Raw genomic sequence first — 55,650 nt, forward strand, 5'->3', positions numbered from 1 at the left:
CGCTTGTAACCGGGCGGATCGGGTTGGAGCAGATTGTCGAGTTGGGCTTTGAGGAACTGGTGAACAACAAGGAGGAGAACGTGAAGATCATCGTGTCGCCGGGCGTGCGCTGACCTCTCCCGCACAGCAAGCGCAAATCCTATAGGAGCGGCCTTGTGTCGCGAAAGGGCTGCGCAGCAGCCCCGACAATTTTGCGGGATGGCAGAAATACTGGGGCTGCTGCGCAGCCCTTTCGCGACACAAGGCCGCTCCTACAGGGCGATGCGCCAGCCTATGCGTTCGCTGTCTCAGGATCCCATTCTGCGTCATACTCGGCAGACCTATTGCCCGGTCCTCGCCATGCGTCCACTGCTCCCCATCACCCTGGTCCTGCTGCTCGCCGCCTGCGGCGATGGCGAATCGCTACTACCTCCAGACGCACGCCTGCCTGATGGGGGGCGTTACCGGGGCGAGGTGGTCGATGGCCTGCTGCAGGGCGAGGGCCGTATCGACTACCCCAACGGCAGTTGGTACGCCGGCGGCTTCAAGGATGGCCAGTGGCATGGCCAAGGCGAATGGCATGGCCAGAACGGTGAGGTGTACCGTGGCCAGTTCGCCGAAGGGCTGTTCCAGGGACTGGGCGACCTGACCACGCCGGGCAGCCACTATGGTGGCACGTTCAAACATGGCCGCCGCGACGGCGAAGGCACCCTCAAGCAAGCGGACCAGACCTACCGCGGCCAGTTCAAGGACGACCAGTACGACGGCGCAGGCGAACTGGAACTGGCGGACGGCAGCCGCTACCAGGGCCTGTTCGCCAAAGGCAAACCCAACGGTGCCGGGGTGCGCAGCGATGCCAGCGGCAACCAGTTCAGCGGCCGCTTCGTCAGCGGCCAGTTGCAAGGAAGCGGCACCTACGACAGCGTCGATGGTGAGCAATACATCGGCGAGTTCAAGGACAACCGCCTGGAAGGCCGTGGCCGCTATGAAAACGTCGATGGCGATGTGTGGATCGGCGAATTCAAGGACGGCTCATTGATTGGCGAAGGTGAATTGCTAGGCAGCGATGGCAGCCACTACAAAGGTACTTTCGTCGATTGGCGCCTGTCGGGCGAAGGCAGCCTGCAACTGGCCGACGGCAGCAAGTACATCGGTGGTTTTCTCAACGATGCCTACCACGGGCGTGGCCGGTTGATTCTGCCAAGCGGCAAAGTCGAAAGCGGCGTGTGGGCCAATGGCGTGCGCGTACGTGACCAGAAAGGGACGCTGCTGCCCGACCCGTTGGACATTGCCCTGCTCAACCAGGGCCGCCTGCTGGAAGAGGCTCTGGCCCGGGTGCCGCGCTCGGTGGCACCGATCCAGCTTTACAGCCTGGTGGTCGCCGGCGACGGCCAGCAGAGCGTGTTCCTGCGCGAAGCCGACTACGTCAGCAACATGCTCAAGGTGCGCTTTGGCGCCCGTGGCCAGGTGACCCTGGTCAACCATCGCGACCACATGGCCACCCGCCCCATGGCCACCCGCGAGAACCTTACCCGCGCCGCGCAGACCCTGGCCGAGCGCAGCGGTCCCGAGGACCTGGTGTTCATCTACCTCACCACTCATGGCAGCGAAGACCACCAACTGGTGCTCGACCAGCCCCGCCTGCAGCTGGCCGACATTTCCGCCGACGAGCTGGCCACTGCCCTGGCGCCGCTGAAAGACCGCGACAAGGTAATCGTCATCTCGGCCTGCTATTCAGGGGGCTACATCGCCCCGCTCAAGGATGATCGCACGCTGATCATGACCGCCGCCCGGGCTGACCGGGTGTCGTTCGGTTGCTCGGAAGAAGCCGACTTCACCTACTTTGGCGATGCCTTGTTCGCAGAAGCGTTGAACCAGACCGACGACCTGAAGCAGGCGTTTGAACTGGCACGCACCAGCGTTGCCGAACGGGAACAAAGGGAAGGCTTCGAAGCCTCGGAACCGCAGTTGTGGGCGCCGCCTGCGGTGCTTGAGCACTGGCAGCAGCTGCGTCGCCAACAGGCCGAAGAAGCGTTGCGTAACGCCACGCAGGCCAACGTGGGGCCACAGGCAAAAACGCCCGGCAGCCACTAGACTTGTGTGTAACAAGGGAGAGACATCATGTATTTGACGCCTCAGCATGTCCTGCTTGCCGGTGCCACCGGCCTGACCGGTGAACACCTGCTAGACCGCCTGCTTAACGAACCCACCATCACCCGCGTGCTGGCGCCCACCCGCCGGCCGCTGGCCGAGCACCCGCACCTGGAAAACCCGGTGGGTGACCCGGCCGTGTTCCTGCCGCAGCTGGCCGGGCGGGTCGATATCGCCTATTGCTGCCTGGGAACCACGCTGAAACAGGCCGGTTCCGAGTCGGCCTTCCGCGCGGTGGACCTGGACATGGTGGTGGCCTTCAGCAAGCGCGCCCGGGAGATGGGAGCGCGGCATCTGCTGGTGGTCAGTGCGCTGGGCGCTGACCCGAAATCGTCGATTTTCTACAACCGGGTCAAAGGCGAAATGGAAGAGGCGCTAAAGGCGCAGGACTGGCCACAGTTGACCATCGTGCGGCCGTCGTTGCTATTGGGTGAGCGGATCGAACCGCGACTAACCGAACAGTTGGTTTCGCCGTTTTCCAGGCTGATACCGGGCAAGTACCGGGGGATCGAGGCCTGTACCCTGGCCCGGGCACTGTGGCGGCTGGCGCTGGAGGAAGAGGACGGGGTGCGGGTTGTAGAGTCGGATGAGTTGCGCAGGTTGGGCAAGACTCCCTGAAAGCTGCATATTACTGTTGTAGGAGCGGCCTTGCGTCGCGAAAGGGGCGCGCAGCGGCCCCCGATCTCAGCTTTAGCATAACCATTGCTGGGGCCGCTTTGCGGCCCTTTCGCGACACAAGGCCGCTCCTACAGGGGACTGCGGCGCTCTCTAAAGGCCACCCGTAGCCTGGAAGCCTACACCTGCCGCTGTCAGCAACGACAACGGCAGCAGCAGGGTATCGAGCAACATGCTGCCAGGCAGGTCCAGCCCAGGATAGGCCGGTGCATCAGCCCCGTAGTGCTCCCGTGGGCAACACCCGCCATTGATCACGTACAAATCCAGCCGGGTGCCGGCATACACCACCGGCGCCCCGGGCTTGGCGGCATCCAGCGTACGCACCGTGGCGCAGCCCCCAAGCATCACCAGCGCCAGCAAACCCACCAGCGCTCGCTTCAATCATCCACCCCGAAATGGTGCTCGCCCCAACGCGGCAGCATGTCCTGGGGAATATTCAGCAGGTTGAGAATACGCGCCACCACAAAGTCGACCAGGTCGTCGATGGTCTGCGGCTGGTGGTAGAAGCCTGGCGCTGCCGGCAGGATAACCGCGCCCATCTGCGACAGCTTGAGCATGTTCTCCAGGTGAATGGTGGAGAACGGTGCCTCGCGTGGTACCAGGATCAACTGGCGACGTTCCTTCAGGGTAACGTCGGCAGCACGCTCGATCAGGTTGTTGCAGGCACCCGTGGCAATCGCCGACAGGGTGCCGGTGGAACAGGGCACCACCACCATCGCCGCCGGAGCGCCGGAGCCGGAGGCCACCGGCGACATCCAGTCTTCCTTGCCGTACACACGGATCTGCCCATCGGCGGCACCGGTGTATTCGGTGAGAAAAGCCTGCATCGCCTGGGGCTTGGCCGGCAGCAGCACGTCGGTCTCGGTCGCCATCACCAACTGCGCGGCCTTGGAGATCAGGAAATGCACCTCGCGGTCCTCGCGCACCAGACAGTCAAGCAGGCGCAGGCCATACTGGGCGCCCGAGGCGCCCGTCATGGCCAGGGTGATGCGTTCCGGCCCGCTCACTTCAGGGCCTCGGCCAGCTTGCCGTGCAGGCCACCAAAGCCGCCGTTGCTCATGATCACCACGTGAGTGCCTGGGCGAGCCTGGCCCTTGACCCGCTCGATGATCGCGTCGAGGCTTTCGGCCACCACGCTCGGTACCTTGCATTGCGCAGCGGTGCCTGCCAGGTCCCAGCCCAGGTTGGCTGGCGCGTACCAGATCACCTGGTCGGCATCGTTGACGCTTTCCGGCAAGCCGTCACGGTGGGCGCCGAGCTTCATCGAGTTGGAGCGTGGCTCGATCACGGCGATAACCGGCGCCTCGCCAACGCGCTTGCGCAGGCCGTCGAGGGTGGTGGCGATGGCGGTCGGGTGGTGGGCGAAGTCATCGTAGATGGTCACGCCCTGCACTTCGGCAACCTTCTCCATGCGCCGTTTGACGCTCTTGAAAGCGCTGAGGCCTTCGATACCCATGGCCGGCACCACGCCAACATGGCGGGCCGCTGCCAAGGTAGCCAAGGCGTTGGCGACGTTGTGCTGGCCAGTCATTGCCCAGTCCACCACACCTTGGGCCTCGCCCTCGAACAGCACTTCGAAACGCGAACCATCCGGGCTGAGCAGACGCGCCTGCCACTGGCCACCAACGCCTGTGGTCTGCACCGGGGTCCAGCAGCCCATGCCGATCACTCGCTCCAGCGCTTGTTCGGTAGTGGGGTGAATGACCAGACCTTCGCCCGGAATGGTGCGCACCAGGTGGTGGAACTGCCGCTCGATCGAAGCCAGGTCCGGGAAAATGTCCGCATGATCGAACTCAAGGTTATTGAGGATCGCGGTGCGTGGGTGGTAGTGGACAAACTTCGAGCGCTTGTCGAAGAAGGCGCTGTCGTACTCGTCGGCTTCGACCACGAAGAACGGCGTATCGCCCAGGCGCGCCGACACCGAGAAGTTCTGCGGCACACCGCCAATCAGGAAGCCCGGGCTCATGCCGGCGTGTTCCAGCACCCAGGCCAGCATGCTGCTGGTGGTGGTCTTGCCATGGGTGCCGGCAACTGCCAGAACCCAGCGGCCTTGCAGCACGTGGTCGGCCAGCCATTGCGGGCCGGAAACATAGGGCAGGCCCTTGTTCAGCACGTACTCCACAGCAGGGTTGCCACGCGACATGGCATTGCCGATGACCACCAGGTCTGGCGCCGGGTCCAGCTGGGCCGGGTCATAGCCTTGGGTCAGTTCAATGCCCTGGGCTTCGAGCTGGGTGCTCATCGGGGGATAGACGTTGGCGTCCGAGCCGGTGACGCGATGGCCAAGTTCCTTGGCCAGCACCGCCAGCGAGCCCATGAAAGTACCGCAAATACCGAGAATGTGAATATGCATGGTCGACCTCGCAAAACATCGAGGCAGGGTAGCCCAGGGCGAGAAAAATCGCACACGATGTTTCGCTTACTCAGCCCTGGTAATGCCGTGTTTGCGCAGTTTGCGATACAAGGTATTGCGGCTGATGCCCAGGTGCTCGGCGACGCGGGTCAAGTGCCAGTGTTTTGCCTCCAGCATGGCCATGAGAGCGCTGCGCTCGGCATCTTGTAGGAGCGGCCTTGTGTCGCGATCGGGCTGCGAAGCAGCCCCAGCGGAGTGTGCTGTGTTGCTGAGATCCTGGGGCCGCTGTGCGGCCCTTTCGCGACACAAGGCCGCTCCTACAGGGGCGACGCTGTTGCGGATAATGATGGGGAGATCCGAGAACCCGATTCGGGGTTCTTCGCAAAGCGCCACCAGGGTACGCAGCACATTGCGCATCTGCCGCACGTTCCCAGGCCAGGCGAAGTCGAGCAGCGCCTGCCGTGCCTTGGGTTCAATGTCGATCAGTTGCCCCTGCGCCTCCTGGCGCAGCAGAAAGTCCAGCAACGGTGCCTTGTCACTGCGCTCACGCACCGCCGGCAACGCCACTTCCAGACCATTCAGGCGGTAATACAAGTCCTCGCGGAAACTGCCTTGCTCCACCCGTTCCAGCAGGTCCCGGTGCGTGGCGCTGACAATGCGCACATCCACCGCTTGCGGCTCGCCGCCAATCGGCACCACCTGGCGCTCTTCCAGCACCCGCAGCAGGCGGGTTTGCAGCGCCAGTGGCATGTCGCCGATCTCGTCCAGCAGCAAAGTGCCGCCATCGGCCTGCAATAGCTTGCCGCGCATGCCTTCCTTGCGTGCACCGGTAAAGCTGCCGCCGCGATAACCGAACAGTTCGCTTTCGATAAGGCTCTCCGGGATCGAGGCGCAGTTGACGGCGACGAACGGCTTGCCGCGCCGCCCACTGGCCTGATGCACCGCCTGGGCGAAGGCCTCCTTGCCGCAGCCGGTCTCGCCGCGCAGCAACAACGGCACGTCACGTTCAAACACCCGAACGCTACGGCGGAATTCGCTCTGCAATGCAGGGTCGAGCAGGCAGATGGCCGGCTCCGCCTGCTGCATGGGCAAGGGTTGAGCGACAGGCACCGACCACACTGGCGCACGGGCCTTTCCGCGCAGGCAGGCGAACACCTGGCGGCCATCGCGCGTATGCAACGGCCAGACGGTGCTGCCCGCAGGCGTCGCCCGGCTGAACAGTTCGTCGTGGCTACAGGCGAAAAAGCGCTCCACGGGTTTGCCCAGCACGCCACCACGCACGCTGCCCAGCAGGTTCAACGCGCTCTGGTTGGCGGCACAAATCCGCCCATCGCCGTCGAATGCCAGCAAGCCCTCGCTGAACAGGCCGACCGACTCCGCCTGCAGGTGAAAGCGCAGCAGCCACTGCTGCTCGAAATGGCGCAGGAAATAACAGCTTTCGATCATCTTCGCCGACAGGTTGACCAGCGCCATGGTGTGGAACTGGCTCTGGCGGGAAACGTCCGTGCGGGCCGATGACACATCGAGCACTGCCAGCAGTTCACCATGCGGGTCGAACACCGGGCTGGCCGAGCAGGTCAGGCCGGTGTGGCGGCCACGGAAGTGCTCGTTCTGGTGAATGGTCAGTGCCTGGCGTTCGACCAGGCAGGTGCCGATGCCGTTGGTGCCCTCACGTGCCTCGCTCCAGTCGGCGCCCAGCCACAGCCCGGCACGCTCGAAGCTGCGCCGCTCGGTGGGGGCGCTGACGCAATTGAGGATCACCCCACGGGCGTCGGTCAACAGTACGGCGTGGCCCGCCCCGGAAAGCTGCTGGTGCAGGCTGTTCATTTCATGGTCGGCAATGTGCAGCACCTGGCGCAGGCGCTCGCGGCTCTCCAGCAAACGCCCATGTTCAAGCACCACGGGCGCTTCGATCAGCGAAGGGTCGAGGTGGTAGTCCTCCAAGCAGCGCAGCCAGGAGCGGGCAATGGACGGGTCACTGCCGCCCTCCCCGGCGCCACCATGGGCAACGGTATGGACTTGCTGGGCATGACGACTGAAATGATTGCTCTGCATTTGTTGTAGTTCTCTGCAGATAGAGAGTCCCGCCAGCATCCTCCACCCGGGAAGGCTTTGCAATGCACCCTCCCGTGACGTGTCGCAAATGGCACAAAGTGTCACCCCTGCGCGTACCGGGGCTGGCACACAGGGCGCGTACCAAACCCATTCAGATGACCCAAGTCATTGAATTTACTGGCGTGCGAAACGCTGGCCCAACCTTTGCTCTACGCTTCTCAACTCCTCAACAAAACTAACAGCCAGGAGACACACCATGCGTTACGCACATCCCGGTACCGAGGGCGCGAAGGTTTCCTTCAAGAGCCGCTACGGCAACTACATCGGTGGCGAGTTCGTAGCTCCGGTCAAGGGGCAGTACTTCGAAAATACCTCCCCGGTGAATGGCAAGCTGATCGCCGAATTCCCCCGTTCCACTGCCGAAGACATCGACAAAGCGCTTGATGCGGCCCACGCCGCTGCCGACGCCTGGGGCCGCACGTCCGTGCAGGACCGCTCCAATGTGCTGTTGAAGATTGCCGACCGCATCGAGCAGAACCTTGAATTGCTGGCCATTACCGAGACGTGGGACAACGGCAAGCCGATTCGCGAAACCCTGAATGCCGACATCCCGCTGGCGGTCGACCACTTCCGTTACTTCGCCGGCTGCATCCGCGCCCAGGAAGGCGGCGCAGCCGAGATCAACGAAGGCACCGTGGCCTACCACATCCACGAGCCGCTGGGCGTGGTCGGGCAGATCATCCCGTGGAACTTCCCGATCCTGATGGCCGCCTGGAAGCTGGCGCCAGCACTGGCCGCCGGCAACTGCGTGGTGCTCAAGCCCGCCGAGCAGACCCCGCTGGGCATCACCGTACTGCTGGAAGTGATCGGTGACCTGCTGCCAAAAGGCGTGCTCAACGTGGTGCAGGGCTATGGCCGTGAAGCCGGTGAAGCACTGGCCACCAGCAAGCGCATCGCCAAGATCGCCTTTACCGGCTCGACCCCGGTGGGCTCGCACATCATGAAATGCGCAGCCGAGAACATCATCCCGTCCACCGTGGAGCTGGGTGGCAAGTCGCCGAACGTGTACTTCGAAGACATCATGCAGGCCGAGCCGAGCTTCATCGAGAAGGCCGCAGAAGGCATGGTGCTGGCGTTCTTCAACCAGGGCGAGGTGTGCACCTGCCCATCGCGGGCACTGGTACAGGAGTCGATTTACCCGCAGTTCATGGAAGTGGTGATGAAGAAGGTGCTGCAGATCAAGCGCGGGGACCCACTGGACACCGACACCATGGTAGGCGCCCAGGCTTCGCAGCAGCAGTTCGAGAAAATCCTGTCGTACCTCGACATCGCCCAGAAGGAAGGTGCCGAGCTGCTGACCGGCGGCAAGGTCGAAAAACTGGAAGGCTCGCTGGCCACCGGTTACTACATCCAGCCGACCCTGCTCAAGGGCAACAACAAGATGCGCGTGTTCCAGGAAGAAATCTTCGGCCCGGTGGTCAGCGTCACCACCTTCAAGGACGAAGCCGAGGCCCTGGCGATTGCCAACGACACCGAGTTCGGCCTGGGCGCCGGCGTGTGGACCCGCGATATCAACCGTGCCTACCGCATGGGCCGCGGGATCAAGGCTGGCCGCGTGTGGACCAACTGCTACCACCTGTACCCGGCGCATGCCGCGTTTGGTGGTTACAAGAAGTCCGGGGTTGGGCGTGAAACCCACAAGATGATGCTTGATCACTATCAGCAGACCAAGAACCTGCTGGTGAGCTACGACATCAATCCGTTGGGCTTCTTCTAAACCGTGCATTTGGGGCTGCTGCGCAGCCCATCGCGACACAAGGCCGCTCCTACAGGAACCGCGCGCTCTTGTAGGAGCGGCCTTGTGTCGCGATGGGCCGCAAGGCGGCCCCAAGGCCTCTGGCTCGCTTCCTGCAGTACCCATCACCATCGGCCCGGCCCCCTTCCCGGCCACCAAGAAAAACAACAGGTGAAACTATGCCAAGCGATCATTCCGCCGGCTCGCCGGCAGGCTCTTCTGTCGACTTCGAAAAAGTCGGCTCGGACTATTTCCAGCAACGTGAACTGAAAAAAGGCGCCGCAGGCTGGGTACTGCTGGTCGGCCTGGGCGTGGCCTATGTCATTTCCGGCGACTATGCCGGCTGGAACTTCGGCCTGGCCCAGGGCGGCTGGGGCGGCATGTTCCTCGCCACCCTGCTGATGGCCACCATGTACCTGTGCATGTGTTTCTCGCTGGCCGAGCTGTCGTCGATGATCCCCACCGCAGGCGGCGGCTATGGCTTTGCCCGCAGCGCCTTCGGCCCGTGGGGCGGCTTCCTGACCGGCACGGCAATCCTTATCGAGTACGCCATCGCGCCTGCGGCCATCGCCGTGTTCATAGGCGCCTATTGCGAGTCACTGTTCGGCATCGGCGGCTGGGTGATCTACCTGGCGTTCTACATCGTGTTCATCGGTATCCACATCTTTGGCGTGGGGGAAGCGCTGAAGCTGATGTTCATCATCACCGCCATCGCCGCCATCGCCCTGGCGGTGTTCCTGGTGAGCATGGTGCCCCATTTTGATGCAGCCAACCTGTTCGACATCGCCAAAACGGACGCCGTGGGCGCCAGCAGCTTCCTGCCGTTCGGTTATGTGGGTGTGTGGGCGGCCATCCCTTACGCTATCTGGTTCTTCCTGGCTGTCGAAGGCGTGCCACTGGCGGCTGAAGAAACCAAGAACCCCAAACGTGACCTGCCTCGCGGCCTGATTGGTGCCATGCTGGTATTGCTGGCCTTCGCCCTGCTGATTCTGGTGGTCGGCCCCGGCGGTGCAGGCTCCGAAGCACTGAAAGCCTCCGGTAACCCACTGGTCGAGGCATTGTCCAAGGCATACGGCGGCAGCACCTGGATGGGCGGCTTCGTCAACCTGGTCGGCCTGGCCGGGCTGATCGCCAGCTTCTTCTCGATCATCTACGCCTATTCCCGGCAGATCTTCGCCCTGTCCCGCGCCGGCTACCTGCCGCGCAAGCTGTCGGAAACCAACAAAAGCAAGGCCCCGGTGCTGGCCCTGATCATTCCCGGCATCATCGGCTTTGCCCTGTCGCTGACCGGCCAGGGTGACCTGCTGATCCTGGTTGCCGTATTCGGCGCTACCCTTTCCTACGTGCTGATGATGGCCGCGCACATCACCCTGCGCATCCGTCGGCCGAAGATGGAGCGCCCGTACCGCACCCCCGGTGGCATCTTCACCTCGGGCATTGCCTTGGTGCTGGCCTGCATCGCCGTGGTTGCCGGTTTCCTGGTCGACCCACGGGTGGTGATTGGCGCCGCAGTGATCTATGCGGTATTAATTGCCTACTTTGCTTTCTACAGCCGCCACCACCTGGTTGCGGGCACACCGGAAGAGGAATTCGCCGCGATCCAGAAGGCCGAAGAGGCCCTGCACTGATCGCCGCCACCCGCCGCGGGGCAACCCGCGGCTCTGGAGATTCTGTATGGCAAGTTTCGTACACACGGTCGGCCACCTGGTCTACCGCTTCGACAGCCTCAAGGACGTAATGGCCAAGGCCAGCCCGGCACGTTCGGGGGACTACCTGGCAGGCGTCGCCGCCAGCAACGACGGTGAGCGTGTCGCCGCGCAGATGGCGCTGGCGAATATCCCGCTGACGCACTTTCTGAATGAAGCGCTTATCCCTTACGAGGCCGATGAAGTCACCCGCCTGATCATCGACACCCACGATGCCCAGGCCTTTGCCCCTGTCAGCCACCTGACCGTGGGCGGCCTGCGCGACTGGCTGCTGAGCGAAGAGGCCAATGAAGAAAGCCTGCGTGCCTTGGCGCCTGGGCTGACACCGGAAATGGCCGCAGCCGTTTCGAAGATCATGCGCGTGCAGGACCTGGTGCTGGTGGCGCAGAAAATCCGTGTAGTCACCCGGTTCCGCGGCACCATGGGCCTGCGCGGGCGCTTGTCTACCCGGCTGCAACCCAACCACCCGACCGACGAGCCGGCCGGCATTGCCGCCAGCATTCTCGACGGCCTGCTGTACGGCAACGGCGACGCCATGATCGGCATCAACCCGGCCACCGACAGCATCGCCTCGATCTGCACCCTGCTGGAAATGCTCGACGCCATCATCCAGCGTTACGACATTCCCACCCAGGCCTGCGTGCTGACCCATGTCACCACTTCGATCGAGGCAATTAACCGTGGCGTACCGCTGGACCTGGTATTCCAGTCCATCGCCGGCACCGAGGCGGCCAATGCCGGGTTCGGTATCAACCTCAACGTATTGCAGGAAGGTTACGAAGCGGGCCTGTCGCTGAAGCGCGGCACCCTGGGGCAAAACCTGATGTACTTCGAAACCGGCCAAGGCAGCGCGCTGTCGGCCAACGCCCACCATGGCGTAGACCAGCAAACCTGCGAAACCCGCGCCTACGCAGTGGCCCGTCATTTCAAGCCGTTTCTGGTCAACACCGTGGTCGGTTTCATCGGCCCGGAATACCTGTACAACGGCAAGCAGATCATCCGCGCCGGCCTGGAAGACCACTTCTGCGGCAAGTTGCTGGGCGTGCCGATGGGCTGCGACATCTGCTACACCAACCACGCCGAAGCCGACCAGGACGACATGGACACCCTGCTGACCCTGCTGGGTGTGGCCGGGATCAACTTCATCATGGGCATCCCTGGTTCCGACGACATCATGCTCAACTACCAGACCACCTCGTTCCACGACGCGCTGTACGCGCGCCAGACCCTGGGCCTGAAGCCCGGGCCGGAATTTGAAGCGTGGCTGGCCCGCACCGGCATCTTCACCCAGGCCGATGGCCGGGTACGCTTTGGTGACAACCTGCCGCCTGCCTTCCGCCAGGCCTTGGCACAGCTTGCATAGGGATGACCATGGACCATCGCACGCCTACCCCCGACAACCCTTGGCTGGCCTTGCGCACGCTCACCCCGGCGCGTATCGCCCTGGGCCGCGCCGGCACCAGCTTGCCGACCGGGGCGCAGCTGGACTTCCAGTTCGCCCATGCCCAGGCCCGCGATGCCGTGCACCTGGCCTTCGACCATGCCGGCCTGACTACGCAACTGAGTGACCGAGGGCGCGAAAGCCTGGTGCTGCACAGCGCCGCCAGTGACCGCCACCAGTACCTGCAGCGCCCGGACCTGGGCCGGCGCCTGAGCGAAGCGTCGATTGCCACCCTGCGCCAGCACGCGCAGGCCAACCCCGGCGGCGTCGACCTGGCCATTGTGGTTGCCGATGGCCTGTCGGCCCTGGCCGTGCATCGCCACACCCTGCCATTCCTGGCCCGTTTCGAGGAACAGGCCGCCGCCGACGGCTGGAGCAGCGCCCCGGTGGTGCTGGTCCAGCAGGGCCGCGTAGCGGTGGCCGATGAGGTCGGTGAACTGCTGGGCGCACGCATGACGGTGATGCTGATCGGCGAACGCCCGGGGCTAAGCTCGCCCGACAGCCTTGGCCTGTATTTCACCTACGCACCGAAGGTTGGCCTGACCGATGCCTACCGCAACTGCATTTCCAACATCCGCCTGGAGGGCTTGAGCTATGGCATGGCGGCGCACCGCCTGCTGTACTTGATGCGCGAAGCCTGCAAACGCCAGCTTTCCGGGGTGAATTTGAAGGACGAAGCCGAGGTCCATAGCCTGGAGAGCGAAGACAGCACCAACCAGAAAGGTAACTTCCTGCTCGGCAAAGGGTAAACAACATGTCACGGAAGGCGGATTGCACTTGTGCAGCGCATTGGGCAGCATGCCCTTGAACGCTGCAGGCATTTCGCTGTTTCCCTAAATGGACTCTGAGGGCCGCACATGCGCATCATCAAGGCAACCCTGGAACACCTCGACCTGCTCACGCCGATGTTCGTCAAATACCGTGAGTTCTACGGCCAACTGCCCTACCCCGACAGCTCGCGCAGCTTTCTGGAAAAGCGCCTGAAACGGGATGAATCGGTGATTTACCTGGCGCTACCGGATGATGACGACAGCAAGCTGATGGGCTTCTGCCAGTTGTACCCAAGCTACTCGTCACTGTCGCTGAAGCGGGTGTGGATACTCAACGATATCTACGTGGCCGAAGATTCGCGGCGCATGCTGGTGGCTGACCACCTGATGCGTGAAGCGAAAAAAATGGCCAAAGAGACCAACGCCGTGCGTATGCGGGTTTCGACCAGCGCAGACAACGAGGTAGCGCACAAGACCTACGAATCCATCGGCTTTCGCAAGGATACCGAGTTCGAGAACTACATCCTGCCGATCAGCCAGGACTGACCTGTACCGGCCTCTTCGCGGGCACGCCCGCTCCCACAGAGATATCACCAACCTTGAAGGTTGTGCTGTACCTGTGGGAGCGGGCGCGCCCGCGAAGAGGCCAGCACAGGAATGCACCCTCACCGTAACCCCCCGCTACAAACTCCCCGGGCATGTTCTTCACTTAGCCGTATAATGCCCCACCTGTCATGTGTGAAAATTTACCCATCCCCAGGTAACCCAGCCTACGCCCAAGAACACAGGTGCTGTACATGGATTTCAACCCGCTGGACCTTATCCTGCATCTCGATGCCTATCTCGATCTGCTGGTCACCAATTACGGTCCCTGGATCTACGCCATCCTGTTCACCGTGATCTTCTGTGAAACCGGGCTGGTGGTCATGCCCTTCCTGCCGGGCGATTCGCTGCTGTTCATCGCCGGCGCCGTGGCCGCAGGCGGGGGTATGGACCCGGTGCTGCTGGCTGGCCTGTTGATGGCTGCCGCCATCCTGGGCGACAGCACCAACTACGTGATCGGCCGAACAGCCGGCGAGCGGTTGTTCAACAACCCCAACTCGAAAATCTTCCGCCGCGACTACCTGCAACGCACCCACGAATTCTATGAACGCCATGGCGGCAAGACCGTAACCCTGGCGCGCTTCCTGCCCATCCTGCGTACCTTCGCACCGTTCGTCGCCGGCATCGCACACATGCATTACCCGCGCTTCCTCGGTTTCAGTGTTGCCGGTTCGCTGCTGTGGGTCGGTGGCCTGGTTACCTTGGGCTACTTCTTCGGCAATGTCCCGTTCATCAAACAGCACCTGTCGCTGATGGTGGTGGGCATCATCGTGCTGTCGCTGGTGCCGATGATTCTCGGCCTGCTGCGTGGCCGCCTGGGCCGTGCGGCCAAGGCTCACTGAACGCCTGAAAATGTGGTCCTTCAGCGCCTGGCGGCGCAAGCGAACCCTGGCGCGCTACCCCATCGCCCCCCAGCAATGGCAGGCCGTGCGCCAGCGCCTGCCGATGCTGGACGGCATCAGTGACGAAGAAGACCACTGGCTGCGCGAAGCCTGCATCCTGTTCCTGCTCGACAAGCACCTCACCTGCCTGCCCGGGGTCGAGCTGGACGACGAGCAGCGCCTGTTGCTGGCCGCTCAGGCCCAGTTGCCGCTGCTGCACCTGGGTGAGTTGAACTGGTACCAGGGCTTTCACGAAATCATCCTGTACCCCGACGACTTCAAGAGCCCGCAACGCCACCGTGACGCCAGCGGCGTGGAGCACGTGTGGGACGGTGAGCACAGCGGCGAGGCCTGGCAACAGGGCCCGATCATCCTGGCCTGGAACGGCGTGCTGGCCAGTGGCGGCTGGGAGGCCTACAACCTGGTCATCCATGAACTGGCGCACAAGCTCGACATGCTCAATGGCGATGCCAACGGCCTGCCGCCATTGCACAGCGGCATGCCAGTGGATGCATGGGCAACGGCCATGCAGCAGGCGTACGACGACCTGAACCGCCAGCTGGACAACGACCCCGACGCCGAAACCGCCATCGACCCGTATGCCGCAGAAAACCCAGCAGAGTTCTTTGCCGTCACCAGCGAATACTTCTTCAGTGCCCCCGACCTGCTCCAGCAGGCTTATCCACAGGTCTACCAGCAATTGTCGCTGTTCTACCGCCAGGACCCGCTGGCGCGCCTGCTGCGACTGCAGGCGGATCACCCCGAATACCGCGAAAGCCACGCCTGACGGGGCCGCACATCAGGCCAGACGTGGCATGCCCCGGCAGAATATGCCTATAATCGCCGCCACTTTTTTGGTCAAACACGGGGGCACTGCCCAATGAGCTACAGCAAGATTCCGGCGGGCAAAGACCTGCCGAACGACATCTACGTCGCTATCGAGATCCCGGCTAACCACGCGCCGATCAAATACGAAATCGACAAGGACAGCGATACCCTGTTCGTCGACCGTTTCATGGCCACCCCGATGTTCTACCCGGCCAACTACGGTTTCATCCCGAACACCCTGGCCGACGACGGTGACCCGCTGGACGTGCTGGTCGTTACCCCTTACCCGGTAGCACCAGGCTCGGTTATCCGCGCCCGTCCGGTTGGCGTGCTGAACATGACCGACGACGGCGGCGGCGACGCCAAGGTCATCGCTGTTCCTCACGACAAGCTGTCGCAGCTGTACGTTGACGTGAAGGAATACACCGACCTGCCAGCCCTGCTGATCCAGCAGATCGAGCACTTCTTTGCCAACTACAAAGATCTCGAGAAGGGCAAGTGGGTCAAGATCGAAGGCTGGGAAGGCGCCGACGCCGCCCGTGCCGCGATCACCAAATCGGTTGCTGCCTACAAGGGCTGATACCGGTTGCAGGAAAAACCCCGCTTTGCGGGGTTTTTTTATGCCTGAAGAAATGACCTGCCGTCGCGATCCCTGTAGCAGCGGCCTTGTGTCGCGATCGGGCGCGAAGCGGCCGTAAAGCCATCCTGCGCGATGCGCCTGAAAGAACGCGTTTGCTGATTTTACGGCCGCTTCGCGCCCGATCGCGACACAAGGCCGCTCCTACAAGGAACGCGTTAATGGTGGTAATAAATCCTACGCAGTCCTACACCAACGCCCTACAAGCAGGCACATTTCCTACAAATACCATCAACACGCGGTTCATTTCCTTGCGGGTACCCCATCGCTAGACTCGCGGCATGAACACTTCCGGCGACCGCCTCAAAGCCCTTCTCCACGAATGCGGCCTGACCCCTTCCGATTTCGCTGCTCAGCGCAGCGTTACACCGCAGCACGTCAACAACTGGTTCAACCGCGGCGTTCCCCTGGCCCGCCTGGACGAACTGGCCGACCTGTTCTGCGTGCATCGACGCTGGCTGCGCACGGGAGAAGGGCCCAAACACCCAAGCGCTATCCAGCGCAACTGCCCGCCTCGGCCCGCCCCCGCCAACCCGCCCAGCCCACTGTGGGCGCACCGTGCCCGGGAGCTGAAAGTACCCTTTTACGAACTGCGCAACGGCCTGCTTGCGCCGGTAGCAAGCAAGCACCTGCGCCTGCCCGAAAAAGCCCTGAGAAGGTTGGGCGTGCATACGGACAACGCGATCTGCATGGCCATGCCCGACAGCAACATGGTGCCGTTGATTGCGCAGCAGGCCACCCTGGCCATCGACCTGAGCATGAAACGGGTGGTGGAAGGTGAAACCTATGCCCTGCTGCACAACGGTGTGCTCAGGGTCAACAACCTCAGCATCGGCCCTCAGAACACGCTGTACCTGCACAGCCATGACCGCTACAGCTACGCAGTCGAACGCTACACCCCTGCCCAGCGCCATGCGCAGGGCCTGGAGATTCTCGGCTGGATATTCCACTGGTCGCATTTCCGCCAGCAGCGGCCCGGCTGAAACAACCTGTGCCATTTTTTGCTGGGCATCCTGCGCGTGCCCTTGTATGCTACGCCGCACATTCAGCCCCGACCGGCGCGAGCTGCAGTCCAGAGGGCTCGGCGATATCCCACACGGGTGTCTGCCATCTCTTTCAGGCCCTTGATGGCCACACAGTTAAGGCGATTGCGGCTTACCATAAATTAGTCGGAAGCGTCCCCGAGAAGCCGGCCACAAGCCGGCTTTTTAATGCCCGCAGAAATGTCGGCTGCAGGTTCGACAGGGTGGTGGGCAAGTGGTTATCAGTCGCTGATCGGCAGGCACGTCGTCAGTCATGTTCGGCGCGCGGGCTGGCAGAGAGCACCAAGCTGCTCTTGAGGAACTCCTCGCGCACTTGATGCATCTGCAAGTGAGTTTTCCCCGACGCATAATCCAGCCCGGCGAGCCCCATTTCCAACGCCAGCTCGGGATGCCGGGCAACATAACGAATGCGCTCTGCCAGACTGGACGGGTTCCCGGTTTCAAACGTCAACGCGTTGTGCTCGCTCGTGATGTCCAGCACCCCGCAGGTGTCGGAACCGATGACGGGAACGCCCTGGCTGAACGCGTCAAAAATGATGCGGGGCTGTTCCTGCTTCAATGTCGGCACCAATAGCCAGTCGTGCTGGGCAATGATGCTGAAAAAGTCTTTGCCATAATCAACTGCGTTCAGGAAGCTCACCTGGACGCCGCCACGCTTTTCAGCGGCAAAGCGCAGGCAGTGTGCTTTCAAATCACCCTCTCCCATAAGGGTGATGGTGATATCAACGCCTTCGACCTCCAGTTGCTCAATGGCTTCAAGCACTACCAGAACACCTTTATCCAGCACGAGACGTGACGGGTAAAGCAAGTGGACTGCACGGCCACGCCTGGCTTCGAATCGTTTTCTGACGGTTTCGGGGGCCGCCATGAACTTTTTATCGAGCCAGCTGGCCGGGTTGATCAACGTGCGGCTGTTGGTACGCCCCAGAAAATAGTCCTTGTAGAAGGACTGGGTAAATATTCTGGCATTCGCCAGCTTCACACAGCGCTTCAACAACACGGTGTGTACATGGTGTTCGATGATTGCCCTGAGGGTTCGCGCCTGCCCCTGAGCCAGCATCCAGAACGAAGACTCTATGACAATCACCCATTGAAAGCGCAAGAACGGCTTGAGCGGCAACACATAGAAGGACAAGGGGAATGCCCAACCGGCCCCGTCCGAATGAACGATCCTGGCGCGCTTGCAGGCGATGAAAACGGTGATGAAATTCGGAATGAAATTCTTCAGGACTGACGCAAGCCCATAGTCTTTGCGCAACCCGTAAATCCGTTTTATATCCAGATGACTGATGCTTTGCAGCCCGTCAATGCTGCCGTCGCGCTCTACAGGGCAGCACATGCTGAAGTGCTTTATGTAGCCCAGATGCAGCGCTATGTCTTTGACCCACAGGGGGTCTGTGAACACATTGCCTTGCTGGTCTACGACAACAGGAATTCGGGTGAACAGGATGTATGGGTCTTCAATCATATTCCCCTCGCAGGGATGCCAGGACACTCTCGATTTCATTGTCTACATGGGGCTTACTCCTCAATACCAGCCGTCCATCTCAACAACGTTCCAGCGTCCTTGCAGACCTCCTGCCTACACAGCAAGCGCTCCGTTGGGCATTAACTCTAGTGCGCGTTTGCCGATTGCACACGCCAAGCGGCAAAAATTTGTCATGGCGCCATGCGGCTGATACAAGCCTTTGTTTTCATTATTCAATCTCCTGAAAACACTCAACCGCCTGGAGCCAGGTCTGTTCAGCGTCGGCTGTCAGAAGTCATACCGCGCCCCAACCATCATGCTGCGTGATGGCCCATAGAAATTGAATGTCGACGTCGACCCCACCCGCGACAGGTAGTCCCGGTCGAACAGGTTGTTGACGTTGAAGGTGGCCGTCAGCTTCGGGGTAACCGGGTACGACAGCATCGCGTCCACCGTGGCATAGCCCGGTGCATCGATGCGCACGCCGCCATTCTCGGAATAGAAGGTGCTCATTGCCGATACGCCGCCGCCAATGGCCAGGCCGGTCAGCGGGCCCTGGCTGATGGTGTACTTGCTCCACAGCGACGCCTGGTTGCGCGGCATGATGAAGAACGTGGTTTCGGCATCACCCTTGAGGGTTTCGGTTTCCATCCAGGTGTAGCCGGCCAGCAGTTCCCAGTTCGGCGTGAGCTTGCCGCTCACTTCCACTTCGGCACCCTTGACGCGGGTTTTGCCGGAGGCAACCGAGAAGTTGGTGTCTACGCCATCTTCGTCATATTCGGTGGTGGCGCGGTTCTTGTCGGTCAGGCGGAACACCGAGAAGCGGGTGTTGAGGTCGCCGCCGAAGTAGCTGCTTTTGAGGCCGAATTCGTACTGCTCGCCTTCACGCGGCTTCAGCACCCGGCCGTTGCTGTCGGTGTCGGACTGCGGTTTGAACACCTGCGAGTAGCTGGCGTACAACGCGTGGTTCTCGGTCAGGTCGTAGACCAGGCCGCCATACGGGGTGAAGTGGCCATCCACGCGCTTGCTGTCGTTGGTGGTAGCACCGCTGCTCAGGGTGGTGGTGTAGAAATCACCGCGATACCAGCTGAACCGGCCACCGGCGATCAGCGCCAGGCGCTCGATCGGGCGGAAGGTGACTTTGGAATACAGGCCGTATTCCTCTTCCTGCATGCCGGTCTCGGTGCTGTAGTTGGGCGACGGTTTGGCGAACTGCTTGGGCGAGTAGGTGTTGACGTTGATGGCGCCCAGGTTGGTGGTGCCGTTCAGGTACTCGGTGTCGTAGTTCTTGTAGTCGGTGCCGACCACGAATTCGCTGACCTGGCCAAGCGCTTCGAACGGCTGGCTGTAGCTGGCGTCCAGCGAGTAGGTGTCCTGGGTAAAGTCACGGGCGCTGGCGCGCTCGGAGTTGGCACCGGTAGTGGCGTTGGTTGCAGTGAAGGCGTACAGGTAGTTGGTGTCGCGGTGCGAACCACGGGCGGCGACACGGCCATAACCGCCGTTGTCGAAGCGGTGGGTCAGCTCGGCGACCAGGTCGGTGGTCTTGCCGTCGAAGTAGTTCCAGTCCGCACCCAGGAAGCGCGAGTGGCTGAAGTCGGGTACGTCGCCAGACAGGGTTGCCGGGTAGCCGTTGTGCGGGGTGATGTTCTTCACTTCGTGCATCAGGCCGAACGACAGCGTGGTGGCGTCATCCAGGTCGACATCCAGCGCACCGTAGTAGCTGTTGCTGGTGTTGGCGTTGTAATCGACTTCGCCATTGGAGTCGTCACGGGACGCGATGAAACGCCCGCGCACGCGGCCGGCGTCATCCAGCGGCCCGCTCAGGTCGATTTCTTCGTGGTTAGTGTCCCAGGTGCCGTAGCTGCCTTCGACGTGGCCCTGGAACTCGGCGGTCGGGCGCTTGCGCACCATGTTGACGATGCCACCCAGTTCACTGGTGCTGCTGAACAGCCCGGCCGGGCCGCGCATGATTTCGACACGGTCGAACGCCGCCAGCGACGGCACGGTGCCGAAAATGCTGGCCATGGGGGCCGGCAGGCCATCGATGTTGAACTCGCTGTACTCGTAGCCACGGGCGTAGATCGACGAACGGCCACTGTCATTGGTCAGGGTGCGCAGGCCGGCAGTGTATTTGGCCAGGTCATCCAGGTGCACGAACTGGCGGTCCTTGACGTAGTCCTGGGTGTAAACGGTGATCGATTGCGGGATGTCCTTCAGCGCCGCAGGCGTCTTGGTGCCCACGGTCGCGGCATCGACACTGTAGCCACCGGTCGCTTCCGAGGGCAGCATGTCGTACAGGCGATTACCTTCGATGGTCAATGCCGGCAGGTCGAGTGAGCTGTCTTCGGCTGCCGCCTGGGTCGCTACCGTTTCGGCCAGTGCCGACAACGAAAACGGCGCCAGCAACCCCAGCACCAGCAAGCCCCGTACCCGTCGCGGGCTCCCCACACGTTTGAAACCGGTCATGACACACCCTTCGCCCAAATGATATTAATTCGCAAACGAAACAAGTTGCTTTTTGCGAACGATACCGGAGGAAAAACGGGGGTGCAGCATCATTAACCTTCTTAACACATCGAGGCGTTGCCCTCTCCCCACCCGCAATGGGATGATTCGTAACTGATACAAATTCTCATTCAAGGCTCGCCGTGCCCACCTCACTCCTCCTTGCCGAAGACGACGCAAGCCTGCGTCAGGACCTGGAACGCCATTTCCTCAACCGAGGCTTTCAGGTTCACGCTTGCGCCAGCGGCACACAGGCCCTGAATGCCATACGGCAATCGCAGTTCGATCTGGTGCTGCTGGACATCATGCTGCCAGGCATGGACGGCCTTAGTCTGCTCGACGAGCTGCGCCGGCAACAGGCAGTGCCGGTCATGCTGATGTCGGCACTGGGGGCCGAGCAGGACCGCATCAGCGGCTTTACCCGGGGTGCGGACGACTACCTGCCCAAGCCCTTTAGCCTGGCGGAACTGGACGCACGGGTCGATGCCTTGCTGCGGCGCGTGGCCTTCGATCGCGGCACGGCACTGCGGGCCGACGTCGGCAAGGTGATGCTGGACCACGACCGCCAGGACGTTATCCACAACGGCAGTGCCGCGGGCCTTACCGCTTCCGAGTTCCGCTTGCTGGTAACGCTGCGGGCGCATCCCGGCGAAGCCTTGAGCAAGCCATTCCTCTACCAGACCGTGCTGCACCGGGCCTATACCCGCCTGGACCGGGGCCTGGATGTGCATGTGTGCAACCTGCGTCGCAAACTGGCCGACATCAACGCCCAGCACCTGCAGATCCAGGCTGTACGCGGTCAGGGGTACATCCTGGTCGACGCGGAGCAGCCCTGATGCGTCGCCACCCGTTGTTGTGGAAACTGGCCGTGCTGCAGGTCAGCTTCTGCCTGTTGCTGGTCTGGCTGATCTGGACATGGGGCCTGTCGGTGGAGCGCAGCACCTATTTCCTGTCCCAGGCCGACCAGGCCTACCTGGCGCGCTATGCGCAACAAGCTGAAGCCGCCTGGGAGCAAGGTGGTGCAGTGGGCGTCGAGACCTGGCGCAGGCAACTGGAACAAGCCGAGGACACCTGGGTGGCCGTTATCGGGCCGCACTTGCAAAGCCTTGGCACCACGCCGCTGAGCGCCGGGCAGGCCAGCCACCTGACCTTCATGCGCAAACTCGATTGGCCAATGAGCCGACGCCTGCAAGATGAACTGCCATACGTCAGCATCGAATTCCCGCAACACCCCGAGCACGGCCGCCTGGTACTGCAACTGCCCGAACGCCTGCTGCCCACCGGCCTGACGCCATGGACCCATGTGGTCACCCACGGCGTTGCCCCTGCGCTGCTCGCGCTGCTGCTGGGCCTGGCGCTGTACCGGCATTTGGTGGTGCCGCTCAACCGCCTGCGCGACCGCGCCGACGCCCTGCGGGCCGATGACCTGGACAGCCCCGCCCTGCCCCTGCAGGAGCGCCGCGATGAACTGGGTGAACTGGCACAAGCCTTTGAACACATGGCCGGGCGCCTGCGCCAGAGCCTGGAGCAACAGCGCCTGCTGCTGCGCACGTTGTCGCACGAACTGCGCACGCCGCTTGCGCGGCTGCGCATTGCCCATGACAGCGATTTGCCGCCGCCACAGTTGCGCGAGCGCCTGGACCGCGAAGTGGCCGACATGCAGAAGCTGCTGGAAGACACGCTGGACCTGGCCTGGCTGGACACCGAGCAGCCCAGCTTGCCGACCGAGCCGGTCTTGATGGTTTCCGTCTGGGAAGCCCTGTGCCAGGACGTCTGCTTCGAAAGCCGCTGGGATCCTGCACGCCTGCCATGCTCGCTGGGCACCGACTGCCTGGTGCAGGTTCATCTGGACAGCCTCGCCCAGGCCCTGGAAAACCTGCTGCGCAATGCCATTCGCCACTCACCGGCCGAGGGCCGGGTCAGCCTGGATGGCTGGCGTGAAGGCGACGTATGGCACCTGCGCCTGAGCGACCAGGGCCCCGGCGTACCGCACGCCGACCTCGAACGCATCTTCAAGCCTTACCAGCGCCTGGCCGACAGCGGCGCTGGCTTCGGCCTTGGCCTGGCCATCGCTCGCCGCGCCATCGAACTGCAAGGTGGCCGGTTGTGGGCCAGCAATGGCCACCCTGGCCTGTGCCTGCATTTGACCCTGCCCGCCGCCCGGCACTGTTTAGAAAGTTAATGCGCTTTACGCTCAATCAGGAGTGATTATCATCTGGGCGCTACAGCCTTGCGCCCCTCGCAAAGCCCTGACGAGACGCCTGATGAGCAAGATGACCCTGACACTGGCTTTGGCACTGGCCCTCGCTGCGCCTGTTGCCCTGGCGCAGCCCGAGCGAAACCAGAAGATGGACACCTCGCTGCTGCAACGCCAGGACCTGGCCTACCGCTTCACCCAACTCGACCTGGACTCGGCCGACGGCAAACGCCATTACCGCTTGTGGGTCGGCCAGCCAAACCTCCCGGCGCCAGCATCGGGGTACCCGGTGCTGTGGATGCTTGATGGCAATGCCGCGATCGGCGCGCTGGACAGCCAGCAACTGGACAAGCTCGCCGCCGGCCAGGCGCCCCTGCTGGTGGCCGTGGGGTACCAGACCGAACAGCGTATCGAGCGCACCGGGCGTACCTATGACTACACCCCGGCATTACCTGGGCAGGCGGAACAACGTGACCCACTGACCGGGGAGCCCAGCGGTGGCGTGGACGCGTTTCTTGACCTGCTGACCGAACGCATGCGGCCGATGGTGGCCGGGCTGGCCCCCATCGACGTGCAACGGCAGACGCTGTGGGGCCATTCCTACGGTGGGTTGGCTGTGCTGCATGCGCTGTTCACCCGCCCCGGGGCATTCAGTGATTATGCGGCGGCAAGCCCTTCGCTGTGGTGGCATGACGGCGCAATCGTGAGCGAGGCGCAGGGGCTTGAGCAGCGCTTGGGAAGCAGCCGACCGCGGTTGTTGCTGATGCGTGGCGGTGATGAGCCGGCGAACCCGCGCATGCCGGTGCAAGGGGATGGGGAGCGGCCGGCACGTGAGCTGGTGACAGACCTGGCCAGGGTGCCAGGGTTGCAGGTGCGGTTCGAGCGGTTTGCCGGGTTGGGGCATGGGCCGATGTTGCCGGCTTCGTTGAAGCGGGTGATTGAAGGGATGTCGCGGTAAGCCTGTGCGGGCCTCTTCGCGGGCATGCCCGCTCCCACAGGCCCTGCGCTGCCCTTGAGTTCACGCTGTATCTGTGGGAGCGGGCGTGCCCGCGAAGGGGCCCGCACAGGCAGCACGCTTGTCAGCCTTTCACCCACGACCTGCCGTAGCCAAAGGTCGTAGGGCCACGGGTTGCAAACAGGGTAGCCCTGTGCGGTATGCTTGGCCGGTCTTCAGGGCGGGGTGAAAGTCCCCACCGGCGGTAAATCGAAAGATGAGCCCGCGAGCGCCCCGGCCATGCCGGGGGTCAGCAGATCTGGTGCAACTCCAGAGCCGACGGTCATAGTCCGGATGAAAGAAGGCGTCAGGCAGGGGCCATTCGGGCGCCCCTGCGCGCGCATTTTGTTCGCCCCGAGACGTTCATCGATCATTCACGAGGAGCGTTTCATGTCCACCCTTCAACACCCGCAATACCCCAATGTTTCCGCTGCCATCGCCGCCTTCAAGGCCGGGCGCCCTGTGCTGTTGCTCGACGATGACGACCGCGAGGACGAAGCAGACATCATTGCCGCCGCCGAGAACATCACGCTGCAGACCATGGCCATGATGATTCGCGATTGCAGCGGCATCGTGTGCCTGTGCCTGGACGAAGCCACCGTCGACGCGTTGCAGCTGGCGCCCATGGTGCAGAACAACCAGGCCCGCCACGGCACTGGCTTTACCGTCACCATCGAGGCGGCCGAAGGTATCACCACCGGCGTTTGCGCCCAGGACCGCATCACCACCATTGGCGCGGCATTGCGCTCCAGCGCCGAACAGCGCCATATCGTCAGCCCGGGGCATGTGTTCCCGCTGCGCGCCCTCAATGGCGGGGTACTGACCCGTCGTGGGCACACCGAAGGCTCGGTGGACCTCGCCCGCCTGGCAGGCCTGCGACCGGCTGCGGTGCTGTGCGAGCTGATGAACCCCGATGGCAGCATGGCCCGTGGCGAGCAGGTAGCGGTGTATGCGCGGCAGTACAATTTGCCGGTGCTGACCATCGAGGAACTGGCGCGGTACCGTGAGGCAATGGTGGAGCGGCAAGCAGAGCCTGCCTGATAGACCACCTCTCGGCCATTCGCGGGCTTGCCCGCTCCCACAGGTACATCACCACCTTCAAGACCTATGGTGTACATGTGGGAGCGGGCGAGCCCGCGAAAGGGCCCTTCAAACCCATCTCAATGCCCCTGAAGTTTGCTCCCCCCGCCCCGCTCTGCTAGTGTCGCGCCGTTCTGAATGCCACCGAGACAGTCGCCATGGCCCGCAAAAAAGCCTCCCTCGATTTCGAGCAATCCCTCGCAGACCTGCAAGCACTGGTCGAGCGCCTGGAGAACGGCGAGTTGTCGCTGGAAGAGTCGCTGGCCGCCTTCGAGCAAGGCATCGCCCTGACCCGTGATTGCCAGGGTGCCCTGGCCCAGGCCGAACAGAAGGTGCAAATCCTGCTGGAGCGTGATGGTGAGCTGGCTGCACAGCCCTTCGACGCGGAGCCGGAAGCATGATCGGCACCTACCAGGCCAATTGCCAGGCGCGGGTCGACGCTGCCCTCGAACCGCTGTTCGTCGCCCCATCCAAAGAGCTGCAACGCCTTTACGCCGCCATGCGCTACAGCGTGATGAACGGCGGCAAGCGTGTACGCCCATTGCTGGCCTATGCGGCCTGCGAAGCCTTGGGTGCCCCAGCCGAACACGCCAACGGCGCGGCCTGCGCGGTCGAGTTGATCCACGCTTATTCGCTGGTGCATGACGACCTGCCGGCCATGGACGACGACGACTTGCGTCGCGGCCAGCCTACTACCCACAAAGCGTTCGACGAGGCCTGCGCCATCCTCGCGGGCGACGGCCTGCAAAGCCTGGCGTTCAGCGCCCTGCTCGACCCACGCCTGAGCCCGCAGGCCGACAGCATTCGCCTGGCCATGGTCCAGGCCTTGGCGAAAGCTGCCGGCCCGGCAGGCATGGTCGGCGGCCAGGCCATCGACCTCGGCTCGGTGGGGCTGAAGCTGGACCAGCAGGCACTGGAATTCATGCACCGGCACAAAACCGGCGCGCTGATCGAAGCCAGCGTACGTCTCGGTGCCCTGGCCAGTGCCCGTGCCGAGCAGGCGCAGCTGGATGCCTTGCAGGTGTATGCACAGGCCATCGGCCTGGCATTCCAGGTACAGGACGACATCCTCGACGTGGAAAGCGATACCGCTACCCTGGGCAAACGCCAGGGTGCTGACATAGCTCGTGACAAACCCACCTACCCGGCACTGCTGGGGCTGGAAGCGGCCAAGGCCTATGCCAGCGAACTGCGCGACCAGGCGCTGGTCGCACTGGATGGGTTCGGTGAAAAGGCCGAACCGCTGCGGGCGCTGGCGCGTTACATCGTCGAACGCCGCAACTGATTTGATTGGGGCCGCTGTGCGGCCCTTCGCGGGCACGCCCGCTCCCACAAGGTTTCACAGCACTCAAGGCCAGTGAGGCTCCTGTGGGAGCGGGCGTGCCCGCGAAGGGCTGCAACACCCGTCTGAATGGGCAGTATTTCCTACAATGGGGTAAACTGCCGCGTCTTCACACACCTATAACGACTCGCCTGATGCCCACGACGTTTCAAGAGATCCCCCGCGAACGCCCGGTCACGCCGTTGCTCGACCGCGCTGACACGCCCGCTGGCCTGCGCCGGCTGGCCGAAGCCGACCTGGAGACCCTGGCCGACGAACTGCGCCAGGAACTGCTCTACACCGTGGGTCAGACCGGTGGGCATTTTGGTGCCGGCCTGGGCGTAATCGAGCTGACCATCGCCCTGCACTACGTGTTCGACACCCCGGACGACCGACTGGTGTGGGACGTGGGCCACCAGGCCTACCCGCACAAGATCCTCACCGGGCGCCGTAACCGTATGCTCAGCCTGCGCCAGAAAGACGGCATCGCCGCCTTCCCGCGCCGCAGCGAGAGCGAGTACGACACCTTTGGCGTCGGCCACTCCAGCACCTCGATCAGTGCCGCGCTGGGCATGGCCATTGCCGCCCGCCTGCAAAACAGCGCTCGCAAGTCGATCGCGGTGATCGGTGATGGCGCGCTGACTGCCGGCATGGCCTTCGAGGCGTTGAACCACGCCCAGGAAGTCAACGCCGACATGCTGGTGATCCTCAACGACAACGACATGTCGATTTCGCGCAATGTCGGCGGCCTGTCCAACTACTTGGCCAAGATCCTCTCCAGCCGCACCTACGCGAGCATGCGCGAGGGCAGCAAGAAGGTGCTGTCGCGCCTGCCCGGCGCCTGGGAAATTGCCCGCCGCACCGAAGAGTACGCCAAGGGCATGCTGGTGCCGGGTACGCTGTTCGAAGAGCTGGGCTGGAACTACATTGGCCCGATCGACGGCCACGATCTGCCGACCATGATCGCCACCCTGCGCAACATGCGCGACCTGAAAGGCCCGCAGTTCCTGCACGTGGTGACCAAGAAAGGCAAGGGCTTCGCTCCGGCCGAAGTCGACCCGATCGGTTACCACGCCATCACCAAGCTGGAGCCGGCCGACAAGCCTGCCGCGCCGAAAAAAGCCAGCGGGCCGAAGTATTCCGCCGTGTTCGGCCAGTGGCTGTGCGACATGGCCGCCGCCGACAACCGCCTGGTGGGTATTACCCCGGCGATGAAGGAAGGTTCGGACCTGGTCGACTTCAGCGAGCGCTACCCGGAGCGTTACTTCGACGTGGCGATTGCCGAGCAGCATGCCGTGACCCTGGCGGCCGGCATGGCCTGCGAGGGCAGCAAGCCGGTGGTGGCGATCTACTCCACGTTCCTGCAACGCGCCTATGACCAGCTGATCCACGATGTGGCGGTACAGAACCTCGACGTGCTGTTCGCCATCGACCGTGCCGGCCTGGTCGGCGAAGACGGCCCGACCCACGCGGGCAGCTACGACCTGTCGTACCTGCGCTGCATCCCGGGCATGCTGGTGATGACCCCTAGCGACGAGAACGAGCTGCGCAAGATGCTCAGCACCGGCCACCTCTACAACGGCCCGGCAGCCGTGCGCTACCCGCGTGGCACCGGCCCGAATGCGCCGATCAGCGGCGACCTTGAGCCGCTGGAAATCGGCAAGGGCGTGGTTCGCCGCCAAGGCGAGAAAGTCGCCCTGCTGGTGTTTGGCGTGCAACTGGCCGAGGCCATGCAGGTGGCCGAGCAGATCAATGCCACGGTGGTCGACATGCGGTTCGTCAAACCATTGGACGAAGCGTTGGTGCTGGAGCTGGCTGGCAGTCATGAGCTGCTGGTGACCATTGAAGAGAACGCCATCATGGGTGGCGCGGGTGCAGCGGTGGGTGAGTTCCTGGCCGGCCAGGCAGTGCTCAAGCCACTGCTGCACCTGGGCTTGCCCGACATCTATGTCGAGCATGCCAAGCCTGCGCAAATGCTGGCCGAGTGTGGGCTGGATGCGGCCGGGATCGAGGCTTCGGTAAAGGCCCGCATGGCCAAGCTCGGCCTGTAAATTTTGGGGCCGCTTTGCGGCCCATCGCGACACAAGGCCGCTCCTACACAGGAACGCGCATTCCTGTAGGAGCGGCCTTGTGTCGCGATCGAGGGCGCAGCCCTCGCAAAATGGTACTACTGATGAAATCCCCAGCCTTTGCCACCCTGCTCTGCCTCCCGCTGCCGCTACTGGCCGCCGAACGAGACGACGCCCTCAAGCTCCCCGACGTACTGATCAGCGCCAGCCGCCAGGTCGAGTCGCGCTCTGCCACCAGCGCCGCCAATACCGCCTTCACCCGTACCGACATCGACCGCCTGCAACCCACCAGCGTCACCGACCTGCTCAGCCGCGTACCTGGCGTGCAAGTGGCGCCTACCGGTGGCCGTGGCAGCCTGCCCGGCATCTTCATCCGTGGCACCAAGGCCGCACAAAGCCTGGTGCTGGTCGATGGCGTGCGCATTGCCAACGCCACGTCCGGCGACAGCGGCCTGCAGTTTCTCGACGTGGACCAGATCGAACGGGTCGAAGTACTGCGCGGCTCGCGCTCGGCGGTGTATGGCAGCGACGCCATTGGCGGGGTGATCCAGATCTTCACCCGCCGCAGCAACGGTCCCGGCCTGCAGCCCCGCCTGCGCCTGGCGGCGGGCAGCAACCAGACGTTCCAGCGCAGCCTTGGGCTTTCTGGAGGTGATGGCCAAACCCGGTTCAACCTTGGCGCCAGCCTGGATGAAACTGCCGGCATCGACTCGACCGGGCCGTCCTTCGCCAGCGATGGCGACCACGATGCCTATCGCAACAAGTCGCTGAACCTGAGCCTGAGCCATACCTTCGGCGAACGCTTCGAGGCCGGCCTGAACCTGCTCGACAGCCGTGGCCGCAGCGAGTACGACAACCCGTTCGGTGGCTTCGACCCGGTCACCTTCGAAAGCTTCGGGCAAAAGCCATACACCGATTTCAGCGTCAGCAGCCTGGGCAGCTACTTCGATGCCCAACTCACCGACGCCTGGCATTCGCGACTGGAACTGGCCCACAGCGAGAACCGCGACGACAAGCGCGACAAGCTCAGCGCCGAACGCTTCGTGTTCAATACCTACCGTGATCAGGTCACCTGGCAGAACGACCTGGCATTGGGCGAGCATCACAGCCTGCTGCTGGGGGGCGACTGGTATGAAGACCGTGTGCACGCCAGCACCGACTTCACCGAAGACAGCCGCTGGAACCGTGCCGTCTTCGTCCAGCATCGTTACCAAGGCGAGCAGTTTTCCACCGAAGTGGGCGTGCGCCATGACCGTAACCAGCAATTCGGCGGCCAGACCACCTGGAGCGGCAGCCTGACCGTACCGTTGAACGCGCAGAACGATGTGCTGCTGTCCTACAGCGAAGGCTTCCGGGCGCCGACCTTCAATGACCTGTATTACCCCCAGTTCAGCAACCCGGACCTGGACCCCGAGCACTCCAGAAGTTACGAGCTGCAATGGCGTAGCCAGCTGACGGCGGACAGCCGCCTGGAAACCTCGTTGTACCGCACCGACCTGCGCGATGCGATCGTGTTTGGCCAGGACTCGATACCTCGCAACGTCGCCTCGGCGCGTATCAACGGCTTCGAAATGGCCTTGGCGCAACAATGGGGCGCCTGGCACAGCCAGCTGGGTCTGGCAATGATCGACCCGCGTGACCGCGACAGCGGGCACACCCTCGCCCGCCGTGCCCGCCGCACATTGAGCCTGGACCTGGACCGTGAACTGGGGCGCTTTACCGTGGGGGCAAGCTGGCAAGCGGTCAGCGGCAGCTATGACGATGAGGCGAACCGCAACCGCATCGGCGGTTACGGCGTGCTTGGCTTGCGCGGTGGCTGGGCAGCCACGGATGAGCTGAAACTGGAAGCGAAGCTGGATAACCTGCTGGACCACACTCAGAGCCGCGCCCTTTACAGCTACGAGGGTGACTACCACCCCTACCGAGAGGAAGGCCGCACGCTGTTGTTCAGCGTTACCTGGACGCCGGCGCTTTAGCCGCAAGCAACGCGCACAAGCGGGCGGTGGCTTCGATCATCTGCCCGCTGGGCCGCTCAAGGCCTTTGTCGGGCACCACCAGCAAACGGCCATCGGCAACCGCTCGCAGTTGCGGCCAGGCCTTCCAGCTCGCCAACTGCGCTTGATCGCCAGCCAGGATGACCTGCGGGTTGCGCAGCAGCACAGACTCCACATTCACCTGCGGCGCCGGTTGGCTGAGGTCGGCGAACACATTGCGCGCCCCGCACACGACCAAGGCATCGCTCACCACCTGCCGGCCACCCAGGGTGTACAACGGCTGGTCCCACACCTGATAGAACACCTGCAAGGGCTCTTCACGCCGGTACTGTTCGCGCAACTGCCGCAGCCGTGCCCGTAGGCCCTGGGCGTACTGATGGCCTTGTTCGGCACGGCCGATACGCTCGGCGATGGCTTCGATCTGCGCGATCAACTGGTCGATGTCATGGGGTTCTGCACTGAATGTGGCGATGCCCAGGCGCTTGAGCTGGTCGCGCTGGGCAGGTGGCACGCTGCCCGGCCAGAGCAGCAGCAAGTCGGGGTGCAGGCTGAGCAGGCGCTCCATGTTCAGTTGCCCCTGATGCCCGACCGAGGGCAGGTCGCGCAGCGCTGCCGGCCGCTCGCCACCGTCGAGTACGCCCACCAGCAGGTCGTCGGCCTGCAGTTCGAGCATGATTTCAGTCATCGAGGGCGCCAGGCTGACCACCCGCAGGGGGTCAGCGGCCAGCGCGGTGCAGGCGAACAGCGCCAGCAGGCCTGGCAGCAGGCGCATCAGCCGAGCTGGCGCGGAATGCGATAGAGGTACAGCACCACCACGGTAGACAGTGCCAGCAGGATTTGCGGCACCGCCTCAAGGCCGACCAGCACCGACAGTGCAGCGACCCAGGCCGGGAAGCAGGCGTATAGCATGGCCATGCGCCGTACCCGTGCCAGCTCGATCCAGGCAGCAGGCTCTTCAGCGCTGCCCAGCACCTTGGAGGTAGCGATCAACGCCCGCTTGTAGGCACCGAAGCGCGGCAGGCTGAGGAACATGGTCGCCGCGCCAGCGATGAACAGCGGCATGGCCAACACCGGGATCAATGCGTCACCACCACCAAATGCCCAGGCCATAACCGGCAACGGTACAAGGCCTACCGCCAGGTATTGCCACCAGGCCAGTGCCAGGCGCCGCTTGACCTCGGCGCGGGTCACGCCTGCGGCGCCTCGCCCTGGTGTTCGTTGCCGAGCATGTGGCCCAGTTTGCCGGCCTTGGTCGCCAGGTAGTAGCGGTTGTGCGGGTTGTGACCGGTATGCAGCGGCACACGTTCGGCAACCACGATGTTCATGTCGGTCAGGGCTTTGACCTTGCGCGGGTTGTTGGTCATCAGGCGCAGCGATTTCACACCCAGGTGCTCCAGCATCGGCAGGCACATGGCGTAGTCACGCTGGTCGGCGGCAAAGCCCAGGCGTTCATTGGCTTCGACAGTATCGGCACCACCATCCTGCAGCTCGTAGGCGCGGATCTTGTTCAACAGGCCAATGCCGCGGCCTTCCTGACGCAGGTAAAGCAATACGCCACGGCCTTCACGGGCAATGGCCTGCAATGCGGCTTCCAGCTGCGAACCGCAGTCGCAGCGCTGGCTGAACAGGGCATCGCCGGTCAGGCACTCGGAGTGCAGGCGCCCCAGCACCGGCTGGCCGTCCGCGATGTCACCCAGGCTGAGCACTACGTGCTCACGGCCAGTGGCTTCGTCGAGGAAGCCATGCATGGTGAAGGTCGCAAAGGGAGTCGGGAGTTTAGAGGCGGCAACAAAGACGACGGGCACGTTGTGCTCCTGGAATAAGTTGAAAATTTCTCGTGGGCCGATTGTATCAGCAGGTTGCGCCATGTGGGCTGGCTGAATACGGTGGGTTAAGATCGAAAAGTTCGATGCTTAGTTGAGATGGTTGTTCGGCTCTCAGACCTGCACGAATCCCTGTGGGAGAACTGTCTTGCTCAATTTCTAAAAGCTGGCGCGAACCTCTGTGGGAGCGGGCTTGCCCGCGAACACCGGCAAAGCCGGTGCCATCCACTGCGCTGCCTGATTCGCGGGCGCGCCCGCTCCCACAGGGAACTGCGCCATGCCGCATGAATGTCTGTTTAATGGGGCTTGCTGTCCGCCGTGAACGGATACGGCTGCTTCCAATGCTCGAAAATCGGCTTCAGCTCGCCACTGCGCACCAGTTCGGCCATGCGTTTGTCGAACAGGTCGCTCAGGGCTTTGGCCTCGGCGTTACGGGTAAAGGCCAGGTACAACGGCAACTCGGCCACATGCGTACGGCGGAAGCGCTCAGGCTGGGTGCTCTGGCCGAGCACGTAGTCGACCTCGGTCAACGCATCGATATAGAAGTCCACCCGGTCATGCTCAAGCATCGGCAAGATGCCCTCGCGCCGCTGGACTTCCCGGAAGTCATGCACATTGGGCAGGTAGCTGCCGTAGTCGTAGCCGCGTACCCAGGCCAGGCGATACTTGCCCACATTCTCCGGGGTGGGCACTGGCTTGCTGGCCAGCCCCAAGGCGTAGATATGGTCCATGTCGAAGTGCCAACGCGGGTACAGGTTGTCTTCGTTCTCGTCCTTGTACGAGCCCACCCAGGCATCCGCCTCGCCCCGTTTCACCAAACCGACTGCCCGGCTGTAGGGCGCACTCTGGGTCACCACCTTGACCCCGGCCGGTTCGAACACCTTGCGCAGTACGTCCCAGGCCACCCCGGTACCGTCGGCGTTGGTATAGTCGAGCCATTCTTCACTGACCAGGTGTATCTGCTTTGGCACACCGTCAGCAGCTGTCACCCATGGTGCAACGCTCAACAGCATTGCCAGCAGCACAGTCCTTATGGCCATTCACGCGCTCCTTGTTCAGGCAACCGCCCACACCAGAACCTGCATGCCCAGCCAGGCAAATACGCCGGCCAGGATATCGTCGAGCATGATGCCGACGCCCCCGTGCACATGGCGGTCGATCCAGCGGATCGGCCATGGCTTGAGGATGTCGAAGAAGCGGAACATCAGGAACCCCGCCAGCAACCACTGCCAGCCTTCCGGCACCAGCCAGAGGGTGATCCACATGCCGACAATCTCGTCCCAGACAATGCCTTCATGATCGTGTACGCGCAAGTCATTGGCGACTTTGCCACACAGCCAGAAGCCAAACAGCATGCTGACGCCGAGCAACAGCCAGTAACCCCAGTCGGGCAGCATCTGCCACAACGGGATGAACGGTATCGCTACCAGCGAGCCCCAGGTACCCGGGGCCTTGGGCAAGGTGCCCGAACCGAAGCCGAACGCGATGAAGTGCCACGGGTTGCGCCAGACCGAAGGCGGAACGAACTCCGCAGGCACCTGATTGGGGTGATCGGTCACGGTGTCTCCCTAAAGTGTTGATAGCCCCGCTGAACGGGGGTGATGTCCTGGCCCTGAGCGTCGCGCAAGGTCACGCCCTGCCCTTCGAGCACACGGCCAATGGTATGCACCTCGATGAAACCAAGGTCAGCCAACGGCGCAAGCGCCTCAGGCGCCAGTGTGAAGGCCAGTACGTAATCGTCGCCGCCAGCAAGGGCGGCCTGCACCGCTGCTTCACGCCCAAGGAACGCCTCTACAGCAGGAGACACTGGCACCTGGGCCAGGTTCACCTCCAGCGCCACGCCGGACGCCTTGGCGATATGCCCGCAATCAGCGAGCAGGCCATCGGAGATATCCAGCGCCGCCGTGGCCCGGCCACGCAGCAGCGCGCCAAGGGTGAGCTGCGGCATTGGCGACCAGTAATGGGCCAGCAGCGGTTCGGCCTGCCCGGCAGGCGCCTCGCGTTCGCCCAACACCAGCGGCAACGCGCCGGCCGCCTTGCCAAGTACACCACCGACGCACAACAAGTCGCCCGGCCGAGCACCACTACGGCGCAACGCCTGGCCTGCTGGCACGCGGCCGAACACGGTAATGGTGATACTCAGCGGGCCCCGGGTGGTGTCCCCCCCGATCAGGCTCATGCGGCAACAGTGGGCCATGCGGCTGAGGCCATCGGCATAGGCCGCCAGCCAGTCGGGGCCAACGTCAGGCAGGGTCAGGGCGAGGGTGAAGCCGATCGCAGTCGCGCCCATGGCGGCCAGGTCACTGGCGGCCACGGCCAACGAACGCTGGCCAAGCAGCAGCGGGTCGCAAACAGTGGGAAAATGCACCCCGGCCACCAGGGTGTCGGTCGACACCGCCAGTTGCTCACCGGGAGGCAGCTGCAGCAGGGCGCAGTCGTCGCCGATCCCCAGGGCCACGCCCTCGCCGCCCTGCGCACAGGGCGCGGCGGCGAAGTAATGGTTGATCAGCTCGAACTCACCCATGGGCAGCTAGCGCCGGAATCAGCGCTTGTTCGCCTTGACTTCTGCTTCACGCAGGGCCGGGGCGAGCTTGTCCAGCACACCGTTGACGAACTTGTGGCCATCGGTGGCACCGAAGACCTTGGCCAGTTCCACACCTTCGTTGATCACAACGCGGTACGGCACATCGACGCGCTTGATCAGTTCCCAGGTGGACAGGCGCAGCACGGCCAGTTCGACCGGGTCGAGCTCTTCCAGTGCGATGGTCATGCAAGGCACCAGCGCCTTGTCGATTTCGCCCTTGATTGCCGGAACCCCATGCAGGATCTCGCGGAAGTAGGCACCGTCGACATCGGTGAAATCGTTATCGACCCGGAACTGCGCTTCGATCTCGTTCAACGAATGCTGGGCCATGTGCCACTGGTAGAGGGCCTGGGTCGCGAGCTTGCGGGCTTCGCGGCGCTTGGCGCTCTTCGAGGGCTTGCCGGCATCCGCAGGTTTTTGATCGCGCGGGTTGAAACGATCGCTTTCGTCGCTAATCACTTGGCCTCCAACTGCGCCAGCAGGCTGACCATTTCCAGGGCGGACAGGGCAGCTTCACCGCCTTTGTTGCCAGCCTTGGTGCCGGAACGCTCGATGGCTTGCTCGATGGAGTCGACGGTCAGCACGCCGAAGGCCACCGGAACACCGAACTCCATGGACACCTGGGCCAGGCCCTTGGTGCATTCGCCTGCCACGTATTCAAAGTGCGGGGTACCACCACGGATCACGGCGCCCAGGGCGATGATCGCGTCGTAGGCGCCTTGCTGGGCGACCTTCTGTGCTACCAGCGGGATTTCGAACGCACCTGGGGCACGGATGATGGTGATGTCGCTTTCGCTGACACCGTGGCGAACCAGGGTATCAACGGCACCGCTTACCAGGCTTTCGACAACGAAGCTGTTGAAGCGGCCAACCACCAAAGCATAGCGACCTTTGGGGGCGATGAAGGTACCTTCGATGGTCTTCAGGGTCATTCCGATATTCTCATCTTCAAGAGCGAGGCCGCATACAAGCGGCCTCGACAGGGGTCTGGACTCGAGCAGAGGGCGTCAATGCCGCCTCAAGTCACTCGGAGGGCACGTATTCTACAACTTCCAGATCGAATCCGGATATCGCGTTGAACTTCATCGGCGAACTCATCAGGCGCATCTTGCGCACACCGAGGTCCCGCAGGATCTGCGAACCAGCACCCACGGTGCTGTAGGTGGTCGGTGCCTTGGCCGGTGCATCGCCCGCGCTTTCACGGATATGCGCCAGCAGCACATCGCCGTCCAGCGGGTGACCCAGCAGCAATACCACGCCGCTGCCGGCCTCGGCCACGGCGGCCATGGCCGCACGCAGGCTCCAGCGGCCGGGTTGCTTGACCAGCAGCAGGTCGCGCAACGGGTCCATGTTATGCACACGCACCAGGGTCGGCTCTTCGGCGCAGATCTTGCCCAGGGTCAGGGCCATGTGCACGTCGCCTTCCACCGCGTCGCGGTAGGTGACCAGGTTGAATTCACCCAGCTCACTTTCCACCGGCTGTTCGGAAACGCGCTGCACGGTGCGCTCGTGGATCATGCGGTAGTGGATCAGGTCGGCGATGGTGCCGATTTTCAGGCCGTGCTCGGCGGCGAACACTTCCAGCTCGGCACGGCGCGACATGGTGCCGTCGTCGTTCATCACTTCGCAGATCACGCCGCTTGGCTCGAAACCGGCCATGCGCGCCAGGTCGCAGGCAGCTTCGGTGTGGCCGGCGCGGGCCAGGGTACCGCCAGGCTGGGCCATCAGCGGGAAGATATGGCCGGGGCTGACGATGTCATCGGCCTTGGCATCCTTGGCAGCCGCAGCCTGCACGGTGCGGGCGCGGTCGGCGGCGGAAATGCCGGTGGTGACGCCTTCGGCGGCTTCGATCGACACAGTGAACTTGGTGCCGAAGCCCGAGCCGTTGCGCGGCGCCATCAGTGGCAGCTTCAGCGTTTCGCAACGCTCGCGGGTCATCGGCATGCAGATCAGGCCGCGGGCGTGCTTGGCCATGAAGTTGATGTGCTCAGGCAGGCAGCACTCGGCTGCCATGATGATATCGCCTTCGTTCTCGCGGTCTTCGTCATCCATGAGGATGACCATTTTGCCCTGGCGGATGTCTTCGACCAGTTCTTCGATGCTGTTGAGCGCCACGCGGCACCCCCTTCTCAATCAGGATTTCAAGAAGCCGTTGGCGGCCAGGAAGCTTTCGGTAATGCCACTGCCCTTGCTCGGTGCCGCGGCCTTGTCACCCAGCAGCAAGCGCTCCAGGTAACGGGCCAGCAGGTCGACCTCAAGGTTTACCCGACGCCCTGCGCGGTAGTCGGCCATGATGGTTTCGGACAGGGTGTGCGGGACAATGGTCAGCTCGAACTCGGCGCCATTGACCTCATTGACCGTCAGGCTGGTGCCGTCGACGGTGATCGAACCCTTGTGGGCGATGTACTTGGCCAGTTCCTTGGGTGCACGCACCCGGAACTGGATGGCGCGGGCGTTATCGCTGCGCGAGATGATTTCGCCGACCCCGTCGACATGGCCGCTGACCAGGTGACCACCCAGGCGGGTGGTAGGGGTGAGGGCCTTTTCCAGGTTGACCTTGCTGCCGCTCTTGAGGTCGATGAACGCGGTGCGCTTGAGGGTTTCGACGCTGACGTCGGCCCAGAAGCCGTCGCCCGGCAGTTCGACGGCGGTCAGGCACACACCGTTGACGGCAATGCTGTCGCCGAGCTTGACGTCACCCAGGTCGAGCTTGCCGGTTTCGACGTAGACGCGCACGTCGCCACCCTTGGGGATGAGGCTGCGGATAGTGCCGATGGATTCGATGATGCCGGTGAACATGGGGTCTTCCTCAAAAACGGTTTGCGCAAGGCAAGCCCGGCATTATACGCCGGGCGCCGGCAGGGGGATGGCTGTGACCCGCCAGTCATCGCCCACTGCGCGCATTTCGGTAATTTTCAGCCGCGGTGCTTCGCTCATCTTGTCCAGCGGCCAGTCCAGCAACGGGCGGGCGTTGGAGCCGAGGAAGGTGCCGGCGACGAACAGCTGGTACTCGTCGACCAAGCCATGCCGGGCGAAGGCGCCGACCAGGCCGGCACCGGCTTCCAGCAGGATTTCGTTGACGCCGCGGGCTGCCAGGGCTTGCAGCAGCGCAGGCAAGTCGACCTGGCCATTGTCGCCCGGCAGGCTGAGCAGCTCGTGGCCGGCAGCGGCATAGCCCGGGTCATCTGCGACAGCGGTCACCACCAGTGCCGGGCCGGCCTGGAAGAACGGCGCATCCAGGGGCAGGCGCAAACGGCCATCGACCAGCACACGCAGGGGCGTGCGGCTGAGTGCCAATGTGGTGGTTTCGGCATCCAGGCCCAGTTCGGCGCCACGGACGGTCATGCGTGCATTGTCGGCCAGCACGCTCGCAGCACTGGTGAGCACCACGCTGGAGCGGGCGCGCAGGCGTTGCACCGCCGAACGGGCAGCCGGGCCGGTGATCCACTGGCTTTCGCCACTGGCCATGGCGGTGCGGCCATCCAGGCTCATGGCCAGTTTGGCGCGCACGAACGGCAGGCCATGCTCCATGCGCTTGAGAAAGCCCGGGTTGAGCGCCCGCGCCTCGGCTTCGAGCACGCCGCTGGCCACTTCGATGCCGGCCTCGGCCAAACGCCGCAGGCCCTGCCCCGCCACTTGCGGGTTGGGGTCCTGCATGGCGGCGACTACCCGCGCCACGCCGGCATTGACCAGTGCTTCTGCACACGGCGGCGTGCGGCCATGGTGGCTGCACGGCTCAAGGGTGACGTAGGCGCAGGCGCCGCGTGCCCGTTCACCGGCCTGGCGCAAGGCATGCACTTCGGCATGCGGCTCGCCAGCGCGCACGTGCCAGCCTTCGCCGACCACTTCGCCATCGCGCACGATCACGCAGCCTACGCGTGGGTTGGGGTGGGTGGTGTACAGGCCCTTGCGCGCCAGTTCCAGTGCGCGGGCCATGTAGTGGGCGTCAAGGATGGCGGCTTGGCTGGGCATGTTCACTCTTTAGCCGGCTCACGGGCCAGGCGGTCGATTTCTTCGCGGAACTCGTCCAGGTCCTGGAAGCGCCGGTACACCGAGGCAAAGCGGATATAGGCCACTTCATCGAGCTTGCGCAGCTCGGCCATGACCATTTCACCCACCACCAGCGATTTCACTTCGCGCTCACCCGTGGCGCGCAGGCGGCTTTTGATGTGCGCCAGCGCCGCTTCCAGGCGCTCGACACTGACCGGGCGCTTTTCCAGGGCCCGTTGCATGCCGGCGCGCAGCTTGTCTTCGTCGAAGGGCTGGCGTGTGCCGTCCTGCTTGATCAGCCGGGGCAGCACCAGCTCGGCGGTTTCGAAGGTGGTGAAGCGCTCGCCACAGGCCACGCATTCGCGGCGGCGGCGCACCTGCTCGCCCTCGGCGACGAGGCGAGAGTCGATGACCTTGGTGTCGTTGGCACCGCAAAAGGGACAGTGCATGGTGGCAGGCAACAAAAAAAGGGAGGGCCATGGTAGCGCATTGCACTGGCAAGACAAGCCAAAGGGGTTAACATCCATGGGAAATCTGCCCGTGAAGGACTCCCCCATGCACTACCGAGCGCTCGTCGTGCTGTGCTGCGCCGCCCTGCTCGCCGCCTGCGGCAGCGACAGGCCGAAAACCGATACTCCCGCGGCGCCCGCGCCAACCCGCTCGGCCAAACCGGCCGAAGTACTGGGCCCGCTGCCGGCCTACCAGCGTGAACTGAGCGGCACCTTGCTGGAAATACCGGCCGGCGCCGACGTGGAACTGGCCTTGCTGGTCATCGACGAACGCGACCGCCCGCAACGCCTGCTGGCCAGCAGCAACCTGACCGGCACCGGCCAGGCCCTGCCCTACCACCTGCGCTTCAACCCCGAGGCCTTCCCGGCCGGCGCGCGGGTCGAGCTGCGTGGCCGCGCCAGCAGCTCCGGCCAGCTGATCATGCACTTGCCACCCGTGCGCATCACCCAGGCCCAGACCCAGGCCACCGGCCCGCTTCGTTTCGAGAAGGCGCCTTAAGTGGCGCCGCTTGCCCTGCAACAGGCCCTCAGCGGCCTGATCGGCGAAGCGCGGCTGGTGGTCAGCGAGCTTCCAGGCTGCAACCTGAAGCTGTGGCTGATCGACGACCAGAACATGGACCGCGCCTTCAGCAGCGAAGAGACCCGGCGCATTCTTGAAGAGCCGCCGTACTGGAGTTTTTGCTGGGCCAGTGGCCTGGCCATGGCCCGCTACCTGGCCGAGCGCCCGGAATGGGTGGCCGGCAAGCGCGTACTGGACTTTGGCGCCGGCTCCGGTATCGCCGGCATTGCCGCCGCGCGCGCCGGCGCATTGGAGGTGGTGGCCTGCGACCTCGACCCATTGGCCCTTGATGCTTGCCGCGCCAATGCGGCACTGAATGGTGTAGAGCTGAGCTACAGCAGCGATTTCTTCGCCGAAGCCGACCGCTTCGACCTGATCCTGGTTGCCGATGTGCTGTACGACCGCGCCAACCTACCGCTGCTGGATGCCTTCCTCGGCCGTGGCCGCCAGGCACTGGTGGCCGACTCGCGGGTACGCGACTTCAGCCACCCGCTGTACCGGCAACTGGGCGTGCTCGAAGCGCTGACTTTGCCTGACTTGGCCGAGCCGCACGAATTCCGCCGGGTCAGCCTGTACCACGCCAGCCGCGACGCCTTATAGTGGTGCCATACATGAGTTTGCGAGAGTCGCGATGACCCAAGACACGCCTTACATTTTCGACGCTACCGACGCCACCTTCCAGCAACTGGTGATCGAGAACTCCTTCCACAAGCCGGTGCTGGTGGACTTCTGGGCCGAGTGGTGCGCGCCGTGCAAGGCACTGATGCCACTGCTGGCGAAGATTGCCGAGGGTTACCAGGGCGAGCTGTTGCTGGCCAAGATCAACTGCGACGTGGAGCAGCAGGTGGTTGCCCAGTTCGGCATCCGCAGCCTGCCGACCGTGGTGCTGTTCAAGGACGGCCAGCCGGTGGACGGCTTTGCCGGTGCCCAGCCGGAGTCAGCGATCCGCGCCATGCTCGAGCCGCATGTGCAAATGCCTGCCGCCCCCACCGCATCGCCGCTGGACCAGGCCAAGGCGCTGTTTGCCGAAAGCCGCTTTGCCGAGGCCGAAGCGCTGTTGCAGGCACTGCTGGGTGAAGACAACAGCAATGCCGAAGCGCTGATCCTGTATGCCCGCTGCCTGGCCGAGCGTGGTGAGCTGGGCGAGGCTCAGGTGGTACTGGATGCGGTCAAGACTGATGAGCACAAGGCCGCGCTGGCCGGTGCCAAGGCCCAGCTGACGTTCCTGCGTCAGGCAGCCAGCCTGCCGGAAGTGGCGGACCTGAAAAGCCGCTTGGCGCAAAACCCGCAAGATGATGAAGCGGCTTACCAGCTGAGCATTCAGCAACTGGCGCGCCAGCAGTATGAAGCGGCGCTGGATGGGCTGCTGAAGCTGTTCCAGCGTAACCGTGGGTATGAGAACGGGCTGCCGCAGAAAGCGTTGCTGCAGGTGTTCGAGTTGCTGGGTGGTGATCACCCGCTGGTTGGGGTTTACCGGCGCAAGCTGTCGGCGGCCCTGTTCTGAGAATGCCGGGGCCGCTTCGCGGCCCATCGCGACGCAAGGCCGCTCCTACAGGGATCGCGTGAGGCTGGTGATTGCACGATCCTTGTAGGAGCGGCCTTGCGTCGCGATGGGCTGCAAAGCAGCCCCAAATTCCTGGCCCTCTCACCCCAACCAGTGATAAACCGGCGCATCCACGCCACTTTCCACCTTCACATCACTGCTGTGCCGCAAGCGCACCAGCAACCGCTTGCCCGCCGCCGTGCTCCCCGCCAGCCCTTCCAGCCGGTCCAGCAACTCCGGCCCGCTCATCTGCCCGGCAAGGCGCAATACATCACGCGCTGCAGTCCACTGCCCGTCATCCTGGCGCGGCGCCGCCACGGTTTGCGTTGCTGCGGTCTGCGCTACCACCGGTACATCAATCTGCCGCCCCAGCTGCGCCCACTCTTCAGGCGCCAGCTCGATGGTCAGGTCGACCGGCCACTCACCAATCTGTCCACGAATCCTCATGATGCATTCCTTGAACCCAGGTCAATGCACCCATGCTACCGCAACATGAAACCTTCGCCACACAGGCTGGCGGCACGCAGAAAAGTTGTTATAACATAACTCAACTTTCAGCCCGTTACCGGAGTCGTCCATGCGTCGTCTGCTGCTCGCCCTGCCCTTCGCCTTGCTGCCACTGGCCATGGCCCATGCTCACGATGACCATGATCACGACCACGCCCATGGCACCCTTGGCGCCCATGAGCATGGCGTGGCCAAGCTCAACGTGGTGCTCGACGGCAACACGCTGGAGCTGGAACTGGACAGCCCGGCGATGAACCTGGTCGGCTTCGAACACGCCGCCAGCAGCGATGCTGACAAAGCCAAGGTCGCCGCCGTACGCCAGCAGCTCGAACAACCGCTGAAGCTGTTCGGCCTTACTGCTGCCGCAGGCTGTAAAGAGGACCAGCAGGAACTTGAAAGCCCGCTGTTTGGTGACGCCCCGAAAGCCGACGACGATGGCGACGAACATGAGCACGGCCACCAGCACAGCGACATCGGCGCTCACTACCAACTGACCTGCGCCAACCCCGACAAATTGGCGCAGGTAGACCTTGCACCGCTGTTCAAGGCCTTCCCGGCCACCCAGAAGATCAACGTGCAGCTGATCGGCCCTAACGGCCAGAAAGGCGTGGAAACCACGCCAGCCAAGGCAGCGGTCGCTTTCTGAATGAGCCAGCCGTTGATCGAACTGCATGACCTGGTGTTCGCCTGGCCAGGCCAGCCGCCGCTGCTGGATATTCCGGCCTTCCACCTGGACGCCGGCGAAGCGCTGTTCCTGAAGGGCCCCAGCGGTAGTGGCAAAACCACCTTGCTGGGCCTGCTGGGCGGCGTGAACGTGCCGGCGCAGGGTCGCATCCAGTTGCTCGGCCAGAACCTGGGCAGCCTGGGCCAGGGTGCCCGTGACCGCTTCCGGGTCGATCACACAGGTTACATCTTCCAGCAGTTCAACCTGCTGCCGTTCCTGTCGGTACGTGAAAACGTCGAGTTGCCCTGTCGCTTCTCGCACAGCCGCAAGGCTCGCGCCGAGCAGCGTCATGGCAGCGTCGACCAGGCAGCCAGCCTGCTGCTGGCCCACCTGGGGCTGGACGACCCCGCCCTGCTCGCCCGCCGCGCCGATAGCCTGTCGATCGGCCAGCAGCAGCGGGTGGCCGCCGCCCGCGCGCTGATCGGCCAGCCCGAGCTGGTCATTGCCGACGAACCCACCTCGGCACTGGACGCCGATACCCGTGAAGCATTCATTCGCCTGCTGTTCGATGAATGCCGGGCCGCCGGTGCCAGCCTGCTGTTCGTCAGCCATGACCAGAGCCTGGCGCCACTGTTCGACCGCCACCTTTCCCTGGCCGAACTCAACCGCGCCGCCAAGCCCCGGGAGGCCTGATGTACCTGCTCCGCCTTGCCCTGGCCAGCCTGGCCAACCGCCGTTTCACCGCCTTCCTCACCGCGTTTGCCATCGCCCTGTCGGTGTGCCTGCTGCTGGCCGTGGAGCGCGTTCGCACCGAAGCCCGCGCCAGCTTCGCCAGCACCATCAGCGGTACCGACCTGATCGTCGGCGCCCGCTCCGGCTCGGTGAACCTGCTGCTGTATTCGGTGTTTCGCATTGGCAACGCGACCAACAACATCCGCTGGGACAGCTTCCAGCACTATGCACAGGACCCACGGGTGAAATGGGCAATTCCCATTTCGCTGGGTGACTCGCACCGTGGCTATCGGGTGATGGGGACCACCACCGATTACTTCAGCCATTACCAGTACGGCCGCAAGCAACATCTGCAGCTGAGCCAGGGCCGTGAATTCGCCAGCGACCCGTTCGAGGTGGTACTGGGCGCAGAAGTGGCCGATGCGTTGCACTACAAGCTGGGTGACAAGCTGGTGCTGGCCCATGGCGTGGCGGCGATCAGCCTGGTGAAGCACGACGACAAGCCGTTCACCGTGGTGGGTGTGCTCAAGCGCACCGGCACACCGGTGGACCGCACCCTGCATATCAGCCTGGGCGGCATGGAGGCCATCCATATCGACTGGCACAACGGTGTGCCGGCCCGTGGCGCCGGGCGCATCAGTGCCGAGCAGGCACGTACGATGGACCTGCAACCTGCCGCCATCACCGCCTTCATGCTGGGCCTGAACAACAAGATCGCGACGTTCAGCCTGCAGCGGGAGATCAACGAGTACCGCAGCGAGCCGTTACTGGCGATCCTGCCTGGGGTGGCACTGCAAGAACTGTGGAGCCTGATGGGCACTGCGGAACAGGCGTTGTTCGTGGTGTCTTTGTTCGTGGTGCTGACCGGCTTGATCGGCATGCTCACGGCGATTCTCACCAGCCTCAACGAGCGCCGGCGGGAAATGGCGATCTTGCGGTCGGTCGGCGCCAGGCCGTGGCATATTGCAGGGCTACTGGTGCTGGAAGCGCTGTCGCTGGCGGCGGTGGGGATCGTGGCCGGGCTGGGGTTGCTGTATGCCGGTATCGCCCTGGCGCAGGGGTATGTGCAGGCCAACTATGGTTTGTACCTGCCACTGGCGCTGCCGAGCGCTCATGAATGGACTTTGCTGGCTATCATCCTGGGGGCTGCGTTGCTGATGGGTAGCGTGCCGGCGTGGCGGGCCTACAGGCAGTCGCTGGCCGATGGCCTGTCCATACATCTCTGAGTTCCAGTAATGATCCAGTACCTCACTGCCTTCTTCGCGGGCACGCCCGCTCCCACAGGAACTCCCACAGCCTTCGAACCTTGCGCAGGACCTGTGGGAGCGGGCGTGCCCGCGAAGAGGCCGGCAACGCAGATGCTACTGGCCCTGCTGTTGCTGATAGCAATGCCTCTGTGGGCCGCCGAACCCAAGGAGCTGGACTGGCCTGCCCTGATCCCCGAAGGCGCGCCGGTCATCCCGCCACAACTGGCGCCACTGCACGACATGTCACAGCTCAGCAATGCCTTGTCTGCCGAGTCCGCCCCACCCGCACGCCAGCAAGCGCCCGACGCACCGGTGGTCAAAAGCCTCGACGGCCAGCAAATCAAGTTACCCGGCTACATCGTGCCACTGGAGGTGAGCGAAGAAGGCCGCACCACCGAATTCCTGCTGGTGCCTTACTACGGCGCGTGCATCCACGTGCCGCCACCACCTTCAAACCAGATCGTGCATATTTTCAGCGAAATGGGCGTGCGCGTCGAAGACCTCTACCAGCCCTACTGGATCGAGGGAAAGATGCAGGTTAGAGCCTCCAGCAGCGAACTGGCCGATGCCGGCTACCAGATGGAAGCCGAGAAAATATACGCTTATGAGCTGAAATGAGAACCGCTTCGAATTTGTAACGCCGCTTCTTTGAGCTGGGTCAAACAATCCGTTTAGACAGCTCCGTACCATTGGACTACTCGATTAATAACGTCCTTTGGGAGCTTCCATGAACAAGTCTTTGCTCGGCGCCTCGCTTGTGGCCCTTGCCCTCGCCGCCCCTGCCGCCCACGCCTACCAGGCGGGGGACATGATCTTGCGCGCAGGCGCCATCACCACCGCCCCGAACGAGAGCAGCGGCGACCTCAAGTTCGACGGCAACAAGGTGTCGGGCACCAAGGCGACCCTGGACAGCGACACCCAGCTGGGCCTGACCTTTGCCTACATGCTCACCGACCACATCGGCCTGGAGCTGCTGGCAGCCACCCCGTTCAAGCATACCGTCGGCGTTAAAGGCCTGGGTGGCGGGTTGGACGGCAAGCTGGCAGACATCAAGCAACTGCCACCGACCCTGTCGCTGCAGTACTACCCGATGGAGCCGAACTCGCGCTTCCAGCCGTATGCCGGCGTGGGTATCAACTACACCCTGTTCTTTGACGAAGACCTGAGCAGCGCGCGCAAGCAACAAGGCTTCAGCAACCTCAAGCTGCAAGATTCGGTGGGTATTGCCGGCCAGTTGGGCATGGACTACATGCTGACGGAAAACCTGCTGGTCAACGCCTCGGTCTGGTATGTCGACATCGACACCAAGGCCAGCGTCAATGGCCCGACCGCGCTGGGCTACAGCAAGACTAAAGTCGACGTCGACGTCGACCCATGGGTGTACATGGTCGGCCTTGGCTACAAGTTCTGACCGGAACATTGAAGGGCGGCCCCAGCCGCCCTTTCCCGTCGCAGCCGCAGCCAGTAGCCCAGCGCGACCGCACTGATGGCCATGCCAAGCCCGCACACCGCCGCCCAACCCCACCGGGCATACACCCAACTCGCCAGCACTGCACCCACGCCGCTACCAACCGAGTAGCAGCACATGTAGGCACCTATCAAGCGGCTGGCCATCGCGCCACGCCCTGCCAGCAACAGGCTCTGGTTGGTGACATGCACCGCCTGCACGGCAAAGTCCAGCATCAGCACACCCATCACGAAGGCCAGCAGCGAATGCTCGACGAACGCCGCGGGCAGCCACGACAGCGTTAGCAGCGCCAGCGCCAACCCGGTTGTGCGCTCACCGCGCCCCATGTCAGCCAAGCGCCCGGCACGCGAAGCCGCCAACGTACCCGCAACACCTGCCAGGCCGAACAGGCCGATCTCGGTATGGCTCAAGGCCAATGGCGCGGCGCTGAGCGGCATGACCATGGCACTCCACAACACGCTGAACGCGGCGAAGATCAACACGCCGAACAATCCACGCTCGCGCAGCAGCCTGTCGTGCCGGTACAAGTGGAGCTGGGAAACGATCAGCTCTCGGTAGCCAGGCCGCTGCGCCAACGGCTGCCCGCCTGGCAAACAGCGCCACAGCACCAGGGCCAGCGCCAGCAACAGCCCGGCGGCAATCAGATAGACACTGCGCCAGCCGGCCAGGTCAGCCAGCCCACCCGCCACCAGGCGCGCCAACAGAATGCCCAGCACAATGCCGCTGGTAACGGTGCCTACAGCTTGCCCTTGCTCACCGGGTGAGGCCAGGCTGGCAGCATGCGCCACCATCACTTGCACCATGACGGCCATCAACCCAGTAATGGCCAATGCCAGCAGCAACAGCCCCCAACTCGGCGCCATGCCCACGCCGACCAGTGCCAGCGTGGAGAACAGCAACTGGCCCAGCAGCAAGCGTTTTCGGTCGATCAGGTCTCCCAGCGGGACAATCAGCAGCAGCCCCAGGGCATATCCAGCCTGGGTCGCGCCGACTACCCAGCCAATCTGCTGCCGTGCCACTCCCAGCTCGTCGGCAATCGATTCGAGCAAAGGCTGGGCGAAGTACACGGTCGCCACTGCCATGGCACTGGTGACGGCAAGTAGCAGGGTTATCCAGCGTGTCATCGGGTTGGCCTCGCCAATGTGGTTTCGAATTAAAACCAGTTATGGCTATTTAGCAAATGTGGTTTTAATCTGCAACCAGGCAATCAGAACAGGCTCACCTCATGCTCGACGAAAACAATGCGCAATGCCCCGTGGCCCGAGCCCTGGAGGTATTGGGAGACCGCTGGGCGCTGATGATCCTGCGCGATGCCTTCGATGGCCTGCGGCGCTTCAGTGAATTTCAGAAGAACCTGGGGCTGGCTAAGAACATCCTCGCCTCACGGCTGAAGTTGCTGGTGGAGAGTGGCTTGCTAGAGATGCAGCCGGCATCGGATGGCAGTGCGTACAAGGAATATGTACTTACCGAGAAAGGGCGGTCGGTTTTTCCGGTGGTGGTTGGCTTGAGGCAGTGGGGGGAGCGCTTTCTGTTTGGGGCGGGCGAGGCGCGTTCGGAGTTGGTGGAAGGTGCTACCGGACAAGCCCTTGAGACTTTACAGGTGCGGGCACAGGATGGGCGGGCCTTGGCAGCAGGGGATTGCCTGCGCAGAGTTGTGCGGCATGGGTGATTTTGGGGCTGCTGCGCAGCCCTTTCGCGACACAAGGCCGCTCCTACAGGGATCGAGCAAGGCTAATTTTACACGGTCGCTGTAGGAGCGGCCTTGTGTCGCGATAGGGCCGCAAAGCGGCCCCAGCGTTATCAGCTTTTACCGAGAAGCTTGGCCAGCCCCTCGACCATCGGCGTCGCCTTCGGAAACTCGAACCGCGTTAGCAAACGCTGGTTGTCTGCCCGCGAATGGCGAATATCACCGGAACGCGCTGCCACATGGCTGATCGCCGGCAAGCTGCCCACCACCTTCTCCAGCGCCACCAGCAACTGGTTCAGTGAGGTAGCCTGGTTGAGGCCGATGTTTACCGCGCCCTCCTCTACCTGCGGCTGCTCCAGCGCCTGCACCATCACCTGCACCAGGTCACCTACGTAAAGGAAGTCGCGGGTCTGTTCGCCATCACCAAAGATGGTAATCGGCAAACCCTGCACAGCGCGCTCGCAGAAAATGCTGATGACCCCGGAATACGGCGAGGACGGGTCCTGGCGCGGCCCGAAGATATTGAAGAAGCGAAACACCACCGGTTCCAGCCCATGCTGGCGTCGGTAAAAGTCCAGGTACTGCTCACTGGCCAGCTTGTCCACCGCGTACGGGGTCAACGGCGCCTTGGGGGTGTCTTCGGCAATCGACTCACCCTCGCCATTGTTGCCATACACCGCCGCACTGGAGGCGAACAACACCCGCCGCACACCCTGCACACGCATGGCTTCACATACGTTCAGGGTACCGATGAAGTTGCTTTGGTGAGTGCGCACCGGGTCTTCGACCGAAGCCTGCACCGAGGCCACCGCCGCCAGATGCACCACGGCGCTGCAACCTGCCGCAGCCTGCGTGACCAACCCGGCATCGGCGACATCGCCTTCGATCACCTCCAGCCGTGGGTGACCAACCTGCAGGTTGCTGCGCCGCCCTGTGGAGAAGTCGTCGAGAATGCGTACGGCGTAGCCTTTGTCCAACAACGCATCGCACAGGTGGGAGCCAATGAAGCCGGCACCGCCGGTGATCAGGATGAGGGCGTCAGCCATGGCGGTAGAACCGGTCCAGTAGAGGCGGCAAGCCCGCGCGCCAGGCACGCGGCTTGATGCCGAAGGTATGAAGGATTTTCTTGCAGGCCAACACCGCGTGCTGTGGCTCTTCGCTTGCGTCCGGGCGGGCGGCATGAGCCTGCGGCGTCGGTGCCTGCACGGCCAGCTGACGGTATTGACCTGCTTCGGTCAGGATCGCCTGGCCCAGCGCCAGCGGCGTGGTCGCCTCGTTGCCGGCGTAATGGTAGGTGCCCCACAGCGGCGCACTGCAATCGAGCTGCTTGAGCACCGACAGGATCACCCGCGCGGCATCGTCGACCGGCGTCGGGTTGCCACGCCGGTCATCGGCCAGCAGCAGCTCTTGCGGCTGCTCGGCACGGGTCAGGAAGCGGCCCAGCGACCCGTCGATGCTTTCATCCAGCAACCAGCCAAAGCGCAGTAGCACATGCTGCGGGCAAGCCGCGCGCACACTCTGCTCGATGCGCCACAGCGCCTGCCCACGCAGGCCCAACGGCACCGGCTCGTCTTTTTCGCTGTAGGCCGTGGCCCGCGAACCATCGAACACGCGGTAGCTGGAAGGCTGTACCAACGTGATCTGGTGGTGCTGGCACAGTTCAGCCAGCCGCTCCACCGCCCGCTCCTGTTGAGCCAGGCGTTGCTCGCTGACCGACTCTGCCTGGAACCAGTCGAAGTAATAGGCCAGGTTGACCAGGGCGTCGGGGCGGTGATCGTCGAGCAGCTGGGTGAGGTTGGCCGGCGTCCAGCCGTTCTCGGGCGGGCGCGGCGCCAGGAATGCGATGTCCTCCTCGGCCCCAAGACGAATCAGCGCTTGCCCGAGGGCATTGCCACCACCCAACAGCATTAGGCGCATACGCATAGAGTCAGCAGATCCGGAGAGGTTGATGAAGGAAAGGGGTCATTTTGCGGTTTCCGTTGCGGGAAGTCCAACCACAGGCCTTATTGAGTTGCCTGTCCCGGCCCCTTCGCGGGTGAACCCGCTCCCACAGGTAGGATGCCACCTTCACGTTTGGTGAAGTGTTCAGGATCCATACAGCACGTGTGGGAGCGGGTTTACCCGCGAAGAGGCCAGTACAGTCGCTACAGCTATTCAACCTCAAACAAGCTGTTGCGCAACGGCCCCACACTCAACCTGTCACGCACGTCATCATCTATACGCGGATCATCCGGCCGGTACAGTTTCACTTGCCTAAAGGCATTGATGCGATTGATCTCCTCTCCAAGGTATTCCCACACCACACGGGTACAAGCCGGGTTGCGCCGGTCGCCGCTTGAAACGCCGGCCTTCAGGCCATTCAGGCGGGTAATGCGGCTTTTGAAGCTGGGGATGAGGATGGTCTGGCTCATTTCGTTGTACGTGAGCGACTCGTAATCGATCAGGAACACCCGGTCCTGAAGCTGGAACGCAGCACCGAGGTAACGGCAGCGTACCTCGGCATGCTGGTCGTTGGCGCTGGAACGCTCCTGTCGCTCCTGGCGCTCGAACAGGAAGCGGCCGCGCTCCTCCCACAGGTGCACCAGCGACACCAGGATCGTGCCCGGCACCGACATGCAGTTGGAATACTCGAAGTAGTAACCGCAATAGCGCGACAGGTTGCCGGCGTGCTCGTGCAGCGGGCGGAACAGTTCGCTGATCGGATCGCTGGGCTGCTCGGCCAGCGTCGACACGCGTGCGCCTATCAGCCGGGCGAACTGCTCGGCAGGCAAGTTCAGCTCGTAATCCTCGACCCCGAAGAAATCGCCGATGCGCTTGAGGTTGAACGGCGTCGGACGGCTCTGCCCGCTCAGGTACTTGTTGAACTGAGCGCGGTTGATCGAAAGCTGGCGGCAAACTTCGGAGATAGAGCGGTAGTGGCTGCAAGCCAGCTTGAGGTTGGTAGCGAAATGATCGCTCATGTGCGGGACCCAGGTGACGCGAATGACGCCATTGTAGCATCAAGTCGCGCCAACTAAGAGCAACCCGCGAAATTGTAACCACTCTTGTCATGGCCAACCATGCGCCCCAACGAATAGCGGTGCGCCTGCCGTCCGCTGGTCTTTCCACACGAAGAATAAGAATCGAGGTCATTCTCCAATGCTCGAAGTAATCAACGATTTCCTTTCGGGGAAACTCCTCATCGTGCTGATCGTAGGGCTGGGTAGCTACTTCACCATCCGCTCCCGGTTCGTCCAGTTCCGCCACTTCGCCCATATGTTTGCCGTGTTCAAGGAATCGCTGCGTGGCCAGGCAGGCCAGCTGAGCTCCTTCCAGGCCCTGATGCTGAGCCTTGCCGGCCGCGTGGGCGCCGGTAACATCGCGGGTGTCGGTATTGCCGTGACCCTGGGTGGCCCGGGTGCCGTGTTCTGGATGTGGGTCACTGCCCTGGTAGGCATGTCCAGCAGCTTCTTCGAATGCACCCTGGCCCAGGTGTACAAGCGCGCCGATGGCGACGGCCTGTACCGTGGCGGCCCTGCCTACTACATCCAGCATGGCCTGAAGCGCAAAGGCATGGCCATCGTGTTCTCGCTCCTGCTGCTGGTCACCTACGGCTTCGCCTTCATCGGCTTGCAGTCGTACACCGTGACCCACTCGCTGCAGAACGCCTTTGACTTTGCCCCAAGCCAGACCGGTATTGTCCTGGCCGTGTTGCTGGCCATCACCTTCATCGGCGGCATCAAGCGTATCGCTGCGGTGTCGGACCTGCTGGTACCGGTCAAGACCCTGGCCTACATCGGCGTGACCCTGTATGTGATCGGCACCCAGATCGAACACGTGCCGGCCATGCTGGAAACCATCTTCAAGAGCGCCTTCGGCCTCGACCCGGCCTTTGGTGGCCTGCTCGGCAGCGCCATTGTCATGGGCGTGAAGCGTGGCGTGTTCGCCAACGAAGCGGGCCTGGGCAGCGCGCCGAACGTCGCCGCCGTGGCTGCCGTGAAACACCCGGGTGCCCAGGGCGTGGTCCAGGCCTTCAGCGTATTCCTCGACACCTTCGTGATCTGCACCTGCACCGCGCTGCTGATCCTGCTGTCGGGCTTCTACACCCCAGGCTTCGAGGGTGACGGCATTGTCCTGACCCAGAACTCGCTGGCCGCCGTGGTCGGTGACTGGGGCCGTGTGTTCGTCAGCGTGGCACTGTCGCTGTTCGTGTTCACCTGCATCCTCTACAACTACTACCTGGGCGAGAACAGCCTGCAGTTCCTGACCCGTAACCGCGTGGTCCTGATGGTGTTCCGTGGCCTGGTGCTGGCACTGGTGGTGTGGGGCTCGATGCAGGACCTGTCGACCGTGTTCGCCTTCGCCGACATCACCATGACCTGCCTGGCCTTCGTCAACCTGGTGGCCCTGGCCCTGCTGTTCAAGGTCGGCCTGCGCGTGATGCGTGACTACGACGAGCAGCGCAAGGCGGGTATCCAGCAGCCGGTGTTCGATTCGACCAAGTTCGCCGACCTGGACCTGGACCGCAATGCCTGGCCTGCCAATCCGCAGGTGGAAACAGCCACTGACAAAACAGTCGGCCAAGCTCAGCCTCAGCGCTGATACGCTGCCCTGCCCAGCCGCCCCTTCTGCGGGCGGCTTTTCTTTCTCCGCTCACCGCTACGGATGTTTTCCATGCGCGCAGTAAAGAATCTTCTCGTTCTCTATACCGGTGGCACCATCGGCATGCTCGAAACCCCGGAAGGCCTGGCGCCGGCGGGTGGTTTTGATGCACGGATGCGCGAGCACTTCGCCCACATGGCCGATGCGCCCCAGCTGCAATGGACCCTGCAGGAACTGAACCCGCTGCTCGACAGCGCCAACATGCAGCAGCACAACTGGCTGGCGATGCGTGATGCCATCGTCGAAGCAGTGGATGTGGCGGGCCATGACGGCGTGCTGGTGCTACACGGGACCGACAGCCTGGCGTACAGCGCTGCGGCGCTGTCCTTCCTCCTGCTGGGCATGCCGGTACCGGTACTGCTGACTGGCTCGATGCTGCCAGCTGGCGCGCCGGACAGCGACGCCTGGGCAAACCTGTGCGGTGCGTTGCGCCAGTTCGAAAACGGCCTGGATGATGGCGTGCAGCTGTACTTCCACGGCCAACTGCTGCATGGCTGCCGGGCCTCGAAGCTGCGCAGCGAGGCGTTTGATGCCTTTGCTGCGCTGCCGCGCCATCGTGACAGTGAGCATACCGCTACGCTCCCTGCCGAGCTTGGCTACAAACACCCGCGCCAACCGGTCAACCTGGCAATAGTGCCGGTGTTCCCGGGGTTGCAGGCCGGGCACTTGCAGGCGCTGATCAATAGCGGTGTGCAAGGGTTGCTGCTGGAATGTTACGGCAGCGGTACCGGGCCATCGGATGACCAGGCATTGCTGGAGGTGCTGAGCGCGGCGCGCCAGCGTGGCGTGTTGCTGGCGGCTATCAGCCAGTGCCCGGAAGGTTCGGTGGTGTTCGACACCTATGCGGCGGGTAATCGACTGCGCGGGGCCGGGCTGGTCAGTGGTGGTGGCATGACCCGTGAGGCAGCGCTGGGCAAGATGTTCGCGTTGCTGGGGGCTGGGTTGGATGTAGATGCAGCAGAACAGTGGTTTGCCCTGGATCTGTGCGGGGAGCGGGCTTAGCTTTTAGCCTTTACGGCCTCTTCGCGGGCACGCCCGCTCCCACAGGTACTGCACAGCTCTCAAGGGCTGTGAAATCCCTTGTGGGAGCGGGCGTGCCCGCGAAGAGGCCCTGACAGGCGAAAGATAATGGCGGAAGGCAGCGGGAGTCGAACCTGCCCGGGAACGGCTGCCGTCCCCAACCGGGTTTGAAGCCCGGCCGCGCCACCGGGCGCGATTGCCTTCCTTGAACTCAGTGCCTGGCCTGTTGCTGGGCCAGGGCGCTGTCGGCACGGATGTAACGCTGGTCGGCCACCCTCCGGGTCAAGCCGATGCGGTCGAAGTATTCCAGAATCTGCACACTGCGCTTGCGACCAATACCCAACATATCGCGAAACGCGGCAACCTGCACTCTCGGCGTTTCGCTGGCCTGCCCCAGCAACAGCTCTGCCATGCGCTGTAGCGTCGCCTCAGGGTAGAACAAGTCACGCACCACCTGGTGCACCATGCCCAGCCGGGCCAGCTTGCGCAACAACAGGCGCACATCGGCTTCGGCGCACTGCTCCTCACTCGCCAGGGTCCTGACCCAAGGCGGATCGTATTGCCCTGCCAGCAATTTCGGCTGCAAGCGCGCCCACAACGCACTGTCGGCTTCGCTCAATTGCACCTTGTGATCGGGCAAGTGCAGCCAGGGCCCGCTGCTGCTGATGGCGCGGTCATCGAGCAGTTCATCCAGCAAGCTGACGAATGCCGGTCGCTCCAGGGGCAAGGCCGCAAAGCGGCGCAAGCGGTCGCGGTCCGGGCCGAGTTGGTCGGGCTCCTGCTCGTGGAACCGCGCCAAGTGCTCCAGCACTTGTTGCTTCAGCGCCAGCCACTGGTCGCTGGCAAACAGCAGTTGGCCCTGTCGCGTTGCCACCACCAGAACATCTTCTGGCAAATGCCAGGTTGCGCGCAGGCGATTGAACTGGCGCTCAAGGCGCTGGGGGTCGATTCCGCCGGGAGCGCTGGCGAGCAGTGCCGGCAGGGCCTGCTCCAGGTCCTCGGCATCTCGCAGCACCTGCAACTGACGCAGACGCTCATCGCTGCGGCGCTGCCGGGTAGGCGCGAACGGGTCGAGTACCTTGCCACCCCCCAAGGTGCGCTGGGCACGCTGGTCGCGCAGCACCAGGCGATCACCGTGCACCGCCTGCAACGGCGCATTGAGCAGCAACTGGGCGAACATGCGCTGGCCTGCCGCCAGGTTTTCACCTTCCAGCAAGGCAACCCGGGCCGTTACATCCTGGGTGCCAAGGTGCACATGCACAGCGCTGAAATGTTCAAACGCGCGGGTTTCACCCGGCAGCAGGCTCAGGTCGATATCCACCCGCACGCTGGGCGCATGCAGCCACTCGGGCACCAGCCAGTCACCCCGGTGTACCTGCTCCATCGTCAGGCGCTCGGCAGCAATATTCAGCGCCACCCGCTGGCCCGCCTCGGCCACCAGCGCGGCCTGGTTCTGCGCATGCAGGCCGCGCACCCGCACCGGTTTACCAGCCTTGCCCAGCAGCAAGGTGTCGCCAGCACTCACCCGCCCGGCCAGCGCCGTACCTGTGACCACCACGCCCGCACCGGTCACGGCAAAAGCACGATCAACCGCCAGGCGAAAGCCGCCACGCACACTGCGCTGTCGAACATGTGCTTCGGCATCCAGCAAGGCTTGGCGCAACGCGTCTACACCTTCACCGGTGATACTCGACAACGGGAACTGTGGCGCCTGGGCATAGGGCCCTGGCGCCAGCAAAGCAGTAACCTGTGCCTGCACCTCGGCCAGGCGCGCCGCCTCGACCCGGTCGGCCTTGCTGATTGCAACCAGCGCCTGGGGGATGCCAAGCAGTTCGATGATCGCCAGGTGCTCGCGGGTCTGGGGCATGACCCCGTCGTCGGCAGCCACCACCAGCAGCACCACGTCGATGCCGTGGGCACCGGCTAACATGTTGTGGATAAAGCGCTCGTGGCCCGGCACATCGATGAACCCCGTCAGCGGCGCGCCTTCGGCCAGCGCCGCATAGCGGTAGCCAAGGTCGATGGTCATGCCGCGGGCGCGTTCTTCCTGGCGCTGGTCACCGGCCTGGCCAGTGAGGGCCTGGAGCAACGCGGTCTTGCCGTGGTCAATGTGGCCGGCGGTACCAACGAT

Annotated in this window: 56 protein-coding genes, 1 tRNA gene and 1 riboswitch (3 of these 58 cut by a window edge); of the genes, 31 read left to right on the forward strand and 26 right to left on the reverse strand. The window is 63.5% G+C overall.

What is annotated here, in order from left to right:
- The 3 genes from ACQKPZ_RS15185 to ACQKPZ_RS15195 all read left to right on the forward strand — a co-directional run.
- Positions 1-113, forward strand: the final stretch of a protein-coding gene (locus tag ACQKPZ_RS15185) for a 2,3-butanediol dehydrogenase (protein ID WP_427539521.1). 952 nt of this gene lie to the left of the window's left edge; only the last 113 of its 1,065 coding nucleotides appear in the window; the start codon falls outside the window, past its left edge; the stop codon is at positions 111-113.
- 226 nt (positions 114-339) lie between these two features.
- On the forward strand, positions 340-2,073 hold the full coding sequence (locus tag ACQKPZ_RS15190; RefSeq protein ID WP_427539401.1) for a C13 family peptidase: 1,734 nt from the start codon (positions 340-342) through the stop codon (positions 2,071-2,073).
- A gap of 27 nt (positions 2,074-2,100) precedes the next feature.
- Entirely contained in the window at positions 2,101-2,748 is a 648-nt protein-coding gene (locus ACQKPZ_RS15195) for an oxidoreductase (protein WP_427539404.1), read from the forward strand.
- Between the two features lie 150 nt (positions 2,749-2,898).
- Here the strand turns inward: ACQKPZ_RS15195 and ACQKPZ_RS15200 are convergent, their stop codons facing one another.
- The 4 genes from ACQKPZ_RS15200 to ACQKPZ_RS15215 form a co-directional block, all read right to left on the reverse strand.
- Complete coding sequence (locus ACQKPZ_RS15200; protein WP_427539407.1) at positions 2,899-3,186, reverse strand: YceK/YidQ family lipoprotein; 288 nt, start codon at positions 3,184-3,186, stop codon at positions 2,899-2,901.
- Positions 3,183-3,812: a flavin prenyltransferase UbiX gene (gene ubiX, locus ACQKPZ_RS15205; RefSeq protein WP_016715383.1), complete on the reverse strand. Its 630-nt coding sequence runs from the start codon at positions 3,810-3,812 to the stop codon at positions 3,183-3,185. The genes ACQKPZ_RS15200 and ubiX overlap by 4 nt, the downstream gene beginning before the upstream one ends.
- Positions 3,809-5,158 (reverse strand): UDP-N-acetylmuramate:L-alanyl-gamma-D-glutamyl-meso-diaminopimelate ligase, encoded by a 1,350-nt coding sequence (gene mpl, locus ACQKPZ_RS15210; protein ID WP_427539410.1) that lies wholly within the window; start codon positions 5,156-5,158, stop codon positions 3,809-3,811. Before mpl ends, ubiX begins: the two co-directional genes overlap by 4 nt.
- Before the next feature lie 66 nt (positions 5,159-5,224).
- The gene (locus tag ACQKPZ_RS15215) at positions 5,225-7,213 is read right to left on the reverse strand and encodes a sigma-54-dependent Fis family transcriptional regulator (protein WP_427539413.1); all 1,989 of its coding nucleotides are present in this window, start codon (positions 7,211-7,213) and stop codon (positions 5,225-5,227) included.
- A 256-nt stretch (positions 7,214-7,469) separates the two neighbouring features.
- On the opposite strand from ACQKPZ_RS15215, the gene exaC reads away from it, so the two are divergent.
- The 9 genes from exaC to ACQKPZ_RS15260 all read left to right on the forward strand — a co-directional run bounded on the left by exaC (position 7,470) and on the right by ACQKPZ_RS15260 (position 16,857).
- Positions 7,470-8,990, forward strand: coding sequence for an acetaldehyde dehydrogenase ExaC (exaC, locus tag ACQKPZ_RS15220; protein ID WP_427539416.1), 1,521 nt, complete (start codon positions 7,470-7,472; stop codon positions 8,988-8,990).
- A gap of 197 nt (positions 8,991-9,187) precedes the next feature.
- Positions 9,188-10,636: an ethanolamine permease gene (gene eat / locus ACQKPZ_RS15225; protein ID WP_391130944.1), complete on the forward strand. Its 1,449-nt coding sequence runs from the start codon at positions 9,188-9,190 to the stop codon at positions 10,634-10,636.
- A gap of 46 nt (positions 10,637-10,682) precedes the next feature.
- Positions 10,683-12,077 carry an ethanolamine ammonia-lyase subunit EutB gene (locus tag ACQKPZ_RS15230; RefSeq protein ID WP_427539419.1) on the forward strand — a complete coding sequence of 465 codons (1,395 nt, stop codon included), beginning with the start codon at positions 10,683-10,685 and terminating at the stop codon, positions 12,075-12,077.
- 8 nt (positions 12,078-12,085) lie between these two features.
- Positions 12,086-12,904, forward strand: a complete 819-nt coding sequence (eutC, locus tag ACQKPZ_RS15235) for an ethanolamine ammonia-lyase subunit EutC (RefSeq protein WP_427539422.1) — start codon at positions 12,086-12,088, stop codon at positions 12,902-12,904.
- 108 nt (positions 12,905-13,012) lie between these two features.
- The gene (locus ACQKPZ_RS15240) at positions 13,013-13,471 is read left to right on the forward strand and encodes an N-acetyltransferase family protein (protein WP_427539425.1); all 459 of its coding nucleotides are present in this window, start codon (positions 13,013-13,015) and stop codon (positions 13,469-13,471) included.
- Positions 13,472-13,722: 251 nt separating this feature from the next.
- Positions 13,723-14,370, forward strand: coding sequence for a DedA family protein (locus ACQKPZ_RS15245; RefSeq protein WP_019472362.1), 648 nt, complete (start codon positions 13,723-13,725; stop codon positions 14,368-14,370).
- Positions 14,371-14,380: 10 nt separating this feature from the next.
- Positions 14,381-15,196: a zinc-dependent peptidase gene (locus tag ACQKPZ_RS15250; RefSeq protein WP_403203647.1), complete on the forward strand. Its 816-nt coding sequence runs from the start codon at positions 14,381-14,383 to the stop codon at positions 15,194-15,196.
- Positions 15,197-15,289: 93 nt separating this feature from the next.
- Positions 15,290-15,817: an inorganic diphosphatase gene (gene ppa / locus ACQKPZ_RS15255; RefSeq protein WP_003255365.1), complete on the forward strand. Its 528-nt coding sequence runs from the start codon at positions 15,290-15,292 to the stop codon at positions 15,815-15,817.
- A 338-nt stretch (positions 15,818-16,155) separates the two neighbouring features.
- Entirely contained in the window at positions 16,156-16,857 is a 702-nt protein-coding gene (locus ACQKPZ_RS15260; RefSeq protein ID WP_427539428.1) for a LexA family transcriptional regulator, read from the forward strand.
- A 307-nt stretch (positions 16,858-17,164) separates the two neighbouring features.
- Here the strand turns inward: ACQKPZ_RS15260 and ACQKPZ_RS15265 are convergent, their stop codons facing one another.
- Positions 17,165-18,385, reverse strand: coding sequence for a glycosyltransferase family 4 protein (locus ACQKPZ_RS15265; protein ID WP_427539431.1), 1,221 nt, complete (start codon positions 18,383-18,385; stop codon positions 17,165-17,167).
- 288 nt (positions 18,386-18,673) lie between these two features.
- Positions 18,674-20,851, reverse strand: coding sequence for a TonB-dependent siderophore receptor (locus ACQKPZ_RS15270; RefSeq protein ID WP_427539434.1), 2,178 nt, complete (start codon positions 20,849-20,851; stop codon positions 18,674-18,676).
- A 182-nt stretch (positions 20,852-21,033) separates the two neighbouring features.
- Between ACQKPZ_RS15270 and ACQKPZ_RS15275 the strand changes: the two genes are divergently transcribed.
- From ACQKPZ_RS15275 to ACQKPZ_RS15310, 8 genes are all read left to right on the forward strand, one after another.
- Positions 21,034-21,726, forward strand: coding sequence for a response regulator transcription factor (locus tag ACQKPZ_RS15275; RefSeq protein WP_427539437.1), 693 nt, complete (start codon positions 21,034-21,036; stop codon positions 21,724-21,726).
- On the forward strand, positions 21,726-23,072 hold the full coding sequence (locus ACQKPZ_RS15280; RefSeq protein ID WP_427539441.1) for a HAMP domain-containing sensor histidine kinase: 1,347 nt from the start codon (positions 21,726-21,728) through the stop codon (positions 23,070-23,072). The genes ACQKPZ_RS15275 and ACQKPZ_RS15280 overlap by 1 nt, the downstream gene beginning before the upstream one ends.
- Before the next feature lie 82 nt (positions 23,073-23,154).
- Positions 23,155-24,045 (forward strand): alpha/beta hydrolase, encoded by an 891-nt coding sequence (locus ACQKPZ_RS15285; RefSeq protein WP_427539444.1) that lies wholly within the window; start codon positions 23,155-23,157, stop codon positions 24,043-24,045.
- A 204-nt stretch (positions 24,046-24,249) separates the two neighbouring features.
- A riboswitch (FMN riboswitch) is annotated at positions 24,250-24,391 on the forward strand.
- Positions 24,392-24,471: 80 nt separating this feature from the next.
- The gene (gene ribB, locus ACQKPZ_RS15290) at positions 24,472-25,122 is read left to right on the forward strand and encodes a 3,4-dihydroxy-2-butanone-4-phosphate synthase (protein WP_427539447.1); all 651 of its coding nucleotides are present in this window, start codon (positions 24,472-24,474) and stop codon (positions 25,120-25,122) included.
- A 197-nt stretch (positions 25,123-25,319) separates the two neighbouring features.
- The gene (locus ACQKPZ_RS15295) at positions 25,320-25,562 is read left to right on the forward strand and encodes an exodeoxyribonuclease VII small subunit (RefSeq protein ID WP_003255380.1); all 243 of its coding nucleotides are present in this window, start codon (positions 25,320-25,322) and stop codon (positions 25,560-25,562) included.
- Positions 25,559-26,446 carry a (2E,6E)-farnesyl diphosphate synthase gene (gene ispA, locus ACQKPZ_RS15300; RefSeq protein WP_427539450.1) on the forward strand — a complete coding sequence of 296 codons (888 nt, stop codon included), beginning with the start codon at positions 25,559-25,561 and terminating at the stop codon, positions 26,444-26,446. The genes ACQKPZ_RS15295 and ispA overlap by 4 nt, the downstream gene beginning before the upstream one ends.
- A gap of 191 nt (positions 26,447-26,637) precedes the next feature.
- Complete coding sequence (gene dxs / locus ACQKPZ_RS15305; RefSeq protein ID WP_427539453.1) at positions 26,638-28,533, forward strand: 1-deoxy-D-xylulose-5-phosphate synthase; 1,896 nt, start codon at positions 26,638-26,640, stop codon at positions 28,531-28,533.
- A 122-nt stretch (positions 28,534-28,655) separates the two neighbouring features.
- Entirely contained in the window at positions 28,656-30,527 is a 1,872-nt protein-coding gene (locus tag ACQKPZ_RS15310) for a TonB-dependent receptor domain-containing protein (RefSeq protein WP_427539456.1), read from the forward strand.
- On the opposite strand, the gene ACQKPZ_RS15315 is transcribed toward ACQKPZ_RS15310, so the two are convergent.
- The 12 genes from ACQKPZ_RS15315 to nrdR all read right to left on the reverse strand — a co-directional run bounded on the left by ACQKPZ_RS15315 (position 30,505) and on the right by nrdR (position 39,391).
- Entirely contained in the window at positions 30,505-31,317 is an 813-nt protein-coding gene (locus ACQKPZ_RS15315) for a cobalamin-binding protein (protein WP_427539459.1), read from the reverse strand. The genes ACQKPZ_RS15310 and ACQKPZ_RS15315 overlap by 23 nt on opposite strands.
- On the reverse strand, positions 31,317-31,736 hold the full coding sequence (locus tag ACQKPZ_RS15320; protein WP_427539462.1) for an MFS transporter: 420 nt from the start codon (positions 31,734-31,736) through the stop codon (positions 31,317-31,319). Before ACQKPZ_RS15320 ends, ACQKPZ_RS15315 begins: the two co-directional genes overlap by 1 nt.
- Complete coding sequence (ribA, locus tag ACQKPZ_RS15325; protein WP_012270291.1) at positions 31,733-32,350, reverse strand: GTP cyclohydrolase II; 618 nt, start codon at positions 32,348-32,350, stop codon at positions 31,733-31,735. The genes ACQKPZ_RS15320 and ribA overlap by 4 nt, the downstream gene beginning before the upstream one ends.
- Positions 32,351-32,664: 314 nt before the next feature.
- Positions 32,665-33,408 (reverse strand): substrate-binding periplasmic protein, encoded by a 744-nt coding sequence (locus tag ACQKPZ_RS15330; protein WP_427539465.1) that lies wholly within the window; start codon positions 33,406-33,408, stop codon positions 32,665-32,667.
- A 15-nt stretch (positions 33,409-33,423) separates the two neighbouring features.
- Positions 33,424-33,927 (reverse strand): phosphatidylglycerophosphatase A family protein, encoded by a 504-nt coding sequence (locus ACQKPZ_RS15335; RefSeq protein WP_003255391.1) that lies wholly within the window; start codon positions 33,925-33,927, stop codon positions 33,424-33,426.
- The gene (thiL, locus tag ACQKPZ_RS15340; RefSeq protein ID WP_427539468.1) at positions 33,924-34,892 is read right to left on the reverse strand and encodes a thiamine-phosphate kinase; all 969 of its coding nucleotides are present in this window, start codon (positions 34,890-34,892) and stop codon (positions 33,924-33,926) included. The genes ACQKPZ_RS15335 and thiL overlap by 4 nt, the downstream gene beginning before the upstream one ends.
- A gap of 18 nt (positions 34,893-34,910) precedes the next feature.
- Complete coding sequence (gene nusB / locus ACQKPZ_RS15345) at positions 34,911-35,411, reverse strand: transcription antitermination factor NusB (RefSeq protein ID WP_391131025.1); 501 nt, start codon at positions 35,409-35,411, stop codon at positions 34,911-34,913.
- Positions 35,408-35,884, reverse strand: a complete 477-nt coding sequence (ribH, locus tag ACQKPZ_RS15350; protein WP_391131027.1) for a 6,7-dimethyl-8-ribityllumazine synthase — start codon at positions 35,882-35,884, stop codon at positions 35,408-35,410. The genes nusB and ribH overlap by 4 nt, the downstream gene beginning before the upstream one ends.
- A 91-nt stretch (positions 35,885-35,975) precedes the next feature.
- Positions 35,976-37,067, reverse strand: a complete 1,092-nt coding sequence (ribBA, locus tag ACQKPZ_RS15355; RefSeq protein ID WP_391131030.1) for a bifunctional 3,4-dihydroxy-2-butanone-4-phosphate synthase/GTP cyclohydrolase II — start codon at positions 37,065-37,067, stop codon at positions 35,976-35,978.
- An 18-nt stretch (positions 37,068-37,085) separates the two neighbouring features.
- The gene (locus ACQKPZ_RS15360; protein ID WP_427539471.1) at positions 37,086-37,751 is read right to left on the reverse strand and encodes a riboflavin synthase; all 666 of its coding nucleotides are present in this window, start codon (positions 37,749-37,751) and stop codon (positions 37,086-37,088) included.
- A 42-nt stretch (positions 37,752-37,793) separates the two neighbouring features.
- Positions 37,794-38,924 carry a bifunctional diaminohydroxyphosphoribosylaminopyrimidine deaminase/5-amino-6-(5-phosphoribosylamino)uracil reductase RibD gene (gene ribD / locus ACQKPZ_RS15365; protein WP_427539474.1) on the reverse strand — a complete coding sequence of 377 codons (1,131 nt, stop codon included), beginning with the start codon at positions 38,922-38,924 and terminating at the stop codon, positions 37,794-37,796.
- A gap of 2 nt (positions 38,925-38,926) precedes the next feature.
- Entirely contained in the window at positions 38,927-39,391 is a 465-nt protein-coding gene (gene nrdR, locus ACQKPZ_RS15370) for a transcriptional regulator NrdR (RefSeq protein ID WP_009685710.1), read from the reverse strand.
- Positions 39,392-39,497: 106 nt separating this feature from the next.
- On the opposite strand from nrdR, the gene ACQKPZ_RS15375 reads away from it, so the two are divergent.
- The 3 genes from ACQKPZ_RS15375 to trxA are packed head-to-tail and all read left to right on the forward strand — an operon-like array spanning position 39,498 to position 41,514.
- Positions 39,498-39,950: a YbaY family lipoprotein gene (locus ACQKPZ_RS15375; RefSeq protein ID WP_427539477.1), complete on the forward strand. Its 453-nt coding sequence runs from the start codon at positions 39,498-39,500 to the stop codon at positions 39,948-39,950.
- Entirely contained in the window at positions 39,951-40,610 is a 660-nt protein-coding gene (locus tag ACQKPZ_RS15380; protein WP_391131042.1) for a class I SAM-dependent methyltransferase, read from the forward strand.
- Positions 40,611-40,641: 31 nt separating this feature from the next.
- A complete protein-coding gene (trxA, locus tag ACQKPZ_RS15385) occupies positions 40,642-41,514 on the forward strand; it encodes a thioredoxin (RefSeq protein ID WP_403202758.1) in 873 nt (290 codons plus the stop codon).
- A 141-nt stretch (positions 41,515-41,655) separates the two neighbouring features.
- Here the strand turns inward: trxA and ACQKPZ_RS15390 are convergent, their stop codons facing one another.
- Entirely contained in the window at positions 41,656-42,000 is a 345-nt protein-coding gene (locus ACQKPZ_RS15390; RefSeq protein ID WP_427539479.1) for a hypothetical protein, read from the reverse strand.
- Between the two features lie 130 nt (positions 42,001-42,130).
- Between ACQKPZ_RS15390 and ACQKPZ_RS15395 the strand changes: the two genes are divergently transcribed.
- From ACQKPZ_RS15395 to ACQKPZ_RS15415, 5 genes are all read left to right on the forward strand, one after another.
- Positions 42,131-42,706, forward strand: coding sequence for a DUF2796 domain-containing protein (locus tag ACQKPZ_RS15395; RefSeq protein WP_427539482.1), 576 nt, complete (start codon positions 42,131-42,133; stop codon positions 42,704-42,706).
- Positions 42,707-43,417: an ABC transporter ATP-binding protein gene (locus tag ACQKPZ_RS15400; RefSeq protein ID WP_427539485.1), complete on the forward strand. Its 711-nt coding sequence runs from the start codon at positions 42,707-42,709 to the stop codon at positions 43,415-43,417.
- Complete coding sequence (locus tag ACQKPZ_RS15405; protein WP_391131056.1) at positions 43,417-44,682, forward strand: ABC transporter permease; 1,266 nt, start codon at positions 43,417-43,419, stop codon at positions 44,680-44,682. The genes ACQKPZ_RS15400 and ACQKPZ_RS15405 overlap by 1 nt, the downstream gene beginning before the upstream one ends.
- 132 nt (positions 44,683-44,814) lie before the next feature.
- A complete protein-coding gene (locus ACQKPZ_RS15410; protein ID WP_427539524.1) occupies positions 44,815-45,321 on the forward strand; it encodes a DUF3299 domain-containing protein in 507 nt (168 codons plus the stop codon).
- Between the two features lie 109 nt (positions 45,322-45,430).
- Entirely contained in the window at positions 45,431-46,114 is a 684-nt protein-coding gene (locus ACQKPZ_RS15415; protein WP_016497769.1) for an OmpW/AlkL family protein, read from the forward strand.
- Here ACQKPZ_RS15415 and ACQKPZ_RS15420 read toward each other — a convergent pair.
- Positions 46,102-47,295 carry an MFS transporter gene (locus ACQKPZ_RS15420; protein ID WP_427539488.1) on the reverse strand — a complete coding sequence of 398 codons (1,194 nt, stop codon included), beginning with the start codon at positions 47,293-47,295 and terminating at the stop codon, positions 46,102-46,104. The two genes, ACQKPZ_RS15415 and ACQKPZ_RS15420, sit on opposite strands and share 13 nt — an antisense overlap.
- A gap of 101 nt (positions 47,296-47,396) precedes the next feature.
- On the opposite strand from ACQKPZ_RS15420, the gene ACQKPZ_RS15425 reads away from it, so the two are divergent.
- Complete coding sequence (locus ACQKPZ_RS15425) at positions 47,397-47,840, forward strand: winged helix-turn-helix transcriptional regulator (RefSeq protein ID WP_427539491.1); 444 nt, start codon at positions 47,397-47,399, stop codon at positions 47,838-47,840.
- Between the two features lie 131 nt (positions 47,841-47,971).
- On the opposite strand, the gene ACQKPZ_RS15430 is transcribed toward ACQKPZ_RS15425, so the two are convergent.
- The 3 genes from ACQKPZ_RS15430 to ACQKPZ_RS15440 all read right to left on the reverse strand — a co-directional run bounded on the left by ACQKPZ_RS15430 (position 47,972) and on the right by ACQKPZ_RS15440 (position 50,818).
- Positions 47,972-48,904, reverse strand: a complete 933-nt coding sequence (locus ACQKPZ_RS15430) for an NAD-dependent epimerase/dehydratase family protein (RefSeq protein WP_427539494.1) — start codon at positions 48,902-48,904, stop codon at positions 47,972-47,974.
- Positions 48,897-49,781 (reverse strand): sugar nucleotide-binding protein, encoded by an 885-nt coding sequence (locus ACQKPZ_RS15435; RefSeq protein WP_391131071.1) that lies wholly within the window; start codon positions 49,779-49,781, stop codon positions 48,897-48,899. Before ACQKPZ_RS15435 ends, ACQKPZ_RS15430 begins: the two co-directional genes overlap by 8 nt.
- 227 nt (positions 49,782-50,008) lie before the next feature.
- The gene (locus ACQKPZ_RS15440; RefSeq protein WP_427539497.1) at positions 50,009-50,818 is read right to left on the reverse strand and encodes a helix-turn-helix domain-containing protein; all 810 of its coding nucleotides are present in this window, start codon (positions 50,816-50,818) and stop codon (positions 50,009-50,011) included.
- A gap of 178 nt (positions 50,819-50,996) precedes the next feature.
- Between ACQKPZ_RS15440 and ACQKPZ_RS15445 the strand changes: the two genes are divergently transcribed.
- On the forward strand, positions 50,997-52,439 hold the full coding sequence (locus tag ACQKPZ_RS15445; RefSeq protein ID WP_427539500.1) for an alanine/glycine:cation symporter family protein: 1,443 nt from the start codon (positions 50,997-50,999) through the stop codon (positions 52,437-52,439).
- Between the two features lie 72 nt (positions 52,440-52,511).
- The gene (locus ACQKPZ_RS15450; RefSeq protein WP_427539503.1) at positions 52,512-53,501 is read left to right on the forward strand and encodes an asparaginase; all 990 of its coding nucleotides are present in this window, start codon (positions 52,512-52,514) and stop codon (positions 53,499-53,501) included.
- A 127-nt stretch (positions 53,502-53,628) separates the two neighbouring features.
- Here ACQKPZ_RS15450 and ACQKPZ_RS15455 read toward each other — a convergent pair.
- A tRNA-Sec gene (locus tag ACQKPZ_RS15455) sits at positions 53,629-53,724 on the reverse strand.
- 6 nt (positions 53,725-53,730) lie between these two features.
- Positions 53,731-55,650: the 3' portion of a selenocysteine-specific translation elongation factor gene (gene selB / locus ACQKPZ_RS15460; protein WP_427539506.1), read on the reverse strand. Its footprint extends 3 nt past the window's final position; only the last 1,920 of its 1,923 coding nucleotides appear in the window; the start codon falls outside the window, past its right edge; the stop codon is at positions 53,731-53,733.
- Position 55,650, reverse strand: a 1-nt sliver of a protein-coding gene (gene selA, locus ACQKPZ_RS15465) for an L-seryl-tRNA(Sec) selenium transferase (protein ID WP_427539509.1). 1,427 nt of this gene lie beyond the right edge of the window; a 1-nt sliver of its 1,428-nt coding sequence is all that appears in the window; its start codon lies beyond the right edge, outside the window; only part of the stop codon is in view: it crosses the right edge, with 1 base visible at position 55,650. Before selA ends, selB begins: the two co-directional genes overlap by 4 nt.

Source organism: Pseudomonas sp. NPDC089547 (assembly GCF_050280665.1).
GTDB lineage: Bacteria > Pseudomonadota > Gammaproteobacteria > Pseudomonadales > Pseudomonadaceae > Aquipseudomonas.

Excerpts from the sequence above, each read along its gene's own strand:
- ACQKPZ_RS15190 (WP_427539401.1), top strand. The coding sequence starts at position 340 with ATGCGTCCACTGCTCCCCATCACCCTGGTCCTGCTGCTCGCCGCCTGC.
- ACQKPZ_RS15195 (WP_427539404.1), top strand. The coding sequence starts at position 2,101 with ATGTATTTGACGCCTCAGCATGTCCTGCTTGCCGGTGCCACCGGCCTG.
- mpl (WP_427539410.1), bottom strand. The coding sequence starts at position 5,158 with ATGCATATTCACATTCTCGGTATTTGCGGTACTTTCATGGGCTCGCTG.
- ACQKPZ_RS15215 (WP_427539413.1), bottom strand. The coding sequence starts at position 7,213 with ATGCAGAGCAATCATTTCAGTCGTCATGCCCAGCAAGTCCATACCGTT.
- exaC (WP_427539416.1), top strand. The coding sequence starts at position 7,470 with ATGCGTTACGCACATCCCGGTACCGAGGGCGCGAAGGTTTCCTTCAAG.
- eat (WP_391130944.1), top strand. The coding sequence starts at position 9,188 with ATGCCAAGCGATCATTCCGCCGGCTCGCCGGCAGGCTCTTCTGTCGAC.
- ACQKPZ_RS15230 (WP_427539419.1), top strand. The coding sequence starts at position 10,683 with ATGGCAAGTTTCGTACACACGGTCGGCCACCTGGTCTACCGCTTCGAC.
- eutC (WP_427539422.1), top strand. The coding sequence starts at position 12,086 with ATGGACCATCGCACGCCTACCCCCGACAACCCTTGGCTGGCCTTGCGC.
- ACQKPZ_RS15240 (WP_427539425.1), top strand. The coding sequence starts at position 13,013 with ATGCGCATCATCAAGGCAACCCTGGAACACCTCGACCTGCTCACGCCG.
- ACQKPZ_RS15245 (WP_019472362.1), top strand. The coding sequence starts at position 13,723 with ATGGATTTCAACCCGCTGGACCTTATCCTGCATCTCGATGCCTATCTC.
- ACQKPZ_RS15250 (WP_403203647.1), top strand. The coding sequence starts at position 14,381 with ATGTGGTCCTTCAGCGCCTGGCGGCGCAAGCGAACCCTGGCGCGCTAC.
- ppa (WP_003255365.1), top strand. The coding sequence starts at position 15,290 with ATGAGCTACAGCAAGATTCCGGCGGGCAAAGACCTGCCGAACGACATC.
- ACQKPZ_RS15260 (WP_427539428.1), top strand. The coding sequence starts at position 16,156 with ATGAACACTTCCGGCGACCGCCTCAAAGCCCTTCTCCACGAATGCGGC.
- ACQKPZ_RS15265 (WP_427539431.1), bottom strand. The coding sequence starts at position 18,385 with ATGATTGAAGACCCATACATCCTGTTCACCCGAATTCCTGTTGTCGTA.
- ACQKPZ_RS15270 (WP_427539434.1), bottom strand. The coding sequence starts at position 20,851 with ATGACCGGTTTCAAACGTGTGGGGAGCCCGCGACGGGTACGGGGCTTG.
- ACQKPZ_RS15280 (WP_427539441.1), top strand. The coding sequence starts at position 21,726 with ATGCGTCGCCACCCGTTGTTGTGGAAACTGGCCGTGCTGCAGGTCAGC.
- ACQKPZ_RS15285 (WP_427539444.1), top strand. The coding sequence starts at position 23,155 with ATGAGCAAGATGACCCTGACACTGGCTTTGGCACTGGCCCTCGCTGCG.
- ribB (WP_427539447.1), top strand. The coding sequence starts at position 24,472 with ATGTCCACCCTTCAACACCCGCAATACCCCAATGTTTCCGCTGCCATC.
- ACQKPZ_RS15295 (WP_003255380.1), top strand. The coding sequence starts at position 25,320 with ATGGCCCGCAAAAAAGCCTCCCTCGATTTCGAGCAATCCCTCGCAGAC.
- ispA (WP_427539450.1), top strand. The coding sequence starts at position 25,559 with ATGATCGGCACCTACCAGGCCAATTGCCAGGCGCGGGTCGACGCTGCC.
- dxs (WP_427539453.1), top strand. The coding sequence starts at position 26,638 with ATGCCCACGACGTTTCAAGAGATCCCCCGCGAACGCCCGGTCACGCCG.
- ACQKPZ_RS15310 (WP_427539456.1), top strand. The coding sequence starts at position 28,656 with ATGAAATCCCCAGCCTTTGCCACCCTGCTCTGCCTCCCGCTGCCGCTA.
- ACQKPZ_RS15315 (WP_427539459.1), bottom strand. The coding sequence starts at position 31,317 with ATGCGCCTGCTGCCAGGCCTGCTGGCGCTGTTCGCCTGCACCGCGCTG.
- ACQKPZ_RS15330 (WP_427539465.1), bottom strand. The coding sequence starts at position 33,408 with ATGGCCATAAGGACTGTGCTGCTGGCAATGCTGTTGAGCGTTGCACCA.
- thiL (WP_427539468.1), bottom strand. The coding sequence starts at position 34,892 with ATGGGTGAGTTCGAGCTGATCAACCATTACTTCGCCGCCGCGCCCTGT.
- ribH (WP_391131027.1), bottom strand. The coding sequence starts at position 35,884 with ATGACCCTGAAGACCATCGAAGGTACCTTCATCGCCCCCAAAGGTCGC.
- ACQKPZ_RS15360 (WP_427539471.1), bottom strand. The coding sequence starts at position 37,751 with ATGTTCACCGGCATCATCGAATCCATCGGCACTATCCGCAGCCTCATC.
- ribD (WP_427539474.1), bottom strand. The coding sequence starts at position 38,924 with ATGCCCAGCCAAGCCGCCATCCTTGACGCCCACTACATGGCCCGCGCA.
- nrdR (WP_009685710.1), bottom strand. The coding sequence starts at position 39,391 with ATGCACTGTCCCTTTTGCGGTGCCAACGACACCAAGGTCATCGACTCT.
- ACQKPZ_RS15375 (WP_427539477.1), top strand. The coding sequence starts at position 39,498 with ATGCACTACCGAGCGCTCGTCGTGCTGTGCTGCGCCGCCCTGCTCGCC.
- trxA (WP_403202758.1), top strand. The coding sequence starts at position 40,642 with ATGACCCAAGACACGCCTTACATTTTCGACGCTACCGACGCCACCTTC.
- ACQKPZ_RS15390 (WP_427539479.1), bottom strand. The coding sequence starts at position 42,000 with ATGAGGATTCGTGGACAGATTGGTGAGTGGCCGGTCGACCTGACCATC.
- ACQKPZ_RS15395 (WP_427539482.1), top strand. The coding sequence starts at position 42,131 with ATGCGTCGTCTGCTGCTCGCCCTGCCCTTCGCCTTGCTGCCACTGGCC.
- ACQKPZ_RS15400 (WP_427539485.1), top strand. The coding sequence starts at position 42,707 with ATGAGCCAGCCGTTGATCGAACTGCATGACCTGGTGTTCGCCTGGCCA.
- ACQKPZ_RS15405 (WP_391131056.1), top strand. The coding sequence starts at position 43,417 with ATGTACCTGCTCCGCCTTGCCCTGGCCAGCCTGGCCAACCGCCGTTTC.
- ACQKPZ_RS15410 (WP_427539524.1), top strand. The coding sequence starts at position 44,815 with ATGCTACTGGCCCTGCTGTTGCTGATAGCAATGCCTCTGTGGGCCGCC.
- ACQKPZ_RS15415 (WP_016497769.1), top strand. The coding sequence starts at position 45,431 with ATGAACAAGTCTTTGCTCGGCGCCTCGCTTGTGGCCCTTGCCCTCGCC.
- ACQKPZ_RS15420 (WP_427539488.1), bottom strand. The coding sequence starts at position 47,295 with ATGACACGCTGGATAACCCTGCTACTTGCCGTCACCAGTGCCATGGCA.
- ACQKPZ_RS15425 (WP_427539491.1), top strand. The coding sequence starts at position 47,397 with ATGCTCGACGAAAACAATGCGCAATGCCCCGTGGCCCGAGCCCTGGAG.
- ACQKPZ_RS15430 (WP_427539494.1), bottom strand. The coding sequence starts at position 48,904 with ATGGCTGACGCCCTCATCCTGATCACCGGCGGTGCCGGCTTCATTGGC.
- ACQKPZ_RS15435 (WP_391131071.1), bottom strand. The coding sequence starts at position 49,781 with ATGCGTATGCGCCTAATGCTGTTGGGTGGTGGCAATGCCCTCGGGCAA.
- ACQKPZ_RS15440 (WP_427539497.1), bottom strand. The coding sequence starts at position 50,818 with ATGAGCGATCATTTCGCTACCAACCTCAAGCTGGCTTGCAGCCACTAC.
- ACQKPZ_RS15445 (WP_427539500.1), top strand. The coding sequence starts at position 50,997 with ATGCTCGAAGTAATCAACGATTTCCTTTCGGGGAAACTCCTCATCGTG.
- ACQKPZ_RS15450 (WP_427539503.1), top strand. The coding sequence starts at position 52,512 with ATGCGCGCAGTAAAGAATCTTCTCGTTCTCTATACCGGTGGCACCATC.